Source organism: Cupriavidus sp. 05L310, assembly GCF_056398185.1.
Genome location: NZ_JBFTOX010000026.1, coordinates 56,078 through 111,642 on the forward strand (window position 1 = coordinate 56,078; position 55,565 = coordinate 111,642).

The 55,565-nt window shown below is 64.6% G+C and carries 54 protein-coding genes and 2 tRNA genes (2 of these 56 running past the window's edge); 35 read left to right on the forward strand and 21 right to left on the reverse strand.

What is annotated here, in order from left to right; genetic code table 11:
• Positions 1-1,553, forward strand: the 3' portion of a protein-coding gene (locus tag AC1DS6_RS19605; RefSeq protein WP_477102950.1) for a sensor histidine kinase. 463 nt of this gene lie to the left of the window's left edge; 1,553 of the gene's 2,016 nt are visible here — the last part of the coding sequence; the start codon falls outside the window, past its left edge; the stop codon is at positions 1,551-1,553.
• A gap of 30 nt (positions 1,554-1,583) precedes the next feature.
• On the opposite strand, the gene AC1DS6_RS19610 is transcribed toward AC1DS6_RS19605, so the two are convergent.
• On the reverse strand, positions 1,584-1,769 hold the full coding sequence (locus AC1DS6_RS19610) for a YjfB family protein (protein WP_441626672.1): 186 nt from the start codon (positions 1,767-1,769) through the stop codon (positions 1,584-1,586).
• A gap of 33 nt (positions 1,770-1,802) precedes the next feature.
• Here AC1DS6_RS19610 and AC1DS6_RS19615 point away from each other — a divergent pair, with 33 nt between their 5' ends.
• Both AC1DS6_RS19615 and serA read left to right on the forward strand, forming a co-directional pair.
• Positions 1,803-3,062, forward strand: a complete 1,260-nt coding sequence (locus AC1DS6_RS19615; protein WP_441626674.1) for a S1C family serine protease — start codon at positions 1,803-1,805, stop codon at positions 3,060-3,062.
• Between the two features lie 229 nt (positions 3,063-3,291).
• Positions 3,292-4,503: a phosphoglycerate dehydrogenase gene (gene serA, locus AC1DS6_RS19620; RefSeq protein WP_441626676.1), complete on the forward strand. Its 1,212-nt coding sequence runs from the start codon at positions 3,292-3,294 to the stop codon at positions 4,501-4,503.
• 29 nt (positions 4,504-4,532) lie between these two features.
• Here serA and AC1DS6_RS19625 read toward each other — a convergent pair whose 3' ends face one another.
• Positions 4,533-4,799, reverse strand: a complete 267-nt coding sequence (locus AC1DS6_RS19625; protein WP_441626778.1) for an H-NS family nucleoid-associated regulatory protein — start codon at positions 4,797-4,799, stop codon at positions 4,533-4,535.
• On the opposite strand from AC1DS6_RS19625, the gene AC1DS6_RS19630 reads away from it, so the two are divergent.
• The 5 genes from AC1DS6_RS19630 (at position 4,681) to AC1DS6_RS19650 (ending at position 8,694) form a co-directional block, all read left to right on the forward strand.
• Complete coding sequence (locus AC1DS6_RS19630) at positions 4,681-5,364, forward strand: hypothetical protein (RefSeq protein WP_441626780.1); 684 nt, start codon at positions 4,681-4,683, stop codon at positions 5,362-5,364. The two genes, AC1DS6_RS19625 and AC1DS6_RS19630, sit on opposite strands and share 119 nt — an antisense overlap.
• Before the next feature lie 304 nt (positions 5,365-5,668).
• Positions 5,669-6,391, forward strand: a complete 723-nt coding sequence (locus AC1DS6_RS19635; RefSeq protein WP_477102951.1) for a DUF4198 domain-containing protein — start codon at positions 5,669-5,671, stop codon at positions 6,389-6,391.
• Between the two features lie 13 nt (positions 6,392-6,404).
• Positions 6,405-6,695 (forward strand): DUF3649 domain-containing protein, encoded by a 291-nt coding sequence (locus AC1DS6_RS19640; protein ID WP_276289088.1) that lies wholly within the window; start codon positions 6,405-6,407, stop codon positions 6,693-6,695.
• On the forward strand, positions 6,692-8,338 hold the full coding sequence (locus tag AC1DS6_RS19645) for a PepSY-associated TM helix domain-containing protein (protein ID WP_441626680.1): 1,647 nt from the start codon (positions 6,692-6,694) through the stop codon (positions 8,336-8,338). Before AC1DS6_RS19640 ends, AC1DS6_RS19645 begins: the two co-directional genes overlap by 4 nt.
• Positions 8,335-8,694: a DUF3325 domain-containing protein gene (locus tag AC1DS6_RS19650; RefSeq protein WP_477102952.1), complete on the forward strand. Its 360-nt coding sequence runs from the start codon at positions 8,335-8,337 to the stop codon at positions 8,692-8,694. Before AC1DS6_RS19645 ends, AC1DS6_RS19650 begins: the two co-directional genes overlap by 4 nt.
• Positions 8,695-8,701: 7 nt before the next feature.
• On the opposite strand, the gene AC1DS6_RS19655 is transcribed toward AC1DS6_RS19650, so the two are convergent.
• On the reverse strand, positions 8,702-9,175 hold the full coding sequence (locus AC1DS6_RS19655; protein ID WP_477102953.1) for a hypothetical protein: 474 nt from the start codon (positions 9,173-9,175) through the stop codon (positions 8,702-8,704).
• 173 nt (positions 9,176-9,348) lie between these two features.
• Between AC1DS6_RS19655 and AC1DS6_RS19660 the strand changes: the two genes are divergently transcribed.
• The gene (locus AC1DS6_RS19660; RefSeq protein WP_441626686.1) at positions 9,349-9,771 is read left to right on the forward strand and encodes a PaaI family thioesterase; all 423 of its coding nucleotides are present in this window, start codon (positions 9,349-9,351) and stop codon (positions 9,769-9,771) included.
• Between the two features lie 64 nt (positions 9,772-9,835).
• Here the strand turns inward: AC1DS6_RS19660 and AC1DS6_RS19665 are convergent, their stop codons facing one another.
• Positions 9,836-10,177 carry an endonuclease gene (locus AC1DS6_RS19665; RefSeq protein ID WP_477102954.1) on the reverse strand — a complete coding sequence of 114 codons (342 nt, stop codon included), beginning with the start codon at positions 10,175-10,177 and terminating at the stop codon, positions 9,836-9,838.
• 270 nt (positions 10,178-10,447) lie between these two features.
• On the reverse strand, positions 10,448-11,872 hold the full coding sequence (locus AC1DS6_RS19670) for an MFS transporter (RefSeq protein ID WP_477102955.1): 1,425 nt from the start codon (positions 11,870-11,872) through the stop codon (positions 10,448-10,450).
• Between the two features lie 260 nt (positions 11,873-12,132).
• Here AC1DS6_RS19670 and AC1DS6_RS19675 point away from each other — a divergent pair, with 260 nt between their 5' ends.
• From AC1DS6_RS19675 to AC1DS6_RS19700, 6 genes are all read left to right on the forward strand, one after another.
• Positions 12,133-12,522 carry a response regulator transcription factor gene (locus AC1DS6_RS19675; RefSeq protein ID WP_477102956.1) on the forward strand — a complete coding sequence of 130 codons (390 nt, stop codon included), beginning with the start codon at positions 12,133-12,135 and terminating at the stop codon, positions 12,520-12,522.
• A 135-nt stretch (positions 12,523-12,657) separates the two neighbouring features.
• Complete coding sequence (locus tag AC1DS6_RS19680) at positions 12,658-12,816, forward strand: hypothetical protein (RefSeq protein WP_160172310.1); 159 nt, start codon at positions 12,658-12,660, stop codon at positions 12,814-12,816.
• A 189-nt stretch (positions 12,817-13,005) separates the two neighbouring features.
• Positions 13,006-13,644, forward strand: a complete 639-nt coding sequence (locus AC1DS6_RS19685) for a hypothetical protein (RefSeq protein ID WP_441626694.1) — start codon at positions 13,006-13,008, stop codon at positions 13,642-13,644.
• Between the two features lie 431 nt (positions 13,645-14,075).
• Positions 14,076-14,471 (forward strand): hypothetical protein, encoded by a 396-nt coding sequence (locus tag AC1DS6_RS19690; RefSeq protein WP_477102975.1) that lies wholly within the window; start codon positions 14,076-14,078, stop codon positions 14,469-14,471.
• 235 nt (positions 14,472-14,706) lie between these two features.
• Complete coding sequence (locus AC1DS6_RS19695) at positions 14,707-15,783, forward strand: methyltransferase (RefSeq protein ID WP_477102957.1); 1,077 nt, start codon at positions 14,707-14,709, stop codon at positions 15,781-15,783.
• A gap of 42 nt (positions 15,784-15,825) precedes the next feature.
• Positions 15,826-16,290: a ferritin-like domain-containing protein gene (locus AC1DS6_RS19700; RefSeq protein WP_035873659.1), complete on the forward strand. Its 465-nt coding sequence runs from the start codon at positions 15,826-15,828 to the stop codon at positions 16,288-16,290.
• Between the two features lie 235 nt (positions 16,291-16,525).
• On the opposite strand, the gene AC1DS6_RS19705 is transcribed toward AC1DS6_RS19700, so the two are convergent.
• Positions 16,526-16,654, reverse strand: coding sequence for a hypothetical protein (locus tag AC1DS6_RS19705; RefSeq protein ID WP_441626702.1), 129 nt, complete (start codon positions 16,652-16,654; stop codon positions 16,526-16,528).
• Between the two features lie 157 nt (positions 16,655-16,811).
• Here AC1DS6_RS19705 and AC1DS6_RS19710 point away from each other — a divergent pair, with 157 nt between their 5' ends.
• Entirely contained in the window at positions 16,812-17,699 is an 888-nt protein-coding gene (locus tag AC1DS6_RS19710) for an NAD(P)-dependent oxidoreductase (protein WP_477102958.1), read from the forward strand.
• A 106-nt stretch (positions 17,700-17,805) separates the two neighbouring features.
• On the opposite strand, the gene AC1DS6_RS19715 is transcribed toward AC1DS6_RS19710, so the two are convergent.
• Together AC1DS6_RS19715 and AC1DS6_RS19720 are read right to left on the reverse strand one after the other, a co-directional pair.
• Positions 17,806-18,099 (reverse strand): hypothetical protein, encoded by a 294-nt coding sequence (locus AC1DS6_RS19715; RefSeq protein ID WP_441626706.1) that lies wholly within the window; start codon positions 18,097-18,099, stop codon positions 17,806-17,808.
• Between the two features lie 78 nt (positions 18,100-18,177).
• A complete protein-coding gene (locus tag AC1DS6_RS19720; protein ID WP_477102959.1) occupies positions 18,178-18,897 on the reverse strand; it encodes a Crp/Fnr family transcriptional regulator in 720 nt (239 codons plus the stop codon).
• Between the two features lie 427 nt (positions 18,898-19,324).
• Here AC1DS6_RS19720 and AC1DS6_RS19725 point away from each other — a divergent pair, with 427 nt between their 5' ends.
• Entirely contained in the window at positions 19,325-19,600 is a 276-nt protein-coding gene (locus AC1DS6_RS19725; protein WP_441626710.1) for a hypothetical protein, read from the forward strand.
• A 16-nt stretch (positions 19,601-19,616) separates the two neighbouring features.
• Here the strand turns inward: AC1DS6_RS19725 and AC1DS6_RS19730 are convergent, their stop codons facing one another.
• Positions 19,617-19,832, reverse strand: coding sequence for a hypothetical protein (locus AC1DS6_RS19730; protein WP_477102960.1), 216 nt, complete (start codon positions 19,830-19,832; stop codon positions 19,617-19,619).
• 150 nt (positions 19,833-19,982) lie between these two features.
• Here AC1DS6_RS19730 and AC1DS6_RS19735 point away from each other — a divergent pair, with 150 nt between their 5' ends.
• From AC1DS6_RS19735 to AC1DS6_RS19755, 5 genes are all read left to right on the forward strand, one after another.
• Positions 19,983-20,462, forward strand: a complete 480-nt coding sequence (locus AC1DS6_RS19735; RefSeq protein ID WP_477102961.1) for a hypothetical protein — start codon at positions 19,983-19,985, stop codon at positions 20,460-20,462.
• A 496-nt stretch (positions 20,463-20,958) separates the two neighbouring features.
• On the forward strand, positions 20,959-22,323 hold the full coding sequence (locus tag AC1DS6_RS19740) for a TAXI family TRAP transporter solute-binding subunit (protein WP_477102962.1): 1,365 nt from the start codon (positions 20,959-20,961) through the stop codon (positions 22,321-22,323).
• Positions 22,324-22,559: 236 nt separating this feature from the next.
• Complete coding sequence (locus AC1DS6_RS19745) at positions 22,560-23,777, forward strand: DUF4382 domain-containing protein (RefSeq protein WP_441626718.1); 1,218 nt, start codon at positions 22,560-22,562, stop codon at positions 23,775-23,777.
• A 261-nt stretch (positions 23,778-24,038) separates the two neighbouring features.
• The gene (locus tag AC1DS6_RS19750) at positions 24,039-24,320 is read left to right on the forward strand and encodes a hypothetical protein (RefSeq protein ID WP_441626720.1); all 282 of its coding nucleotides are present in this window, start codon (positions 24,039-24,041) and stop codon (positions 24,318-24,320) included.
• Positions 24,321-24,724: 404 nt separating this feature from the next.
• Positions 24,725-25,231 carry a lipocalin-like domain-containing protein gene (locus AC1DS6_RS19755; RefSeq protein WP_441626721.1) on the forward strand — a complete coding sequence of 169 codons (507 nt, stop codon included), beginning with the start codon at positions 24,725-24,727 and terminating at the stop codon, positions 25,229-25,231.
• Between the two features lie 234 nt (positions 25,232-25,465).
• On the opposite strand, the gene AC1DS6_RS19760 is transcribed toward AC1DS6_RS19755, so the two are convergent.
• The 5 genes from AC1DS6_RS19760 to AC1DS6_RS19780 all read right to left on the reverse strand — a co-directional run bounded on the left by AC1DS6_RS19760 (position 25,466) and on the right by AC1DS6_RS19780 (position 30,353).
• Positions 25,466-26,437, reverse strand: coding sequence for a quinone oxidoreductase family protein (locus AC1DS6_RS19760; RefSeq protein ID WP_477102963.1), 972 nt, complete (start codon positions 26,435-26,437; stop codon positions 25,466-25,468).
• Positions 26,438-26,572: 135 nt separating this feature from the next.
• Positions 26,573-27,565, reverse strand: coding sequence for a Bug family tripartite tricarboxylate transporter substrate binding protein (locus AC1DS6_RS19765; RefSeq protein WP_441626724.1), 993 nt, complete (start codon positions 27,563-27,565; stop codon positions 26,573-26,575).
• Between the two features lie 70 nt (positions 27,566-27,635).
• Entirely contained in the window at positions 27,636-28,694 is a 1,059-nt protein-coding gene (locus AC1DS6_RS19770) for a beta-keto acid cleavage family enzyme (RefSeq protein WP_477102964.1), read from the reverse strand.
• 56 nt (positions 28,695-28,750) lie between these two features.
• Positions 28,751-29,599: a TauD/TfdA dioxygenase family protein gene (locus AC1DS6_RS19775; RefSeq protein ID WP_441626728.1), complete on the reverse strand. Its 849-nt coding sequence runs from the start codon at positions 29,597-29,599 to the stop codon at positions 28,751-28,753.
• Positions 29,600-29,753: 154 nt separating this feature from the next.
• The gene (locus tag AC1DS6_RS19780; protein WP_441626730.1) at positions 29,754-30,353 is read right to left on the reverse strand and encodes an RBBP9/YdeN family alpha/beta hydrolase; all 600 of its coding nucleotides are present in this window, start codon (positions 30,351-30,353) and stop codon (positions 29,754-29,756) included.
• Positions 30,354-30,566: 213 nt separating this feature from the next.
• Here AC1DS6_RS19780 and AC1DS6_RS19785 point away from each other — a divergent pair, with 213 nt between their 5' ends.
• Positions 30,567-31,604 (forward strand): AraC family transcriptional regulator, encoded by a 1,038-nt coding sequence (locus tag AC1DS6_RS19785; protein WP_441626732.1) that lies wholly within the window; start codon positions 30,567-30,569, stop codon positions 31,602-31,604.
• Positions 31,605-31,779: 175 nt separating this feature from the next.
• A complete protein-coding gene (locus tag AC1DS6_RS19790) occupies positions 31,780-32,832 on the forward strand; it encodes a phytoene/squalene synthase family protein (protein ID WP_441626734.1) in 1,053 nt (350 codons plus the stop codon).
• 44 nt (positions 32,833-32,876) lie between these two features.
• Here the strand turns inward: AC1DS6_RS19790 and AC1DS6_RS19795 are convergent, their stop codons facing one another.
• From AC1DS6_RS19795 to AC1DS6_RS19810, 4 genes are all read right to left on the reverse strand, one after another.
• Positions 32,877-34,301, reverse strand: a complete 1,425-nt coding sequence (locus AC1DS6_RS19795; RefSeq protein WP_477102965.1) for an amidase — start codon at positions 34,299-34,301, stop codon at positions 32,877-32,879.
• Positions 34,302-34,379: 78 nt separating this feature from the next.
• Entirely contained in the window at positions 34,380-34,877 is a 498-nt protein-coding gene (locus AC1DS6_RS19800; RefSeq protein WP_477102966.1) for a MarR family winged helix-turn-helix transcriptional regulator, read from the reverse strand.
• A 188-nt stretch (positions 34,878-35,065) separates the two neighbouring features.
• Positions 35,066-35,152, reverse strand: a tRNA-Leu gene (locus AC1DS6_RS19805).
• Between the two features lie 214 nt (positions 35,153-35,366).
• Positions 35,367-37,604 (reverse strand): NADP-dependent isocitrate dehydrogenase, encoded by a 2,238-nt coding sequence (locus AC1DS6_RS19810; protein ID WP_477102967.1) that lies wholly within the window; start codon positions 37,602-37,604, stop codon positions 35,367-35,369.
• 356 nt (positions 37,605-37,960) lie between these two features.
• Here AC1DS6_RS19810 and AC1DS6_RS19815 point away from each other — a divergent pair, with 356 nt between their 5' ends.
• The 6 genes from AC1DS6_RS19815 to AC1DS6_RS19840 all read left to right on the forward strand — a co-directional run bounded on the left by AC1DS6_RS19815 (position 37,961) and on the right by AC1DS6_RS19840 (position 45,458).
• A complete protein-coding gene (locus AC1DS6_RS19815; RefSeq protein ID WP_441626742.1) occupies positions 37,961-38,737 on the forward strand; it encodes a FadR/GntR family transcriptional regulator in 777 nt (258 codons plus the stop codon).
• 112 nt (positions 38,738-38,849) lie between these two features.
• On the forward strand, positions 38,850-40,259 hold the full coding sequence (locus AC1DS6_RS19820) for an amidase family protein (protein ID WP_441626744.1): 1,410 nt from the start codon (positions 38,850-38,852) through the stop codon (positions 40,257-40,259).
• Between the two features lie 30 nt (positions 40,260-40,289).
• Positions 40,290-41,294 (forward strand): Bug family tripartite tricarboxylate transporter substrate binding protein, encoded by a 1,005-nt coding sequence (locus AC1DS6_RS19825; protein WP_441626746.1) that lies wholly within the window; start codon positions 40,290-40,292, stop codon positions 41,292-41,294.
• A gap of 479 nt (positions 41,295-41,773) precedes the next feature.
• Positions 41,774-43,183 carry an MFS transporter gene (locus tag AC1DS6_RS19830; protein ID WP_441626748.1) on the forward strand — a complete coding sequence of 470 codons (1,410 nt, stop codon included), beginning with the start codon at positions 41,774-41,776 and terminating at the stop codon, positions 43,181-43,183.
• Positions 43,184-43,291: 108 nt separating this feature from the next.
• Positions 43,292-44,350, forward strand: a complete 1,059-nt coding sequence (locus tag AC1DS6_RS19835) for a porin (RefSeq protein ID WP_477102968.1) — start codon at positions 43,292-43,294, stop codon at positions 44,348-44,350.
• A gap of 148 nt (positions 44,351-44,498) precedes the next feature.
• Positions 44,499-45,458, forward strand: a complete 960-nt coding sequence (locus AC1DS6_RS19840) for an AEC family transporter (RefSeq protein WP_441626752.1) — start codon at positions 44,499-44,501, stop codon at positions 45,456-45,458.
• A gap of 279 nt (positions 45,459-45,737) precedes the next feature.
• Here AC1DS6_RS19840 and AC1DS6_RS19845 read toward each other — a convergent pair whose 3' ends face one another.
• Positions 45,738-46,517 carry an IclR family transcriptional regulator gene (locus AC1DS6_RS19845; RefSeq protein ID WP_035873727.1) on the reverse strand — a complete coding sequence of 260 codons (780 nt, stop codon included), beginning with the start codon at positions 46,515-46,517 and terminating at the stop codon, positions 45,738-45,740.
• Positions 46,518-46,759: 242 nt separating this feature from the next.
• Between AC1DS6_RS19845 and AC1DS6_RS19850 the strand changes: the two genes are divergently transcribed.
• From AC1DS6_RS19850 to AC1DS6_RS19865, 4 genes are all read left to right on the forward strand, one after another.
• Positions 46,760-48,094, forward strand: coding sequence for an MFS transporter (locus AC1DS6_RS19850; RefSeq protein WP_477102969.1), 1,335 nt, complete (start codon positions 46,760-46,762; stop codon positions 48,092-48,094).
• A gap of 39 nt (positions 48,095-48,133) precedes the next feature.
• A complete protein-coding gene (locus AC1DS6_RS19855) occupies positions 48,134-48,574 on the forward strand; it encodes a type II 3-dehydroquinate dehydratase (RefSeq protein WP_428180835.1) in 441 nt (146 codons plus the stop codon).
• A 70-nt stretch (positions 48,575-48,644) separates the two neighbouring features.
• Entirely contained in the window at positions 48,645-49,064 is a 420-nt protein-coding gene (locus AC1DS6_RS19860; protein ID WP_441626758.1) for a hypothetical protein, read from the forward strand.
• Between the two features lie 468 nt (positions 49,065-49,532).
• On the forward strand, positions 49,533-51,962 hold the full coding sequence (locus AC1DS6_RS19865; RefSeq protein WP_477102970.1) for a DUF3772 domain-containing protein: 2,430 nt from the start codon (positions 49,533-49,535) through the stop codon (positions 51,960-51,962).
• 37 nt (positions 51,963-51,999) lie between these two features.
• Here the strand turns inward: AC1DS6_RS19865 and fusA are convergent, their stop codons facing one another.
• On the reverse strand, positions 52,000-54,048 hold the full coding sequence (gene fusA, locus AC1DS6_RS19870; protein WP_477102971.1) for an elongation factor G: 2,049 nt from the start codon (positions 54,046-54,048) through the stop codon (positions 52,000-52,002).
• A gap of 483 nt (positions 54,049-54,531) precedes the next feature.
• Here fusA and AC1DS6_RS19875 point away from each other — a divergent pair.
• Positions 54,532-54,608 (forward strand) — tRNA-Arg (locus tag AC1DS6_RS19875).
• A 255-nt stretch (positions 54,609-54,863) separates the two neighbouring features.
• On the opposite strand, the gene AC1DS6_RS19880 is transcribed toward AC1DS6_RS19875, so the two are convergent.
• Positions 54,864-55,565 carry the 3' portion of a lipase family protein gene (locus AC1DS6_RS19880; RefSeq protein WP_477102972.1) on the reverse strand. 300 nt of this gene lie beyond the right edge of the window, so the window shows 702 of its 1,002 coding nt (coding positions 301-1,002); its start codon lies off the right edge, out of view — the gene reads right to left on this strand; the stop codon is at positions 54,864-54,866.

The following is a 55,565-nucleotide window of genomic DNA, read 5'->3' on the forward strand; positions in this document are numbered from 1 at the left end:
CGTTGCTGATCCCGGTGCCGGCAGACCTGCTGTGCCCGGAGAACGAACTGCTTGTCACCATCGCCGCCAGCGCCAGTTCGCGCGGGGGCCTGTCGCGGGTGGAATTCGGCCCGCCAGCGCTATTGGAGGCGCACTACGAGCGAGCGCTCTGGTTCAAGGTCATGGGACCCGTGCTCATCGCCGCGGTCAGCGTGCTGCTGACTTGCCTGTCGGCGCTGGTGTGGTGGCGGCAGCGCGACCCCCTGTTCGGCCTATATGCCATTTCCGAGCTCGGGTGGTCATTCGGGCTGGTGGAGTATTTCATTGCCGACGATGCCGGCGCGCGCGACGCCTGGCTCGCCGCGGTGCTGGCCGGGCGCGCAGTCTTCATGTACGCGACCGCCAGGTTCGCCATCCTGGTGACAGGCCTGGAGACGGGCTGGCTGCGGCGGATGCTGCAACTCTACCTGACCATCAAGATCCCGCTGATCGCGCTGATGGTGGCGGCGCACAGCACCCGCGCCATGGTGCTGGCCAACGTCATCGTCAATGTCGTGATGGCGCTGTCGATCGTTGCCATGCTGCTCCGCGCCGCCGTGACGCGCCCGGAGCGCGAACGCGTGGCGATTGCCGCCGCCCTTGGCCTGACCCTGCTTGTCTCGATGCTGGACCTGCTTCATGTCTGGTGGATCGGCGACTACTACTGGGATTCCTCGGTCACCCGCTACGTGTCGCTGATATTCAGCCTGACGATGGGTTGGCTGCTGGTCGACCGCTATACGCGCGCCACGCGCGGGCTGGCCGCGCTGAACCGCAGACTGGACAGTGCGGTCTCCCGCAAGGAACAGGAACTGTATGACCTGTACCGCCATTCACGCGAGATGGAGCGGGAGCAGGCCGCCCTGGAAGAACGCGGCAGGATCATGCGCGACATCCATGACGGGCTCGGCAGCCAGCTGGTTGGCATCCTGTCGATGCTGCGCTCGGGCCGCGCCAGCGCGCAAATGCTGGAACAACAGCTGCAACATGCGCTCGACGCACTGAAACTGTCCGTCGACGCGCTGCAGGACACCGGCGGCGATCTCGCGACCGTACTCGGCAACCTGCGCTACCGGCTTGGTCCGCGCCTGGAAGCAGCGGGACTGCGGGTGGACTGGCAGGTGGAGCGCCTGCCAACGCTGGACGGCCTGACGCCGCAGCGGGTACGGGAACTCCACTACCTGCTGCTGGAGGTCTTCTCCAATGCCATGCGGCATTCCGGCGGCAGCGTCGTACGCGTTTGCGCGCACAAGGATGCCCGCCAAAACGCGCTGGTCATCGAGATCCACGACAATGGGCGCGGCTTCGCGCCGGAGGCGGCCACGCCTGGGAAGGGACTGGGTAATATGCGCCGGCGTGCCGAGACCATCGGGGCAATGCTGGATCTGCGCTCAGCGCCGGATGGCACGACCGTACGCCTGGTGTTCGCGCTGGCGCCGGAAGCCGAAAGCGGCAACGGCGAACCCTCCGCCGGACGGGGCCACGCCGCCGATCGCGCCGGGAACGGAGCGATCGGCGCGACGGACCGCGCCTGATCAGTGCCGACCTGGCGCGGCCACCTCATATCACACCTTGATGTCGATATTCTGGCCAAGATGAGGAGGATTGCTGGCGGGGACGCCGACTTGCGGCACCGATTGCAGCAGGGCTGCCGCGCTCTGCCCTTGCATGTCGAGCGACTTGCGCAGCATCAGCAAGGCCACCGGATCGGTACCCGCGCTGCTCGCAGAGCTAATGATTGAAGTGTCCATGAATGGGTCTTCCTGATTGTGGTTAAGGTTTGGTTGAAGCTGAAAATGGCATTGAAACCAGCAGGAAGGCAGACCTTCCTGCATCTTGTGTTGTCGGCCTCCAGCCTGAAACCTTTAGCGCGGCGGCCGCCTGGCATCCGGAGCGTTTATGATGAGCGGCCCGGCCGCAGTGGACGGGAACAACCGGAGAGCCCGCGCAGCGGCCGAATCCGGCGAAACCAGCTACCAGAATTAAACATCATGGGTCGGGCGGCAAGGATTGCGGGAAACCTCGCTATTTCGTGTTTGGCTTTTGGCGCGCTTGGCATCTCCCTGGATTGCCTGGCGCTGGATTCAGCCGAACTTTATGAACGGGAATCGCCAAGCATCTGGGTGGTTTCCGTCTACGACGCGCAAGGCGTGCGCTTCGGCATGGGCAGCTCGGTCGTGATCGGGCCCGAGGAACTGGTCACCAACTGCCATGTGCTCAAGGGTGGCAGGTCCGTCAGCATACGGCGCGAGAAGATCACGCATGCTGCCAGCCTGCTGCATGCCGATGCCGAGCGGGATCTCTGTATCCTGCGTGCCAAGGGCCTGACCGCCCCGGCCGTGAAGATCGCGCCGTTGTCCGCGCTCAAGGTCGGGCAGAAGGTCTATGCCATCGGCGCGCCGCGCGGCTATGAACTGACGCTCAGCGATGGCCTGCTCTCCTCCCTGAACAAGGATGAACGAGACCGCATCGTCCGCCTCCAGACCACCGCGCCGATCTCGCCCGGCTCCAGCGGCGGCGGGCTGTTCAATGCGCAAGGCCAACTCGTCGGCATCACCTACCTGATGCGGACCGACGCGCAAAATCTCAACTTCGCCATTCCCGCGCAGTGGATCGCCGAGGTGCCGGCGCGTTCCGCCCAGGCGCAGCAGTCCTCCCGGAACGAGATGGTTGCGATGGCTGTCCCCGCGACCACGGCGGCGTCCCCGCCACGCCCCGTTGCCGGCCCGCAGGGCAGGCCACTGACCGGCGCCGAGCTGGCGAGCCACTTTGCGCACCTCGGCCGGGTCGACGTCATCGCGCCCTCCGGCGCCACGCTCCGGATGCAAGTCCGGGAAAGTGGCAGCCTCGACGTCACCAATGCCCTCAGCCGAAGCTCGTCGCCGGGCCGTTATCGCGTCGATGTACAAGCGAACCAGGTCTGCCTGGACCTGGCCAACCCGAAGTTCAGCGCAATGCAGGCGTGCTATGGCGTGACCGAGGCCAACGGGCGCTTCGTCATGCGCTCCGCCTCAAGCCCCTTTTACTTCTCATACACGAAATAGCCGGGCGTGGGCCACGCCGCCTGCTGCCGGATTGGCATTGGCGGCAATGTGGGTGTTCGGCTGGCTTGCGCTGCGTGCGTTACCATGTCGGCGTACGTTTCGCATTGCGCATGCCTGCGCGCCGCCACTTGCGCAGGTTTTCAGCCCGGAGCCGCCGCGGCACGGGCTTGCGCTTCATCGCACCCTCGCTGCACCCACGCCGCGCCATCGCCGTCATCACCCAATCGCCATGACCTCCGCACTACTGCTTGAAAATATCCATGACACCGCCGTCGAGCGCTTCAAGGAAGCACAAGTCACAGTGGAACGCCGCGCCGGCGCTCTCGCCGGCGACGAACTCCATCGCGCTCCCGAAGGCCACCAGATCCTGGGCATCCGCTCGGCCACGCACCTGGGCGCCGCTGAAATCGAGGCTGCCAGGCACCTCATCGCGATCGGCTGCTTCTGCATCGGCACCTCGCAGGTAGACCTGGACGCCGCGGCCCGCGCCGGCATGCCGGTGTTCAACGCACCGTTCTCCAATACGCGCTCGGTGGCCGAACTGGTGATCGCCGAAGCAATCCTGCTGCTGCGCCGCGTTCCGGAGAAGAACACCCTGGCGCATGCCGGCAAGTGGGCAAAGGGCGCCACCGGATCGTTCGAGGCACGCGGCAAGACCATCGCCATCATCGGCTACGGCAATATCGGCTCGCAGGTTGGCGTGCTGGCCGAAGCCATGGGCATGCGCGTCGTGTACTACGATGTGCAGGCCAGGCTGTCGCTCGGTTCGGCGCGCGCGGCGCGCTCGCTGGCGGATGCGGTATCGCATGCCGACATCGTGACGCTGCATGTGCCGGCCACCGCGCAGACCAGGAAGATGATCGATGCGGAGGTGCTCGGCCAGTTCCGGCGTGGCGCTATCCTGATCAATGCCTCGCGCGGCACGGTGGTGGACATCGACGCGCTGCGCGCGGCGTGCGACGCGAACCACATCGCCGGCCTCGCGATCGACGTGTTCCCCGAGGAGCCCAAGACCAACGCGGACCGCTTCACCAGCCCGCTGCAAGGCGTGCCCAACGCGATCCTGACGCCGCATATCGGCGGCAGCACCGAAGAGGCGCAGGAGAATATCGGCACCGAAGTCGCCACCAAGCTGATCGCCTTCCTGCGGACCGGCGACACCGTCGGCGCGGTGAATTTCCCCGAGGTCAGCCCCGGCCCCCTGACGTCGCCGGCACGGCTGCTCAACGTGCACGGCAATGCGCCGGGCGCGCTTGCCGCGCTCAACACGCTGCTGGCGCGCGACGGGGTCAACATCGTGGCACAGCATCTGCAAACCAGTGGGCAGATGGGCTATGTGGTGACCGATCTGGACAAGGTCCCATCGCCGGAACTGATTGCCGCGCTGGACGCGGAACCGGCGTTTATCCGCTGCCGCACCCTGCTCAACCCGCAGGCCTGAACAACGGCGGCGGCAACCAGCCGCTGCCGTCAACTCACCCGGAAGTGCTCCACCGACTGGCCCGCGTTCACCGCGCGCAGCAGCCAGGCCGGCATGGGGCCTTCGCCATCCCAGACCTGTCCCTCGGCGTTGCGATAGCGGCGCGCGGGGGCGGCCGCAGGCGTCTGTGAAGCCGCAATGGCCGGCGCCGGTGCCGGCATCGCGCGTGCCGATGTTGCCGGAGCAGATGCCGGAGCCGGAGCCGCAACTGGCGCCCGTTTCACGATTGTTCCCGCTTTCGACGCGGGCACGGACATCGTCACCCGCGCCGGCAACGGCAACGGCAATGGCAACTGCACCGCTGCCGGGGCAGTTGCCAGCGCCGAAGCGGAAACAGGCGGCGTCACCGAATCTGCCACCGCCATCGCCACCGACGTTGAATCAGGCGCGGGCACGGGCGTTGCGGCGGCGATAGCCGCCGGCGCGGCTGCCGGCTGCGTTTGTACTGGCGCGGGATCCCGGGCCGGCCCGCGTTTGTGGGCTGCCACTCTGCGCGATGGCTTCGGCGCTACCGCCGGCGGTGCCGTCACGGGGCCGGCAGGCAAGAGCGCCGGCGGCAGCACCGGCTCCGCCACCACCGTGGCCGGGACGGGCGCGGCGGCCGGGGCCGGAGCCACCACCCCGTCGAAACAACCTGCCGCGTCAAGTTCGTCCATGGAGATGCCGAGCCGCTCTATCTGGACGCGAATCCAGACAATGGCAGCGACTTTTCTGACGTCGGCGGGAACTGAAGAAGGCATGGCGGAAGACACAATAGATGCGGGTAATGGGGGCGGGAAAATGGTCGAGGATGCGATGCTGGCCGCACACCGGTCATCCTGAAGCTCGCACATGATAGCCGAGCGCGGACTCCAGCCCCGCAACCCTCCAGATCAGCATACTTCCAACAAGCCAAAAGCCCCACTCCGGCCCCCTTCCAGACGCTGCAAACCGGCCTCCGGAGCGCCGCCGCCCGGTATCGCATCCAACCCGGGCAATCCGTCGCCCTATTCCAAAATCCACACAATTCAAATGAGAACGATTATCATATGCGTCTTTCGCAAGGCGCTTTCCGGGCATCCCGCCGGGCACCATGCGCAACTCGGCGCCGCCACGCACCGCCTTACCTTGAAAGGACGCATAGCCAATGCATCGCCTCATTACCTCCGCTCTCCTTTGCAGCGCCGCGCTTGCCGGCACCGCCCAGGCCCATCAGGTCTGGCTGGAACAGACGCCCGCGACAGCCCAGCTGTATTTCGGCGAGTTCAACGAGAACCTGCGCGAGGTTTCGCCGGGATTGCTTGACCGCTTCGTGCAGCCCACCGCCACCCTGGTGACCGCCAGGGGCGAGCAAGCGCTCAAGGCCGACAAGGCCGCCAACGGCTTCGTCCTGTCGGCGCGTGCCGGCGCTGGCGAGTCCATCGTCGCGCAGGATGCCGGCTATCCCGTGCGCGAACGCAAGGAGGGCGACAAGGTAATCCGCACCGCCTGGACGCCGGCGGCCCGCTTGCTCGGCGCCGGCAGCACCGCCGCGCTGGCCCCCAAGCTCGCGCTGGACATCGTGCCGACCGGCCGCGCCGGCGAGTACCAGGTGGTCTACGCCGGCCAGCCGCTGCCGAAGGCCAAGGTGGGCGTGGCGGTACAGTCGGGCTGGGGACGGGAGTTGCGCACCGACGACCGGGGGATCGTGCGCCTGGCGCAGCCGTGGCAGGGCACCTACGTGCTGGAAGTGCACCACGTCGACCAGACGCCCGGCGAGCGCAACGGCAAGCCGTATGACATCGCCAGCTACGTCACCACCCTGTCGCTGACGCAGACGGATGGCCTGGCCGCGCTACCCGCCGCACCGGCCGCCGCGCCGAACAAGTAAGGAAGGGGCCGACATGGGGCTGAGCCAGACCGGCCGCTATCGCCTGAGCGTTGTCTCGCGCGTGGTGGCCGCCATCGGGGGCGGTTACGTACTGGCGTCCGTAGCCACCGGCCTGCTGGCCGTGCTGCTGCCGCTGCCGCCCGCCGAGGCGGTGATGACCGCCACGCTGCTGTCGTTCTCGCTGTACGCGTGCGCGGTGCTATGGGTGTTCGCCGCCGGCAGCGCGTTGCGTGCATGGACCGGCGTGGCCGTGCCCGCGATCGTGTTTGGCGCGCTGCTGGCTGCCTTGCGGAGCGCATCGTGAAGGCCGGTTTGCGTCAGTCGATGGCATGGCTGCACAGCTGGTCCGGGCTGCTGGTGTGCTGGGTCCTGCTGCTGGTGTTCTGCGCCGGCACAGCGAGTTATTTCAAGGACGAGATCACGCTGTGGATGAAGCCTGAGCTGCATCGCCCGGCGGCCACGCCAGTGTCCAGCGCCGAAGCGGCGAGCCGCGCGGTGGCATTCCTGCAGCACAACGCAGCCGATTCGCCGCGCTGGCTCATCGACCTGCCGGACGAGCGCAACCCCGTGGTGCAGGTGCGCTGGATGCGTCCGCCCGGCGCCGCGGCCTCCGGCATCGCGGGCGGCCGCGGACGCTTCGAGAGCCGCACGCTGGACCCCGCCACCGGCGCCTTCCTGCAACAGGTGCGCGACACGCGCGGCGGCGAGTTCCTTTATCGCCTGCACTTCGACCTGTATTTCATGCAGGCGATCTGGGCGCGCTGGATCGTCGGCTTCTGCGCCATGTTCATGCTGGTCGCCATCCTCAGCGGCGTCATCACGCACCGGCGCATCTTCCAGGACTTCTTCACCTTCCGGCCGCGCAAGGGCCAGCGCTCCTGGCTCGACGCGCACAATGCCACGGCCGTGCTGGCCCTGCCCTTCCACCTGATGATCACCTACACCGGCCTGGTGACGCTGATGTTCATGTACATGCCGTGGGGCATCCAGACGGCATACCAGGGCAACCAGCAGGCCTTCTTCAACGATGCCTTCGGACGCGCGCCCCAGGCAAAGCCGAGCGGACAGGCGGCCCCGCTGGCACCGGTCGCGCCGCTGGTCGAGCGAGCCGCGCGCCACTGGGATGGCGCGCAGCCCGGCAGGATCGACATCACGCTGCCCGGCGACACAAATGCCGCCATCAGGGTGTCGCGCGGCGCGGGCAAATCACTGTCCTCCGACGAACCGTCGATGCGCTTCGATGGCGTCACGGGCGCCCTTGTCGCAACCGTAGGCGATACGCCCGCGGCCGCCAGCCAGACCCGCGGCGTGATGGTGGGCCTGCACGAGGCGCACTTCGCCGGCCCCCTGCTACGCGCGCTGTTCTTCCTGAGCGGCCTGGCGGGTTGCGCCATGGTCGCCACGGGCGCGCTGCTATGGGGCGTGAAGACGCGCCAGGGCCAGGCCAGGGCGCTGGCCGCGGGCGCGCGCCCAAGCTTCGGCCTGCGGCTGGTGGATGCACTCAACATTGGTGCCATCGCCGGCCTGCCGATCGCATTCGCCGCCTATTTCTGGGCCAACCGGCTGCTGCCGGTGTCGATGGCGCAGCGCCCCGACGCTGAGATCCATGCCTTCTTCATCGCCTGGGCCGCGGCCGCCGTGCTGGCACAGTTACGGCCAACGCGCGGAATGTGGCGTGCGCAACTGTGGGGCGGCGCGCTGATGCTCGCCGCCATACCGGTGCTCAACGCCGCCACCACCGATACCCACCTGGGCGTGACGCTGCTGCAAGGCCAGGGGCCCGCGGCCGTGGCGGGCTTCGACCTGACGGTACTGGCGCTGGGCATCGCGCTGGCCGCGGCAGCGTATATGCTGGGCCGCCGCTCGAAGGCGCGCACGCCCGCGCGGCGCGCGGCGCGAGCCGATGACGCGGGTCTGCAGGGCGGCGACGCGAAGGGGGTGGCATGAACGCCAGCCTTGGCTTTTTCACCGCGCTAGCCTTGACCTATAGCGGCTTCGCGGCGCTCAGCCAGACGCTTGACCGCCACTATGCCGATCGCCATGGCCGCGGCAGTTCCCCTGGCGCATCGGAGCGGCTGCGGCTGCATGGGCTGGGCTGGGCCGCGCTGGCCCTCGCCCTGGCCGCTTGCGTGCGGCACGAAGGCTGGCCGATGGGCACCGTCTCCTGGCTCGGCACGCTGACGCTCGGCGCGCTGCTGCTGGTGTTGCTGCTTTCCTACGCGCCTGCAATCGCCGTACGCGCGGCCCTGTGGACGGGGGCGCTGGGCGGATGCGGGCTACTAGTCCTGAGCGTGGCGGCCTGAGCCATGGCTACCGGCATTTCTTGTACGGCGCATACTCCTTGCCGTTCCAGCGCCAGACCGGGAAGCAAGTGCCCGGACCGCCCACCGCGATGTCGGGAAAGCCGAGATTCTTCGACTTCAACGCCTCCGGCTGCCCCGGAAAGCCGAACTGCGGCTTCCACTGTCCGTTGGCATCCTTGATGTACAACTGCATGAAGACCCCGGCCATGCCGCCCACGCAAGTGCCGTAGAGGTTGGTGAACACCTCCGGCTGGCCGTCGCCGTTCAGGTCGATCACGGTGGCGTCGTAATCCACGGATTCATTGCAGGCCTTGTCGAAGACCTTGCCCTTGAGCGCCTTGAGCTGGCCGTTGGTGGCCTCGACGACGATCCTGGCATCGGCGGTGGGCGCGGCCTGCACCACTGCGGGCGGGCCAAGCGCCCCGGCCAAGGCGAGCGCCACGCTCAGCATGCTGGCCAGGGACTGTGGATACCTGCGCATCGCGGTCTCCTTAGCTTAGGGGTGAGGGTATGCAACGCTGTTTCTACTTCCCCTTCACTCCGGAGCAGCGAACCTAGCCTTTCGATGATACGAAGAACCCGTGAAGGATGCCAGCCACGAATGCGGGGCTATCATTACGGCCATTCCAACTTATCGCCACCGGCCCGGTAGCCATGCCTGACAACACCCCCGCAAGCCAGCCCTACGCGCTGGAAAATCCCTTTCTCGAATCCCTGGATGTCGTCATCGAAGCGTGGCAGCCGGACCTGGTACGGATGTCGCTGGTGCCGCAGGCCGCGCACGTCAACAATACGGGCGTGGTACAAGGCGGCATCCTGGCCACGCTGCTGGACGCGGCGGGGGGCTACGCCGGCTTGTTCCCGGAGAACGGCGTGCGCCGCGCCGCCACGACCATCTCGCTGAACGTCAACTATGTCTCCTCCGCGCACGTGGAACCGCTGCTAGTGGTGGGCAGGCGCGTGGGCGGCGGGCGGCGGGTGTTCTTCTCCAACGCCGAGATCACGGATAGCCAGGGCAGGCTGATCGCCACCGCGCAGGCAGCATTCCGCCGGAAGGATACGGTCTCGGCATCCTAGACAACGTGAAACACTCCCGCGAAAGGGGACAGCGAGGCGAGCGCCAAGGGAATCAACCTGGCGTTCAGGCGCCATCCAGGAAGGGGCTGCGCATGCCGAGGCGCGTACCGAGGCTCGGGCCGAGCCAGCGCGACCGGTCCATATAGGCGGCTGAACCTACTTCGGGCTCCGGTTGCGCCACGGCGAAATCCTGGCGCGTCGACTGGTTTGCGCCTTGCGTGTAGGGATCGAACCTGTCGGGGCTGCGCGCACCGCCCGCATAGGGATCGGTGAGGCCGGTCCCGGTATTCGTCGCCGCACCCTGGCTGTACGGGTCGCGCGCGCCGGGCGCGGGTTGCGCCTGGGCCGAGAAAGCCACGACAGCGGCGCTGGCCAGCAGCAGGTTCCTGGCAAGATGATGTTTCATGAATATCTCCTTGGACGCCCTGAGGCGCTGGATTGAAAATGGGACAGCCTGTTGTGCAAAGCTGAACGCCTGCCTTGTGCAAGCGAGACACGTGCCAGTTCGACAACATCCGACAAGCGCCCGCCCGAGGCCATGGCAGGCATGCAGCATGGCGCGCAAACCGTGCCACGCCGCGTGGCCGGGACCAGCGCGAATCTCCCCGATTCAATGCACGCCTTACATGCCGGCCTTACAAAACACGCAAGGATGCGGCGTTAGCGCTGGCGGCATTCACTGTTTGCGCGCCGACAGCGGTGGCGCAATGTCCTCCAGTGGCCGCTGTTCCGCGCTGACGGCATAGCGCAAGGCGAACAGGCCCGCGCCAATCACCATCGCCGCACCAATGCCATAGCCGCCGGCCACCGCCGCGCGACTGCCGGTTTCGATCAGTGCGCCGAACAGCAAAGGCCCGATAAATCCCCCGCTGCCCGTCCCCACAGCATAGAAGACGGAAATGGCCAGCGCGCGCGTCTCCAGCGGAAAGACCTCGCTAACCGTCAGGTAGGCAGAACTGGCCGCGGCGGACGCCAGGAAAAACACGGCCGACCAGCACAGCGCCTGGCTGCGCGCATCGAGCCAGCCCTGCACGAAGGCCCATCCGGTCAACCCCAGGCCCACGCCTGACAGCACATAGGTAAGCCCGATCATGCGGCGCCGTCCCACGTGATCGAACAGCGGCCCCAACAGCAGCGGACCGAGCACGTTGCCCAGCGCGAAGGGGAAGATGTACAACCCTACGCGGTTGTCAGGCACGCCGTGAAACCGCGTCAGTACCAATGCATAGGTGAAGAAGATGGCGTTATAGAAAAACGCCTGCGAAATCATCAGCGCCAGGGCCACCGCGCTGCGCAGCCGGTAGCGCTTTAACAGCACATGCGCAACCTCGCCCAGGGTCGCCGCGCCGCACCGGGAAAACGTAACCGTGCCGGTTGCCGGTGGCAGCGTCCCGTACTGCGCGGTCACCTGCGCCTCGATCGCGGTGAGGATATGGCCGGCTTCCTCGCCACGCCCGTGCGAAAGCAGCCAGCGCGGGCTTTCCGGCACATCCCGGCGCACCATCAGGATGGCCACCGCCAGCACCGCGCCGAGCAGGAACGCGGCGCGCCAGCCCAGCGCCGGGCCCAGCACGCGCGGGTCCAGCAAGATCAGGCTCAGCCCCGCACCGAGCGCCGCGCCAACCCAGAAGCTGCCGTTGATGGCGAGATTGACTCGTCCGCGCAGGCGGGCCGGGATCAGTTCGTCGATCGCCGAGTTGATGGCCGCGTACTCCCCGCCTATGCCAACGCCCGTCAGGAAACGGCACACCGCGAAGAAGACAAAACCGGTGGAGAAAGCGGTGGCCAGGGTCGCGGCCATGTACACGGCAAGCGTCACCAGGAACAAAGTCTTGCGGCCCAGGCGATCGGCGAGCCGGCCGAACACCAGCGCGCCCAGCACCGCCCCGCCCACATACAGAGATCCAAGCCATCCCACCTGCGACGCATCCAGGCCCAGCCCGTCCGGGCGCTCCAGCACGCCGCCCAGCGAGCCCACCAGCGTGACTTCCAGCCCGTCCAGCACCCACGCCACCCCTAGCGCGGTCGCCACCCGCCAGTGCCAGCGCGACCACGGCAGGCGGTCCAGGCGGGCTGGGATATCGCTTTCGATGAGTGGCATAGGCAGTTCCCGGCCCCTGGAGCCGTGGGTGAGCAGGATGGCAGGCACGCCGCCGATGAGTCCGCTGCGGCGTGCAACATGGATGCCGCGGACGCCACAGGCGCAGACGCGCTCGATGACGAGAACGCACCAGCACGGCCATGCAGGCGCGGCCCCCTTTATATTCCTACTGGCCCGGCCCTTGCGTGCATCCGGATCACCTGAGCGCGCTTCAGGCTCGAAGCCCGCCTCCATCATAGGCAGATCCCGTGCAGAGTCGCGTGCATACCATTCTCGTAGTTGACGACGAACCTGGCGTAGCGGACGCCCTGGCCTGCGCGCTTGAGCAAGAAGGCTATGCCGTGGAAAAGGCGTCCGACGGGCTCAGCGCCTTTGCCCTCGCGCAACGCGTGCATCCCAGCGTGGTGGTGACCGACTGGGTCATGCCGCACGCCGACGGCGCGCTGTTGTGCCATCTGCTGCTGGGCGAGCAAGCGCTCAGTGCTACGCCTGTCGTGATCTCGACCAGCGCAAGGCCGGAACCCGCGATTGCCAATGCCACGGTGCGCTACTGCCCCAAGCCCTGCCACCCCGACGAAGTGGTGCGGCTCGTGCATGCCCTGACCGGCGATGCCGACACCCTTCGTGTGTACGACGCACCGCCTGCTTGAAATTCTTACCGCTTGCTTGCGCGCCTGCGGCCCGCGGCCGCAGGGCGCACGCCGGGTCGGTCATTGATGCGTTCGCCGCCACTCGTCAAACCCGACAGGCCTACAATGAATCATGGCCACCTCAAAGGAGCCGCCATGACAACCTATATGCTCTTCCTCGGGGCAATCGTCCTGCTCTACGCTTTCATTATTCGCGCCGGCTTTTTCCACAAATCCCTGCTCTATCCGGAACACGCCCATCCCTTCCACTACTGGTGGGACCGCATCGTCCATCACCAGAAGAAGACTGGTTAGCGCTCTCGCAACACGGAAGGCTCGCAAAGGCCTCCCCGCCCGCCACCCGGCGGGTTTCTTCATGCGCGGACAGGGCGCGAAGTCCGGCACCAACGGCGGAAGGCGGATCCAAGCGCCCCTTGCTGCTCATGCCAGCAACCCAGATGCTAAACTCGCGGCCTTCTCAATCAAGGCCCTCTCCTCCTGTTCATGCGCCTCACCCTATTCGCGTCGCTGTCGCTCTCCCTGGCATGCGCTAGCGCGCTGGCAACCCCGGCGGCCCCCACGCCGGCCCAGGTCACCGCCGCCATCCAGCAGTTCGAAGCCGAGCGTATCAAGCATTTGGAACAGACCGATCCGGCCGCCGCCGAACGCGCCCGCTCACCGGTTGTGGCCTCGCTGGTCGCCTCGATCAAGGCCCATGCGGTCAAGGGCTGCCTGCCGGCCAGCGCCGGCGAGATCGTTTGCATCGTAGGCGTCCAGGCCGGCCTGCGCGACGGCTATCGCGCACTGGCCTTTCGCGACAACCCCGAGCCGTGGGTGCTGGTGCGGCGTGAAACGCCCGACGTGAACGGGCCCGATGCCGCCCAGGCCACCGCCGCGATGCGCGAATTCGCCCGTGCGGAACTGAAGAAGAATCCGGCCGGCGAGCATGCCGCGGAACTGACTTCGATGGCCGAATCGCTGGTGGTCAAGCAACTGAACCACTGCGGCCTGAGCCGCGACAGCGGCAATCTTGGCTGCGACGCCATGATTTCGGTTGGCGGCGCACCGGAAAAGCGCGTCACCGGATTCGCTTTCGCGCTGGAACCCGCGGGTTGGCGCTTTCTGCCCCGCTCCACGGACTGAGCGCGCCGAGCCGCCAATGGCGAGGCCTTGCGGGGGCACAAGAAGTGCCCCTTAGCACACTAAGGCCAAATCAATAGTCTTTCGCGATTACCCCGACACGGGGGATCGTTCGCGCGTCGCGCGGGTGCACAATGCGGCCAGCCCGCTACATGCGGATCTGCCTATACCGCAATACCGTAATACCCGCCTTTGACCCTGACGCTTATGTTCCAGAATCCGAACGCAGATATCGCTGCAGCCCGACGCGCAAATATCTCGAACGAGGCGGGCACCGGCACGCTGCCGGCGTTGTCAGCACAGCCCGCGCAGGCGGGAGAAGCCACCGCTCAACAACTGGCGGAACGCCGGACGCGCGCGCTTGCCGATACGCTTGAAGAAGCCATCCGCAGCCGGCCGTCACGCGCCAGGGCTTCGCGCTGACATTGCGCTTCGTGCGGTGGCGGATGCCGCCGAGCGGCGGGCTTGCCGGTTTGCGCGGCCTGGTTCGCGGTAATCACGTTGCGTCGACGCTGGCCGGAAGCACAATGCCGGGCTCGGCCGATGGCACTGGGACTGCCGCCTCGTTCTCCAGTCCGTACTCTGTGGCGGTCGATGCTGCCGGCAATGTCTACGTTGCCGAGTTCGGAAGCAACACGATCCGCCTTGTCACGCCCGCGGGGGTGGTGACGACACTGGCAGGTTCCCCGGGAGTCGCGGGTTCGGTCGATGGTCCCGGTGCCACCGCGGCCTTCAATTCACCGCTAGGTGTCGCGGTCGACGCGAACGGCAATGTGTACGTGGTGGAGTTCCCGAACAATATGATCCGCAGGGTACGGGCGGCACCGTAAGCTATGGGGCGCACTGGCGTGCACTGGTGCTCTCCCCGTCCTGCTGTGCGCCGCGCCTGCCTGCCCCGGCGCGGCACGCATCGGCAAGCGCTGGACCCGGGGCCTGCACACCTGCCTGATCGCCGCCGGCCGCCGGAATCGCTGGATTTCGCCTCTTCCGACATCTAGAGTTACCAGCATCCTTCCCCACGCCCAGGCGCCCGGATGTCAGCCGGTGGCGGTGATGAGGTGACTTATGCAGAACGGAAAAGATGCCGCCCGCGACGCAACTGCCGCCAGCCCCTGGCAAGTGCCGGACCTGACGCCGGACCGGCTGTTGCAACTCGGCATGGGCTTCTGGGCCGCCAAGACACTCCTGAGCGCGGTGGAGCTTGGCGTGTTCACGCAACTGGCAAAGGCACCGCAGGACGCGGCGGCGCTGAGCGCCGTGCTTGGCCTGCATCCGCGTGGCGCGGTGGATTTTCTCGACGCGCTGGTGGCGTTGCACGCACTCGAACGCGAAGACGGCAAGACCGGCAATCTCTACCGCAACACGCCCGACGCCGGGCTGTTCCTCGACAAGGCCAAGCCCACCTACGTGGGCGGCTTGCTGGAAATGGCCAATGCGCGGCTGTACCCAAGCTGGGCGTCGCTCACCGACTCGCTGCGCTCCGGCCGCCCGCAAAGCGAGGCAGCCGAAGAGGGAGACCTCTTCGCGGCCATCTATCGCGACGAGCAGAGCCTGCGCGGATTCCTGCAAGCCATGACCGGCGTCAGCCTGGCCGCCGCCCAGGCCATGGCGCGCAAATTCCCGTGGGCGGAATGCCAGACCTTTGTCGACATCGGCGCCGCGCAGGGCGCGCTTCCGGTGCAGATCGCACTGGCCCACCCGCACCTGCGCGGCGGCGGCTTCGACCTGCCGGCGGTCGGCCCGGTGTTCCAGGAATATGTCGCCACGCACGGCCTGCAGGACCGCCTGCGCTTTTACCCCGGCGATTTCTTCACGGACCCTTGCCCGCAAGCGGATGTACTGATCATGGGCCACATCCTCCACGACTGGGATATCGAACAGAAGCTTTACCTGCTGGAGAAGTGCTACTCGGCACTGCCGGCCGGTGGGCGCCTGATTGTCTACGACGCCATGATCGACGATGCGCGCCGGCAAAATGCCTTCGGTTTGCTGATGAGCCTGAACATGCTGATCGAAACGCCGGGCGGCTTCGATTACACCGGCGCGCAGTGCTGCGCATGGGCCCGGCAGGTGGGTTTTGCGCAGGCGCGCGTGGAGCCGCTCAGCGGGCCGGATTCCATGATGATCGCAACCCGGCAATAGCAGCGCAGCATCGCAATGCCGACACGACGGGAAGGACCTGCCATGGCTGAAATGGAAAAAGACAAGGTGGTAAGCGTGCTCAACCGGATCCTCGAAGCCGAGCTTGCCGGGGTGGTCCGCTACACCCATTACTCGCTGCTGGTGTTCGGCTTTGGCCGCATCCCGATCGTTTCCTGGCTGCGCGAGCAGGCCGACGAATCGCTGCTGCATGCGCAGCAGGCCGGGGAATGGATCACCACGCTCGGCGCCTATCCGTCGCTGGCCATCGGCAAGCTGCTCGACAGCCATACCTTCGATACCGCGGCCATGCTGCGCGAATCGCTGGAGGCGGAGAACGCCGCCCTCAAGCTGTATCGCGAGTTGCTGGCGCTGGTGGAAGACCGCTCGGTGGCGCTGGAGGAGTTCGCGCGCCAGATGATCCAGATCGAAGAACTGCATGCGGGCGAGGTAGACAAGATGCTGCGCAAGCCAGGGCAATCCGCGGCCTTCGCGCCGCCACCTGCCTGACGCATCCGCCGGCCAGCGGTGAGTCGCTGGCCGACCTGCGGTGCCTCACCGGCGTGCCGACGTCGGGCGCAGTACTTTGCCCAGACCGCCCCGCGCCAGGCGCTGCGCGGCTATCCGGCCATTGCCGGCCCGGAAGCCCTGGCCCGCTTGCCCGATACGCTCTACCGTATTCTTCCTATGCCATGAGGCCGCCTTGCGCGCGCCGTCAGGGTCGCGCGCCTGGATGGCACATGGCCTAGCGCACCACCGTACCGCTCAAGCCGTATTTCTCGGTCATGAATTTCTCGATGGGCAGGCGCGCATCGATGGGGTAGGTGCCCTTGCGGATCCGGCTTGCGGGCAACTCGGTGATACGATCTGCCACGGCCATCGCGCTTGGCGGCTTCCCGGGCGCTGCGGCGCGCTTTGGCGCCCCCGCCGGTCAGGCCTTCCCGCGCCGGCGACTACCTGGAAATCAAAGACATCTGCGCCGGCGGCCCCGGCAAGCGCGCCGCAATACCCGGCACAAGAACGGAGACAGCATGAAGACAATCGGCATGATCGGCATCGGCATGATGGGCCATGGCATCGCCACCAATATCGCAAGGCACGGCCATCCGATGGTGCTGCTGGACCATCCCGGCAACCAGCCGCTGGACAACCTGCTGGCTGCCGGCGCCACCACGGCTGCCAGCCCGGCCGCGCTGGCGCGCGCGGTGGAGGTCGTGATCCTGTGTGTCACCGGCACGCCGGAAGTGGAAGACGTGCTGTTCCGCCCGGATGGCGTGATCGCCGGCCTGCGCCCGGGCGCCGTGGTGATCGACTGCTCCACCGCCATCCCCTCCTCCACCGAGCGCATTGCCGCCGCGGTGGCTGAGGCCGGCGGGCGCTTCCTCGATGCCCCCATGACGCGCACACCAAAGGAAGCCGCCGAAGGCCGCCTCAACCTGATCGTCGGCGGCGACCGCGCGCTGTTCGACGAATGCCGGCCACTGCTGGCCTGCTTCGCCGAGAACATTGTCTACGCCGGGCCGGCCGGCTCAGGCCACCGGCTAAAGCTGCTGCACAACTATGTATCGCTGGGCTTTTCCGCGGTGCTGGCCGAAGCCGCCGCCTGTGCCGGGCGCTCCGGCGTGGACCCGGCCGTGCTGGTGGAAGTGCTCGCCAAGGGCGGCGGCGACGGCGTCATCCTGAACCGCCTGCGCCCCTACATCGAGTCGCGGGACGACTCGGGCTTCCGTTTTTCGATCGCCAATGCGCTCAAGGACATGGGCTACTACACGACCATGGCGCGGGAACTGGGCGCGGCAAGCGCAACGGCAGAGGCAGTCCGGGATACTTACGAGCGCGCCAGCCGCAGCGAGCGGGCGCAGCCCACGGTGCCGGAGCTGATATCCATCCTGGGTGATCCGGCAGGAAAATCGCACTGAACTAAGCCCTGTCCTGGCCCCGGCCGAGGCGCCAGCAAAAAAACGCTGCAGGGCGGCAATCGATGCCACCCTGCACTGTTCGGCTTCGGGCCTTCAGCGCATGCGGTCAGATGCCAAGGATCTTCTTGGCCTCGCCGAGCGACTTCATCGACTCATCATGCTTGCCGGCCTTGTGATAGGCCTCGCCGTCGGCGCGCAGCTTGGCTACCTTGGCGGCGTCTTCCGGCGATAGCGCGGGCTTGGTGGCCAGCTTGGCGTCGATCGCCTTCATCTCGTTCGGGCAATTGTGGGCCAGCGCCAGGCTGCTTGTGCCTAGCAGGACAAGCGCGGCGAGAATGGAAAGGAACTTGCGCACGTCGGTCTCCTTCACGATGCAGGGCAAGTATTCAGCATAGTTCATCGGGAGCGTCGCGCGGCAGCGCTTGTCCGCCCACGATCAGCGTCCTGCCCGGGCTGGACGCCATCCGCCGTGCAGCGTCTAGATCGCCCGCAGGTCGGGCAACAGGCGATCGCACTCCCGCTTCACCACGGCATAGCACTCGCACACGCGCTGCTCCAGCCCTGGCCGATCAAGGACTTCGATATGCCCGTGCCGGTAGCGAATCAGGCCGGCATTCTGCAGTTTCAGCGCCGCCTCCGTCACCCCGGACCTTCGCACGCCGAGCATATTGGCGATCAGTTCCTGCGTCATCCGGAGTTCGTTGGTTGGCAAGCGGTCCATGCTCAGCAACAGCCAGCGGCAAAGCTGCTGCTCAATGGAATGATGCCGGTTGCAGACGGCGGTCTGCGCCATTTGCGTGATCAGGGCCTGCGTATAGCGCAGCAGAAGCCGCTGCATGGGGCCGGCCCGATTGAATTCTTCCTTCATCGCAACGCTGCTCAACCGATAGGCCCTACCGGCGCTTTGCACGATCGCGCGGCTTGGGGTGGTTTCGCCCCCCATGAACAGGGCGATCCCGACTATCCCTTCGTTACCGACGATGGCGATCTCGGCGGACGCGCCGTTCTCCATCACATAAAGCAGCGAGATAATCGACGTGGTTGGAAAATACACATGCTCGAGCCGGTCGCCCGACTCGTAGATAACCTGCCCCAGCGGCAAGTCGACTGGCACCAGTTGTGGCGTCAGGCGAGCCCATTCCGCTTCGGGCAGCACCGCCAACAGATGATTTGCCTTGGGATTTTCCTGCTTCTGCATGCGTCTGCCCTCTGGAATTCAGGATCTGCCTCCTGCAGGGCTTGCGACCGGCAAATTGCTGGTCAGGACCGCGCTCTGAGCCATAGTGTAAGCCAGCCGCGCGACGCCCATTCCGAAGCCCCTTCAATTCAGGGCCCGCCCGCCCGAGGGTGGAAAGAAATTCCAACACACTTGCACGTTAGCGTACCGACTTGCCCCGGGCGATCGCCTATTGTCGGGGCGGTGTGGATTCACCAGACAGCAGGGTTCAGCGGTCAAGAGAAAGACCGGCAACCGATCATCACCGCGCCGCGAAGCATACATCACACGGCCACAGGACTGATGTGCAGTGCGTGTTCTACCGCGGTCACCGTAAGCCTCCCCCTTGAGACGCACGGTAGGTAGTGGCAGTTAAGCCACTTATTGGCGAACGTTTTTTGGAGGGCTCATGCAAGCCCCACGCAATGGTCACAGTGTGATCGTCTATCCCGACATGATCGGTGGATGGTATTTCGCGGAAATCGACGGGAGAGCCGTCTATCGCTTCGGGCCACTCGAATCGCACAAGCTCCTCAGGGAGCTTGTCGGGATATTGTTTCCGGATATCCCCGTACTCGAACTCGTAGAACCGTCGTCGCTAATGGATGACAGCACCCTGATGATTCTGGGCAACGCGGAGCGAGTGGCAAAGATCACCGAAGAGCAGAAAACTGCCTGGCAGTAGACGCGGCTGCAAACTATTACAAAGGGTCAAGCAGCCGACCAGCGACGGCGGCGAAAGCAAGCTGCGCTGAAGCGTTACCACTTTTTGCCCTCGCCTTCGGGCCGAGGGCATTTTTTTCGTCATGCGCCATCGTGACTGGCGAAAACGGGCTCATCGCGCCGGGCACGCCATGCGGCTTGCCGCCTGTTTTCGTGTCCGCCACCGTACCGACGTTGCGGCAAATTGATGTCATTCTGGTTCTGTCGCGGCGCCGGCGCGCTCAACGAAGGCTGGCCGGAGTCTGGGCCTGGCCTCGGGGAGCCAAGGCAAACGCCATCATGCGCAGCCAGCTCTCTTCCCCCGGCTCCCGGCCCGAGCAACGCAACGATAGCGAGGTGACATCATGCGTAGCATCCTGTATTTCCGGCTCAGCGACATCGCTGCCGCAAGAAGCATTCAATCGAGGATGCGAGAGTTGCCCGTTTCCCCCGTGCATATCGGAGGGCCCTGGTTCATCCAGCGTGACGGCCAGCCCATGCAGGGCTTGCCTAATGCCGAGACCCGACAAACCACGTATCGCAACGAGTGGGCAATAGCAGGCGCTTTATGCGGCGCCGTGCTGGCAGTCTTTGCCACTTTGCACTTTGGCACCTCGGCCGGTACGTTCGCCAGCGCGCTGGCCTGCCTGGCTGGCGGCGCCTTTGGCGCCCTGGCCGGGTGGTGGCTGGGGGGAAAGCTTGGCGGACACATCCAGCGAGGCAAGGTCGCCCGGCAACGCGCACAGCTTGCGCAGGGAGAAATGCTGCTGGTCGCAAGCTGCTCCAAGGGGACCAGGGATTCCGTGCGGCTCATGGTCAGTGAATTGGGCGGTGTCAGCGTTTAGGAACACGGTGCCGTCCGGACCGGTTCCGCGCCTTGTCCAGTAGCGTAGCGACGCGCGGCCCTGGACGGCGCGATGATTGCTCAGCACCAACGGCTTGCCTGATTTATGTTCCGCCACCCTTGTTGATGCCCCGGAACGGCCGCCACGGCCTGTCCGTCTGCGGCGTCGCGCCTGCCGGCGATCGCGGACAGATGTACACCCCCGATCGCACGGGCGATAGCCGGGAGCGCGATTACTCACTGAGGAATGGATGGATGCAATAGGTGGTCTGACGGCGGGGCCAACCCACAGCCCTGACACGCGGATTCACTATGCAGGAGAGTGGCTGGACCGGACAGTCCGAATCACGTTCCGGATGTGACCGGCAGACAACCCAGCAGGGGCGTTACCAGCACTTCGCGCTCGGCAGCACCGCCGCCCGGCCACCCCGCATGGAAAAATACGGCCTCGCGCGGGTGCTATCATCCAGCCGCTCTACCCTTCCGCAATCGTGCCGATGACGCCCGACCCCACGCCAGAAAGACCCAAGACAACCACTGCACTCCCCGATATCCACCGCTTGCGCGCCCGTTTTGTCGCGATTTCCTGGCGCGACCTGGCCGTGTCCTTTGGTCCCGCGCTTGTATTCAGCCTGGCGGCGCTGTGGCTGGCGGTCTGGCTGGTGCAGCCGGCGCCGCCGAATACCATCTCCATCAGCGCAGGCCCCAAGGGCAGTTCCTTCCATGACGCGGCCGAGAAGTATGCAAAGATCCTTGCGCGCAATGGCATCACCTTGAATGTGCTGGCCTCCGAGGGCTCGCTGGACAATGTGCGGCGGCTGTCCGACGGCAAGCAGGCAGTCGACCTGGCACTGGTGCAGAGCGGCATCTCCAGCGAGGTGGACAAGGAGGGACTGGTCTCGCTGGGCGGCGTGTTCTATGCCCCGATCTCCGTGCTGTACCGTGGCAAGGAAATGCACAAGCTGTCCGACTTCCGCAAGTCGCGCATCGCCATCGGCCGCGAAGGCAGCGGCGCCCGCGTGCTGGCCCTGGCCTTGCTCAAGGCAAACGGCATCGAGCCTGGCGGCAGCGCCAGCCTCATCGCATACGATGGCGACGACGCCGCGCAAGCGCTGGTCGACGGCGAGATCGACGTGGCCATGCTCACCGGCGATTCCGCCACGGGCCCGACCATGCGCAAGCTGTTCCGCACGCCAGGAATCCGGCTGCTGGATTTCGCGCAGGCCGATGCGTATACCCGGCGCTTCCTTTACCTGCAGAAGCTGGTGCTGCCCACCGGCGTGTTCGACCTCGGCAAGAACCTGCCGGCGCATCCCATCCGTCTGATCAGCCCGACGGTGGAACTGGTGGCGCGCGACACCCTGCACCCCGCGCTGTCCGACCTGCTGATCGAAGCCGCGCGCGAGGTCCATGGCAAGGCCGGCCTGATGCAGAATGCCGGACAGTTTCCCTCCGCGACCGCGCATGAGTTCCCGCTGAGCGACGATGCCACCCGCTACTACGCATCGGGCAAGGGCTTCCTCTACCGGCATCTCCCGTTCTGGCTGGCGAGCCTGCTTGACCGCGCCCTGGTGGTGCTGGTGCCCATTATCGTGATCCTGATTCCGGCCTTCCGGCTGGTGCCGTCGCTGTACAGCTGGCGCGTCAAATCCCGCATCTATCGCTGGTACGGCGCCTTGATAGAAATCGAGCGCGTCGCGCTGGTGAACCCCACCGACGAGGAGAAGACGGAGCTGGCCGCGCGCCTCGACCAGATCGAGGAGGCGGTGAACAAGATGAAGATGCCACTCGCCTACGCCGACCAGTTCTACGTACTGCGCGAGCATATTGTCTTCGTCCGGCGCAGGCTGACCGGATCGTAATCAAGGTTATTCACCGGCTCGATCGATTCGATCGCGACCATGAAGCGCCGAATCTGGCTGTGCCTGGCAGGGCGATTTCTGGGACGCGCATTTGATTTAAGACATAGCATTGCTTGGTTGTCTGGCGCCTGTTGTAATTCGTTCTCGCGTCAGCCGGACATTAACAAAGTTTTACAACGAGACAGAGCGATCCAAACTATGCTCGGCACGCCAAGAGATTTACGAGGGGACATATCATGAACGCGACAACAATCGTCTCATCGCCATTGCGACTGCTTGCATTGAGCAGTGCACTCGCTCTTGCCGCCTGCGGCGGGGGCGGCGACGGCTCATCGAACAGCACCACCAGCAACAGTGCAGGCACCTTGAGTGTGTCGATGACCGATGCACCCGCCTGTGGCTTTGATCATGTCTTTGTCACGGTTGACAAAGTTCGGGTCCACACAGATCCCAACGCGGACATCAACGGCACCGGCTGGGTCGACGTCACTGTGAGCCCGGCACGGCGAATTGATCTGCTATCGCTTACAAATGGCGTACTCACCACCCTCGGTCAGACTCCGCTTCCGGCCGGCACTTACCAGCAGATCCGCCTGGTGCTCGTGGCCAATGGCGCCGGCGCGCTTGCCAATTCGGTGGTACCCACTGGCGCTGCCGAGCAAGCGCTCGACACACCCAGCGCCGTCCAGACCGGCATCAAGATCAACCGCCCCTTCACCGTGGCCCCTGATACGTTGACCGATCTGGTGCTGGACTTCGATGCTTGCAAGTCGATCGTCACACGCGGCAACAAAACCTATGGGCTCAAGCCGGTGGTTACCGCTTTACCAACGGTGGTGAGCGGCACTGTCGCCGGTGTGGTGGCCTCCGCGCCAGGCGCCCAGGTATTTGCTGAACGCAACGGCGTCGTGGTCAAGGCGACCGTGGCTGACGCCAGCGGCAACTTCACGCTGTCGCCGATCGAGCAGAGCAGTACCGCCGGCAATGTGGACGTTGTGGTTGTGCCGACCTCGGCCACCGGGCGCGGCACCGGCATCGTGCGAGGCGTGCCGGTCGTGGCACGCAGCAGCACTGTCGTCGCGACGGCTGCTGCACCGCTCAACCTGCCGGCCTCAACGTTTGGCAGAGTCTCCGGTACGATCACCCCCATCACTGCGGCGGGAACCGTCCGTGCCTTGCAGCAAACTGGCGGCGGTACCTTCGAGATTGCCGCCACCGCGGCGGCGTCGGATTCGGGGGCCTACAGCTTGTTCCTGACGCAGCCGGCATTGCCGCTGGCTGGACCTGCGGTTGGCACATACCAGACCCCGCTGCCGGCTGGGGGGATCCTGCTCACGCAGGATGGCACTGTGGCAGGCAAGTACAGTATCCAGGCTACGAGTGCCAGCGGGTCGGTCATCACTCAGCCAGTCACCGTGACCACAACAGGCGTGTCCCAGAACTTCGCATTCTGACGTGCGGGTGCCACTGCCGCGCCGACACTCAAACCCAATAAGAGAGTAGCAACAGATGAAATTCCTATTCGGAGCCGTGCTGACCGCCACGCTCATGGCCGGCTGCGCCGTCTACACACCCGGCGCGGCCGTTGTTGTCCCGGCCGGAGTGGTCGTCGACTCGGGGCCGGGTCCCGGCTTCTGCCCACCCGGGCAGGCAAAGAAAGGGCGTTGCTGAGCACGCGGCGTTTTCCTGAGCAACTTCGGACGTAGGAGAATCGCATGAACAAGATCCGCTTGTTTTCCCTGATCGCAACTTCCATCCTGGCGGCGACCTCGGTAGCCGCTCACGCGCAGCATGGCGGCGGCATGGGCGGGGCGGCTCGAGCCGGCGGTGATTTCGGTGGCCGCTCGGGCAGTCAGATCAGTAGCCGTGGCCTGATCAATAGCAATGGCCCAAATGCGGGTGACCGGGACAAGGGCCGATCGCGCGCTGAGGACCGCAGCGAAATGCGCACGGGTGACCGGCACGGAAAGGTGCATTCGAGCAGCCGCAAACATTAGCCACCGATGGCCTCCGCTGTGAGGCGGCGGCCATCGCCCAAAATGAGGTCGGCATTAGGCGCACAAGCAGACGCCGGCCTTCTTCAAAACTTCTTGTTAGCGGCTAGCCCGCGACCACCCTGCTTCAATTCGAAATGTGACGGGAGAAAGTTCCGATCCATTAGCTGCAATGGGGCGAAGAGTACCAAAGCTGATTTCAGGACGGCAAGTATCCCTAACCGTTTGCGCCGCCCTGGAGTCGCCGCTCGCCGGCAGTTAGCGCTGTGCCGATGCAAAAACCACCTTTCTGCCAAGGCGAGCCATCACCTATGCTTGGCAGAGAACCGCAGTTCCAATGTACGCCAGCTGACAGACATCCGGGGACGCGCCGGGAACGATTCATCCTTTGACCTTGGAGGAGTCGAATGAACAGCATCCTTGGGAAGTACTCTCCGATGGTGGCGATATGTCTGGGCGCTGCGCTCCCAGCGACCGGCGTGTTTGCTCAAGAAGCCTACGATATAGTCGGAACGTGGACGCTTGTCTCATCAGTTCTCGATAAGGACGGAAAGAAGATCGATCAGTTCGGTCCAGGGGCGAAAGGGATGATGATTCTGGATGCCCAAGGCCGGTTTATGCTAACCATCATTGGGGCGGATCTGCCAAAATTTGCCTCCGGTAATCGCGCTGCTGGTTCGCTAGAGGAAAACAAGGCGGTAATCGGCAAGAGCGTTGCCCTCTTCGGCACCTACGCCTTAAATCCGGAAGGCAAGAGCCTCACTCTCAATATCGATAAATCGACCTTTCCAAACTGGGACGCAACCGAACAGAAGCGCTCCGTGGTCGCGCTCAGCCGAGACGATCTTCAATACATGACTGCGCAAGCGTCCGGGGGCGGCTCCGCGACGGTAACCTGGAAGCGCGCAAGATAGACGGGCGTAATGGCGAATGCCAAGGATCGGCTCCGATCGACCTGGATTGGGGAGCTAAAAGGAGCGACCGTTCAAGGCCGATTCTGTCCGCACGGACTTCCCTCAAGAGTCAATATCGGGACAATCCGATCTGCGGCGTTTGCGCATGCAAGCGCCGAGATGGCGGTGACAAAGCGATATCGTCTTCATCACGCCATCTCGGGCGATCGCTTCGGCAACGTGACAATGCCTCTGTCAGGGCACCAGGACGGTGGACCCTACTGTCTTGCGGGACTCGAGCGCCCGGTGCGCGTCGGCGGCATCGGCCAGGGCAAAGGTCTGCTGGGGTTCGCTCACGATGCGGCCGGCCAGCACGTGGTCGAACAATTCCCTGGCCATGTCCAGCATGTGTGCGCGCGGCTGGATATAGTGCATCATGGCGGGCCGCGTGAACCAGATCGATCCCTTCGCGGCCAGCATCTGGGAGTCGACAATCACGGCTCCCGACGAGGTGCCGTTGCTGATCAGCGAGCCCCGCGGCTGCAGGCAGTCCAGTGAGGCTTCCAGCGTGTCCTTGCCCACCGAGTCATAGACCACCGGAACACCCTTGCCGTCGGTGATCTCCTTGACGCGCTGCACGATGTTCTCGCGCGAGGTCACGACGGTGTGCGCACAGCCGTTGGCCTTGGCGATCGCGGCTTTCTCGTCGGTACTCACGGTTCCGATCATGGTGACGCCCATCGCCCGCGCCCACTGGCATGCGATCAGCCCCACGCCACCCGCAGCCGCGTGGTAGAGGATGGTCTCGCCACCCTGGAGCGGGTAGACCTGACGGAACAGGTATTGCGCCGTCATGCCCTTCATCATCAGCGTGGCGGCGGTGCGGTCGGAGATGCCATCGGGCAGCGGGATCAGCACCGCCGCCGGCATCACGCGCACCTGGGAGTAAGCGCCCTGCGGCCCGATCAGGTAGCCGACGCGGTCACCCACGCGGATGTCCGTCACGCCGGAACCCACGGCCTCGACCACACCGACCGCGTCGGAGCCCAGCCCGTTGGGCAGCGCCAGCGGGTAGCGGCCGGTGCGGAAATAGATATCGATGAAGTTCAGCGCGATGTAGCTGTGGCGCACGCGGGCCTCGCCGGGGCCGGGCTCGCCGACCTCGACGTCCCCGCACTTCAGCACTTCCGGGCCGCCGGTTTCATAGAAGCGAATGGCTTTTGACATGTTTGTATTCCTGTGTATGTTCCGAGGGGTCCCACGCGGCCGACTCAGTTGGTCGCTGACAGTCAGGCGATGGGTTCGTGGCCAGGCCAGGCACTGAATGCGTCAACGCGCCGGGGCATGGCCAGGCCCGATCGCTCACTGGTTGAACTTGATGTTGTACGCCTTGACGATCTGCGCGTTGCGCTCGTACTCGGCATGCGTCATTCTGGCCAGCGCTTCGGGGTTTTCGCTGACCATCGGAGAGAAGCTGAGCCCCATCAGCTTCTCGCGTACTTTTGGCGTCGAGGCTACCTTGGTGACCACGGCATTGATCCTGTTCACGATGTCGTCGGGCACCTTGGACGATACGATGACGCCCACCCAGTTCGAGAAATCGATGATCTCGGGGAAGCCCTGCTCCGCCATCGTTGGCACATCGGGCAGTTGCGCCAGCCGCATCGTGGTCCCGACACCGAAGGCCTTGAGCTTGCCTGCCTTGATCAGGGGCAGCGAGGTCACGGCACCGTCGAACATGATGTCGACCTGGCCGCCCATCACGTTCTGCAGCGCGGGTGGCGAGCCCGGGAAGGGCACGTGCTGCAGGTCCAGCCCGGACTTGCTGGCGAAGATGGCGCCTGCGTAGTGCGAGCTGGTTCCCGCGGTGTAGGACGCATAGCTTCCCTGGCCACCCTTGGCGGTCTTGAGGTAGCCGATCAACCCTTTCAGGTCCTTGGCCGGCACCGTCGGCGTTGCCACCAGGACCATGGCGGAGCGGGCCACCATCGTCACCGGCTTCACGTCCTTGACCGGATCGAAACCCGTCTTCATCACCAGCGGAATTTCGGTCAGGATGTTGCTTGCAATGACCATGATCGTCTGGCCATCCGGTGGCGCGAGATTCAGTCCCTGCACACCGATGGCGCCACCGGCGCCCGGCTTGTTGTCGACGATCACCGGTTGGCCGATCTCGGTCGAGATGGCCTCGGACAGCACCCGCGCCACGACGTCCATCGTGCCGCCGGCGGGCGCCGGCACCACGACCCTGACCGGCTTTTGCGACCATGCGTTTGCCGCCAGAGGCGCCGCGCACAGGGCGATGGCGACCCCGAGAAGCGTCGCGCGCTGGCGGTACCTGGTTGCTTGCTTCATCCTTGTCTCCTCGTTGTAGTTGTAGTTGTAGTTGTTGTCGTTGTCGTTGTTGGCCAGGGCGTGGCGACGCTCAGGCGATCTTGCGCAGGTGGCCCTGCTGGCGACCGATGCGGTTTGGCGCGAAGCCGTTGGCCGCCAGGGACTCCTCCACGGTGTCGTAGAACACGCCGATCTTGGAAATCTCGCGCGCCTGCTGCGCAGTGGCGATCGGACGGCCGAACTCGCGTGAAATGCGCACCAGTTGCTCGATCTGCTGGACCGTGCTGAACTTCCTGGTGCGCTGCTGGTTCCAGAGGTTGTCCTCGATGCCGCAGCGCACATGCAGGCCCATGGCGATGCCCATCATGTTGATCGGCAGCACGTTGAGCACGGAGCTTTCCACCGTCAGCACGGCGCCATCGGGCACGGCGCGCACAATGTTGGCCATGTTGTAGATGTTGGGCGCGTCCATGCCGCCGCTGATAGCCACCCAGTTCATGACCAGCGGGCCTTTGTAGATGCCCCTGCGCATCAGGCGCTCGACCGACTCGAAGCTGTTGATGTTGTAGCACTGGAAAGCGCTTTGGATGCCGGCGGCCGACAGGCGGCGGATGTGCTCCTCGACCCAGCCAGGCTGCGAGGGCACCGTCATTTCCTTGTACGCCTGAAAGGTGGCCGGATCTTCCATCGACGTGCCGCGCAGGTCTTCGTAATCGAAGTGCTCCAGCACATTCATCTGCGAGGTGTTCACGGTCACCGTGACCTGGTCGGGCTTGGGATCGAGATCGGCGAGCATGTGGCGCGTATCGTCGGATAGCCACTTGGCGGCGGCGCCATCGGTCTCCGGCGCGAAGGAGATCGAACCACCCACCTGGATGATCATCTCGGGCACGGCCTTGCGCACGCCGGCGACCAGCTCGTTGAATTTGGACAGCCGCTTGGAGCCGCGGCCGTCGAGTTCGCGCACGTGCAGGTGCAGCACCGTGGCGCCCGCGTTGTAGCAGTCCACCGCCTTCCGGATCTGCGCTTCCATCGTCACCGGGATGTCCTCGGGAAAATCAGAAGGGACATAGGACGGCGCGTAGGGTGCTGCCGTGATGATGAGCGGCTGCTGGTTTTCGGGGAACAGGTGTCCGTCGAGAAAGTTCATGGCGTGTCTCCTGGGTGGGAAAGGAAGAAAGGCGATAGGGTTGGCGGGAGTGAGAGTCAGAACACCTTGTCGCCGACGATGCCGGCGCGCTCCATCTTGCGATGGCAGGGCGGGTAGTCCATCACGGCGTAGTGCTGCGTCGAGCGGTTGTCCCAGATGGCGATGCTGTTCGGCTTCCAGCGCCAGCGCACCTGGTACTCGGGGATCAAGGCCTGGCCGATCAGGTACTGCAGCAGCGCCGATCCGCCTTGCGTGAAGTCCTGGCCGTAGCGCACGTTGGCCGACGTGTGGAAGTTCGAGAAATGGGTGGCGAAGCCGTTGACGAACAGCACCTTCTCGCCGGTCTCGGGATGGGTGCGCACCACGGGATGTTCGGCATCCGGGTACTGGGCCTTGAGTGCCAGGCGCTTCTCGATCGGCATGGCCGCACCGAACGTGGCTTCGATGCTGTGCCGCGCACGCAGGCCAGCGATCTGGATCTTGACCTGCTCGGGCAGCTTGTCGTAGGCCAGCGCCATATTGGCCCACATGGTGTCTCCGCCCACCGGCGGGCATTCCACGCAGCGCAGCACGCAGCCCATTGGCGGCGACTCGCGCCACGTGGCGTCGCAGTGCCAGCCGTTCTCGTAGCGGTCGTTGGGGGCGTCCGGCGACTTGTAGATGCGCACCAGGCCCGGGTGATCCGGGTCGCTGCCGGCCACGGGGTGGTCCTCGAGTTCGCCGAAGCGGCGCGCGAAGCCCACATGCTCATCGCGCGTGATGTCCTGGTCGCGCAGGAACAGCACCTTGTGCCTGAGCAGCGCGGCCCTGATCTCGGCGAACAGGCCATCGTCGTGCACGGCGTCTGCCAGGTTCACGTTTACGAGCTCGGCACCTATGGCGCATGTCAACGGTTCGATATGCATGGCTTGTCTCCTTGTTTTCTTGTTCAGATCACCAGGACGAACGATCCCGTGGTCTTGCGGGACTCGAGGTCGCGGTGAGCATGGCCGCTACATGCGGCGCGTAGCACTGGTCGGGCCGCTCTTGCGTTGAGAGCTGCCGCTGATGCTTGCCTGGTCAGCGGTACAACGTGGACTCGGCGCTGTTCGAGAGACGCCCGGCGTCAAGCCGCTCGATCAACTGCGTGGCCATCGGCCAGGGGCCATAGCCAGATGCCGGGTTCAGATGACCGACCTCGCCCAGGTCCACCGTGTCACTGCCCCAGGCCCGCGCGAGTTCGATCACCCTCGGCAGTTCGCCCAGCGGATCGTTCTGGCTGGTAGCAACCAGGCTGGGAAACGGAAGCCGCTGGCGTGGGACCGGGAGCCAGCCACTAGCGTGGATCGCGGACAATGTCGGGTAGCCTTCCGGCATGGGGCGCTCAAAGTCAGGCGGACACGCCAGCAATGCGCCCTGGATGCGTGCCGCGTGTGCGGTTGTCAGGGCCCAGTGGGCAAGCATGATGCAGCCCCCGCTGTGGGCGACCAGCAGTACAGGACCGCCAATGTCTGCCACCGCCTGCTCAATGGCCGCGACACGGCGAGAGCAGTCCAGGTTTTCGCGCCCCATTGGCGGCACTGTGCGGGCATTGGGCAGTCGCTCGGCCAGCAATGTCTGCCAATGCCCGGCAACCTGGTCACGCAGGCCGGGGACGATAAGCACAGTGGATGTTGTCATGATCGAATTCGATTTGAGGTGATGCTGCGACTCGGGTCTGTCAACAGCTGGCTTTTGCGCATGAGGTCCAGCGTAAAGACTGAAGCCACGCTGCGCTCCATTGACCCCGCCCCGCCGGGCATCGGGGATCAGATGCACATCAGAAGACTATCGCTGCAAGATCGAATGTGATGTATTATTTGGGACATTCAATATCTAAATTGGGACATCCCCATGCCCAGTTACACGCCCTTGATCCGAAGCGCCAGTCTTACCGGCTACACGGAACTGGCGCGCCACCATGGACTCAACCCTGAGGCGATGCTGCGCAAGGTGGGGTTGAGTCCCCGGAGCCTTCTCGACCCCGATATGCCGGTCAGTACCATGGCGGTACGCCAGCTGCTTGAGGACAGTGCTTTGATGGCAGGCGTGGAAGACTTCGGCTTGCAACTGGCCATGGACCGGCGGCTGGCCAACCTGGGCCCGATCAGTTTCGTGATGCGCGAAGCGCCGAATGCCCGGCAGGCGCTGGACAACCTGTGTCGCTATATGCGCCTGATCAATGCGTCGCTGTTGACTCGCATCGAAGACTTCGGCGACGCCGTATTGATTCGCGAAGAGATCCTGGCCACCGGCAAGCACCCGGTGCGGCAGTCCATTGAAATGGCCGTGGGCGTGCTATACCGCACGATCCAGGAACTATTGGGGCCAGCCTGGCGGCCCCGAAGCGTCTGTTTCGAGCATCGTCAACCGCACGGTGCCACGTGTCACAAAGCGTTGTTCGGCGCGGCGGTTGAGTTCAATGCAAGTTTCAATGGCATCGTCTGTGCCGCAAAGGACCTCGCCGCGCCCATGCCGGCCAATGACTACCGCATGACGCCATATGTCCGTCGCTTTCTCGATCAGGCCCTGTCTGGATCCGATGAAAGTGCGACGCACACCGTACGGCAGGTCGTGGTTGCCATGTTGCCCGGGGGCAGGTGTACATCGGACCAGGTGGCAAAGCACCTTGGCGTGGATCGCCGGACTTTGCATCGCCATCTCGCCGCGGAAGGCACGGGCTTTTTGTCGCTGCTCCAGTCGGTCCGGTCTGAACTCGCCGCCCGCCAGATCCTCGACAGCGATCGTTCCCTCGCCGAACTCGCCGATCTGCTCGGCTTCTCGAGTCCCAGCGCTTTCGCTTTCTGGTTCAGGAAACATTTTGGCATGACGGTTTCGAGCTGGAAGCAAACTTCACAGGCTGCCGCAAATGCACCGCCGCAACGTGGCTGATCTGTGTCCCCTCACTGCCATCTCCGCACCGAGGCAATTGACGGCGCAGAGAGTCGATGAGAAAAAGCGCCGATCCGCCTTGGATGGCCACTCGATACGCATCACCGCCGCGGCATCGTTGCCGGATACAATTCGGCAGCGCCTGACCTGTCCAATACCGACCTGACCCCAATCCATGCCTAACCCCACCCGGGCCTTCCTCCTCGGCCCGCTACTGAAAGGCGTTTCACGTTCTTTCTACCTGACGCTGCGCGTGCTGCCCGCCGGGATGCGCGATCCCGTTGGCCTGGCGTATCTGCTGGCCCGCGCCGCGGACACGATCGCCGACACTTCGCTCATTCCGCCGCGGCAACGGCTGGATCTGCTCCTGTCGCTGCGCGATCAGGTCAACGGCGCCGCGGACGACGGGACGTTCCTGCGACGCATGGCGGTGGAAGTCGCGGGGCAGCAGACGCAGTCCGACGAGAAGGTCCTGCTCGAGTCGCTGGGGCCCGCGCTGTCGATATTGTCCCAGTTGAGCGAGTCCGACCGGGCGGCGGTACGCGAGATCGTGACGACCCTGACGACGGGCATGGAATTTGATCTCCGTACCTTCCCCGACGAATGCTCCGGGCAGATCGTCGCGCTTCGCGAACCGGAAGAGCTTGACCGGTACACCTACCTGGTTGCGGGATGCGTGGGGGAATTCTGGACCAAGATGACCTATGCGCACATGCCGGGAACACTCAAGGGTAGCCCGGAGACCATGCTGCACCGTGGCGTGCGCTTCGGAAAGGCACTGCAGTTGACGAACGTCCTGCGTGACTGCGGCAAGGACCTGCGCATTGGCCGCTGCTATCTGCCAGCCACGATGCTGGACCGGTTTGGATTGACGCCGCAAGATCTCTTGCTGCCGGCCAACGCCCTGCGCGCCCAACCGCTGCTGTTCGAGCTGATCCGCGAAACGCTGGATCACTTCCGGGAGGCGGTTGAATACACGCTCGCCATCCCGGCGTTCTCCATCCGGTTGCGGCTGGCGTGCCTGTGGCCGGTCCTCATCGGCCTGGAAACCCTGCTGCTGCTCGTCAACAACGACGATTGGCTCGACCCCGGAAAAGTCTCCAAGGTACGACGCAACAAGGTGTACCAGATCGTGGCGGCATCGGTGCCGCTGGTGGTCTCCGACAAACTGCTGCGTTCCTGGGTTGACGGGCTCACTGGAAAGATCGAAGCCCGGCTGGGTAGCTGACGGAACGCCGCCTCACCGGGCGACGTCCTCGCTGCCCGACGCGCTCAGGCTGCCGTCCGCGGCGGTTGCGGCCAGGGCCGCTGCGCGGGACGCATCTCCTCCCAGGCCCTGGCCATCTGCAGGACGCCCAGATCGTCGAAACGCCGTCCGGCAATCTGCAGGCCGATGGGCATGCCATCCGCCGCGTACCCGCAATTGACGGATGCCGCGGGCTGCTCGGAGAAGTTGTAGACGATCGTGAAGCTTGCCTGGTGAATCGGCTCGACGCCCTCGTATTCCACATGCGTCTGTTCCGCGCCAAACGCAGGCCGCGGGAAAACGGGCGAGAGCACATAGTCGAAATCGCGCGTGGCGGCCACGGTCGCCGCGCGCAGCGCCAGGCCTTGGGCGTGCGCCTTGTATAGCTGCTCGGCGCTGACCTCCTGGCTCTTTTGCACCGCCCACTGGATAGCTGGCGACGCCTTTCCGCGCCGCGCTTCGGGCAGCGCGGAAAGGTCCATGCGTGTGCGCATGGCCCAGAAGCGGCTGATACCTTCGAGCATGCCCGGCCCGATCCACGGCCGGATCGGTTCGACGACCGCGCCGGCCGCTTCGAATGCCCTGGCCGCCCTCTCCACCGCTTCGCGCACATCCGGATCGAGCGGGATGCCGCAGTCGAGCTCAAGCCACAAGCCGATGCGCAGGCCCTTGAGGCTGCGATCCAGCCGGTTCCACTCGATAGCCTGGTAGGGCAAGCTCATATGGTCGCGCGCATCGGGCTGCGACAGCACGCGCATCATGAGCGCGGCATCCGCCACGGTGCGCGTCATCGGACCGGCGGCGCGCGCCGCATAAGGCGGATCGATCGGAATGCGGCCAAGGCTCGGCTTGAGCCCGAAGATGCCGCAGAAACCGGCCGGCCCGCGCACCGAGCCACCGATGTCCGTGCCGACATGCAGGGGACCATAGCCGGCCGCCGCTGCCGCGCCCGCGCCCGAACTGGAGCCGCCCGTATTCCGGCTGAGGTCCCATGGATTGCGCGTCAGCGGGTGAAAGCTGGACATGGCCGCGCCAAGCATGCCGAGGTCCGGCATCGTGGTCTTGCAGAGGAACACAGCCCCGGCTTCACGCAAGCGCGCCGCCGGGGGCGCATCCTTCGCGGCCGGGACCAGCTCGGTCGCGGCGCAGCCCAGCGGGACGGGCACCCCTTGCGTGGCGATGTTCTCCTTGATCGTCACCGGCACGCCGTCCAGCGCCCCTTGCGGCGCGCCGCGCTGCCAGCGCGCCTCGGACTCGCGTGCCATCGCCAGCGCGCGCTGCGTGTCGAGGGCATAGGCCGCATGGATATGCGGCTCCCATGCTTCCATTTGCGACAGCACGGCCTGGGTCACCTCCACTGGCGATAACGCCTTGCGGGCATAGAGGTCGAGCAGCGTCGTGGCGCTCAGCGCATTAAGGGCGGTTGTCTCGTTTGTCTCGTTGATTGTCATTGGGTCATCCATCGGTGAAGGTGCATCAGTGCATCAGCCAGCACCGGATTCGCAACCCCGGCACGGGAAACCAAGAATCTATGCGGCCCGCTTGGGCTTGACCCTGGCCGCGCCTTCATGGCCGGCGTCCCTCGCACGGTGCTCGAGCGTATCGGTCAGCTTGTCGATGCAGCGATTGAACGTCTTGAGCTCCGCCTCGGTCAGCGTGGCCAGCAATGCCTTCTCCAGCGTATTGCCGCGCTCGTAGGTTCGCTTCACCATGCTCTCGCCCTCCGCGCTCAGGAACAGATTGATCTGCCGGGCATCGAGTTCGCCGATCTGCCGGCTCAGCAGCCCTTGCCGCACCAGCGCGCTGACCAGCTTCGACACCTGTGTCTTTTCGAGCAAGGAGAGTTCGATGAGCCGGCTCAGGGTCAGCCCCGGCTCCAGCGCAACCAGGCGAAGCACGCGCAGGTCCCGCACCGTGACGCCGAACTCGTTTTCGTAGAACTGCGAACCTGCCGCCTTGCTCAGCTCGCTCAGCCGATCGAGTCGGAACGACAGGTATTCGAGGATGGGGTGGTCGGAGGATGGCATGGCAGGCTTCGGAGAATTAGTCGATATCGACAACAGATTCTCGTTGCAATAGTTGCTTCGTGCAACTAAGAACAAATACCTAGGCCTTTGCCTTGACGCGACAAGGGGTCGCCTTTCACCTCTCGCCTTTCGACGCGAAGCACCAAAGCAAAAGGCCTGCACGAATGCAGGCCTTTTGCTTTCTATCTTGGTGCCCAGGAGAGGACTCGAACCTCCACAGTGTTGCCACCGCTAGGACCTGAACCTAGTGCGTCTACCAATTTCGCCACCTGGGCTAGGTGAGGAGGCGCATTTTACCTAACGGATCGGAATTTGCAAGTGCTCCGCATAGCGAACCGGAAGAAAAACATCGCCTTGCCCCGAAGCGCATCGTGCAACTGCTGCCATCAACGGGACGATCAGCAAAATCCCTCCCGGCCATGGGCCGGAAGGGAGCGGTCAGGGATAGCGCAGGTACAACCCGCCCCGACCGGAGGCAGCGGAACTTCCTTAAGCCTGCGCAGCCGCCAGCGCCGCGTTCAGCGTCTTGCTCGGGCGCATCACGGCATCCAGCTTCGCGAAGTCGGGCTTGTAGTAACCGCCGATGTCCGCTTCCTTGCCTTGCACGGCCGACAGTTCCGCCACGATGGCCTGCTCGTTGTCGCTCAGTTGCTTGGCCAGCGGCGCGAACTGCGCGGCCAGGGCTGCATCTTCGGTTTGCGCCGCGAGTTGCTGGGCCCAGTACATGGCCAGGTAGAACTGGCTGCCGCGGTTGTCCAGTTGCCCCGTCTTGGGCGACGGGTTCTTGTTGTTCTCCAGCAGCTGGCCGGTGGCGGCATCCAGCGTCTTGGCCAGGATCTTGGCCTTGGCGTTGCTGGTCTTGATGCCCAGGTCTTCAAGCGACACGGCCAGCGCCAGGAATTCACCCAGCGAGTCCCAGCGCAGGTGGTTTTCTTCCACCAGTTGCTTGACGTGCTTGGGCGCCGAGCCGCCCGCACCGGTTTCGTACATGCCGCCACCGGCCATCAGCGGGACGATGGAGAGCATCTTGGCGCTGGTGCCCAGTTCCATGATGGGGAACAGGTCGGTCAGGTAGTCGCGCAGGATGTTGCCGGTGACCGAGATGGTGTCCAGGCCGCGGATGACGCGTTCCAGCGTGTAGCGCATGGCGCGCACCTGCGACATGATCTGGATGTCCAGGCCGGTGGTGTCGTGATCCTTCAGGTAGGTCTCGACCTTCTTGATCATCTCGGCTTCGTGCGGACGGTACGGGTCCAGCCAGAAGATCGCCGGCATGCCGGAGTTGCGGGCGCGGGTAACGGCCAGCTTGACCCAGTCGCGGATCGGCGCGTCCTTGACCTGGCACATGCGCCAGATGTCGCCCTCTTCCACGTTCTGCACCAGCAGCACTTCGCCCGTGGCGATGTCCACGATGCGGGCTTCGCCGGCTTCGGGCACTTCAAAGGTCTTGTCGTGCGAGCCGTATTCCTCGGCCTGCTGGGCCATCAGGCCGACGTTGGGCACGGTGCCCATGGTGACCGGGTCGAAGTTGCCGTTGGTCTTGCAGAAATTGATGATTTCCTGGTAGATGCGGGCGAACGTGCTTTCCGGGATCACGGCCTTGGTGTCCTTCGGGCGGCCGTCGGCGCCCCACATCTTGCCGCCGATACGGATCATGGCCGGCATCGAGGCGTCCACGATCACGTCATTGGGGGCGTGCAGGTTGGAGATGCCCTTGGCCGAATCCACCATCGCCAGTTCCGGGCGATGCTCGTGGCAGGCGTGCATGTCGCGGATGATTTCCTCGCGCTTGGAGCTGGGCAGGCTTTCCAGCTTGTCGTACAGGTTGACCAGGCCGTTGTTGACGTTCACGCCCAGTTCGTCGAACAGCGCGCCGTGCTTGGCAAAGGCTTCCTTGTAGAAGATCTTCACGGCGTGGCCGAACACGATGGGGTGCGAGACCTTCATCATCGTGGCCTTCACGTGCAGCGACAGCATGACGCCGGTCTTGCGCGCGTCTTCCATCTGCTCTTCGTAGAAGTCGCACAGCGCCTTCTTGCTCATGAACATGCTGTCGATGATCTCGCCGTCCAGCAGCGAAACCTTGGGCTTCAGCACGATGGTCTTGCCGCTCTTGGTGACCAGCTCCATCTTCACGTCGCGGGCGCGGTCCAGGGTCATGGACTTTTCACCGTGGTAGAAGTCGCCGTGCTTCATGTGCGCCACGTGGGTACGCGAAGCCATGCTCCACTCGCCCATGCTGTGCGGGTTCTTGCGGGCGTAATTCTTCACGGCGGCCGGTGCGCGGCGATCCGAGTTGCCTTCGCGCAGCACGGGGTTCACGGCGCTTCCCAGGCACTTGGAGTAGCGCTGGCGGATGGCCTTCTCGGCATCGGTCTTCGGGTCTTCCGGGAAGTCAGGCACGTTGTAGCCCTTGGCCTGGAGTTCCTTGATGGCGCCGACCAGCTGGTGCACCGAAGCACTGATGTTGGGCAGCTTGATGATGTTGGTGTCCGGCAGCAGGGTCAGGCGGCCCAGTTCAGCCAGGTTGTCCGGGACGCGCTGCGCTTCGGTCAGGAATTCCGGGAATTCGCCCAGGATACGGCCCGCCACCGAAATATCGCTGGTGGTGACGTCGATCCCGGCCGGCGCGGTAAAGGTGCGGATGATCGGCAGGAAGGCGCTGGTCGCCAGCAGCGGCGCCTCGTCGGTCAGCGTGTAGATGATGGTGGGTTGCTGGGTACTCATTGCTTCTCTCAGGGTCAAGAAATGGGTTGGAGAACGCCACCGGCTGGGTCGCAGCCCGGCAGTAACGTCGAATTTTGCCTGATTTTGCTTCAGGGGGCTCAAACACGGGATGGCTTTTTGCATTATGAAATGCACAAAACACGCTTTGCCTGCCCGGCTGGTATCCCGCTACGGCCTATCCCGGCTGCCTTGCGCGCCGCCAGGGGACTCGCCATCGGCCTTCGGCCAGCCAGCCACCTCCTGCGCCGCCTCCACGAAGGCGCGATGCCCGCAAGCCACCGCCCCGGGAATACCCGCATAGGAAAAATCGGGCCGCTGACCAATTATGATAATTATGATCATAAATAGAGTCAGCAATGCCTCACGCCCCCAAGCCCGGGTTATCCGGCAGCAAGCGCGTAAAGCGCGTCGATCAGGTAGTCAACGGTATCAAGCGCTGGATTGTCCAGACGCACCAGAAAGTGGGCGGCAAGTTGCCGCAGGAGGCGGCGCTGATCGAGCAGATGGGCGTCGGCCGCGGAACGGTGCGCGAAGCGCTGACCGCCTTGCAGGTGCAGGGCCTGGTCACCGTCACTACCGGGCCCAACGGAGGCGCCACGCTGACGCAGCCCTCCTACGTCCAGTGCCTGGAGGCTGTCTCCAACTTCCTCTACTTCCAGCCGGTCGATATCGCGACGCTATATGCCTTGCGCCGCGCGGTTGAGCCCGAACTGGCAGCCAATGTGGCATTGCGCCTGACCGAGGCCGACCTGGCCGATCTCGATGCGCTGATCGGCCTGAGCCATCCGGCGCATGGCGGCAGCGAGGACTGGAACGAGCGCCGCGAAGCGGATCTGCTCTTTCACGACCGGCTCGCCGATGCCTGCAGCAGCCCCATGCTGGCGCTGTTCTGCCGCCTGCTCAACGACATCATTCGCCGCGTGATCGTGGTACGCAACGCACAAGAGAGTTTCGACCGCTTCGACGACGAGATCGTCCACAGCCACACGGCCCTGATGGATGCATTCCGCGCGCGCGACGCCGACCGTGCCCGGGCACTCATGCAAGAGCATATGGCGCACGCCGAAGCCCTGGCCCTCGAAGCCGAGTCGCGGGTCGACCGGAGCAGCCTGCTGATCAGTCCGGGCGACTGACCTTGGCCGCGTGGGTCTCGCCCGCCGGCACCGCCCCCCTCCCCGCCATACTCCCATCAGCCGTCGGCCAATGGGGGCGGGATCGTTTTTGCTCTAATTTTTGGAGTCCCACGTGAAACCCCATGAAACGCTGTGGCGCTGGAGCGCCGTCGACATTGCCGCCGCGGTACGGCGGCGCGAGATATCCTGCCGCGAGGCCACGGCCAGCGCACTCGCTCGCATCGAACAGCTCAACCCGAGCCTCAACGCCCTGGCTGAAGTGCTGGCCGAGCAGGCCCTGGCCAGCGCCGATGCGGCCGACCAGATGACCGCGAGCGGAGCGCAACTCGGGCCGCTTCACGGCGTGCCCGTCACGATCAAGATCAATGTGGACCAGGCGGGCCATGCCACTACCAACGGCGTCATCCCGTTGCGGGAGAATATCGCGCGCGAAGACGCCCCGGTGGTTGCCAACTGGCGCAATGCCGGCGCCATCATCGTCGGGCGCAGCAACACGGCCACCTACTCGTCGCGCTGGTTCACCGACAACGGTCTGCACGGGCGCACGCTGAATCCCTGGAACCCGGATATCACGCCTGGCGGGTCCAGCGGTGGCGCCGCTGCCGCGGTGGCCTGCGGCATGGGCGCACTGGCACATGGCAATGACATCGGTGGCTCCATCCGTTATCCGGCGTATGCCTGCGGCGTGCCTGGCCTGCGGCCCACGACAGGCCGGGTACCCGCGTACAACCCCACTGCCAGCGTCGAGCGCGGCATCACACCGCAACTCATGTCGGTGCAGGGACCATTGGCACGCAACATGGCCGACCTGCGGCTTGGATATCACGCGATGGCGCGCCATGACGCGCGTGACCCCAGTTGGGTGCCGGTACCGCTGGAACTGCCGCCGCCAACGGGCCCTATCCGCGTGGCGCTGTTCAAACGCTGCCCCGGCATCCCCATCGATCCAGCAATCAGCGAAGCGTTGGACAGCGCGGCGCATTGGCTGCAGCAGGCCGGCTACGCCGTCGAGGAAGCCGCGCTGCCGGACTTTGTGGAAGCTGCCGCCCTGTGGCGCACGCTGACGACTGACGACAGCCGCCGGAATATCGTCGCGGGCGTGGAACAACATGGCGACGACGCCATGCGGCGCAGCCAGCGCAACATGCTGGCGGGCATGCCGGAGACCGACCGCGACGGCTTCCTCGATGCACTGGCCCGGCGCCAGGCACTGGGCCGCAACTGGTCGGTCTTTCTGCATGAATATCCGCTGGTGTTGATGCCGGTGTCATGGCAGCGCCCATGCCCGCAGGACGCCGATATCGGCACGCTGGAACAAACCCACGCCCTGCTTGACGCCCAAAGCCCGCTGCTAGCCACTGCCATGCTGGGCGTGCCGGGCCTCTCGGTGCCCACAGGCATGGCCGGCGGCGTACCCGTCGGCGTGCAACTGCTGGCCTGGCGCTTCCGGGAGGATCTGCTGCTGCAGGCAGGCCAGGTCATAGAAGACGCCGCGCGCTTCACCCCGTTCACCGCCCGATAACAACCCCCGCAATCAAAACAGGAGACTCCCATGAACGAACGCAACCCGACTTCCCCTGCGCGGTTTTCGCGCCGGGCCATGCTGGCCGGCACCGCCGCCGCCCTGTGCACCGGCAGCCTGATCTCGCGCGCCGCATGGGGGCAATCCGTGTCTCGCATCATCGTGCCATTCCCGGCCGGGGGACCAGCCGATTTCATGGGCCGTCTGCTGGCCGAGAAACTCAAGGAAACGCTTGGCCGGACCGTCATCGTCGACAACCGGCCCGGTGCCGGCACCCGCGTGGCGGCGGAGGTATTGAAGAACGCTCCGGCAGACGGCCATACCGTGCTGCTGGCGCCGGTCGATCCGATGTTCATCGGCCCGTTGATCTATAACAATATGCGTTTCAATCCCGCCACCGATTTCAGGGCGATCACCGACGTGGCCGGCGTTCAGTTTGGCCTGGCGGTCAATGCAAACTCTCCGGCCAGGACACTGGCCGAGTTTGTCCAGGCGGCCAGAGCCCGTCCCGCTGACCATTCGATCGGCATCAGCACGGTTGGTACCCTGCTCCACTTCCTCGCCGGGGAATTCGTGGCCCAGTCCCGTACCGGCAGCACCCTGGTGCCCTATCGCGGAGGCGGCGCCCTGGTGACGGACTTGATGGGAAACCAGATTGCGGCGGGCATGGACGCGACGACCTCGTTCATGGAGTACCACCGCGCCGGCAAGCTCCGCGTGCTGGCGGTGGCCGGCGACAAGCGCGCGGATGCCCTCCCCGACGTGCCCACCTTTGCGGAATCCGGATTTCCAAACCTGGTGACCTCGTCGCGCTACCTGCTGTACGTGCGCGCCAACACCGCGCCCGAGGTGTCCGCGCAGTGGTACCAGGCCGCGCGCAAGGTGCTGGCCATGCCCGATGTCCGCGAGAAGCTGGGCCGCACCGGTTATGACTTGCTGCCTGGCGGTACGGCTGACGAAGTCGCCAAGTATGCGAACGCGCTTGCCGCTCGCTGGACGCCGGTCATCAAGGCATCCGGCTTCAAAGGCGACTAAGTCCTGGAGACGCCAGCGCGAGCCAGGGGCACGCGCTGGCGGCTATCCGTTGCGGAAAGCGGCGGTAGCGACAAGCGTGCCTCGCAGCCGGACACGCCTTTCCGCGATCACATTGACAATGAACGTGTTCGCGGTTTCTTCCCCCCTTTCACCGACGCTTCCCCGCCCACGGCGCATCGGCATCAGCCTCCAACTTGCCGCGCTTGATCTCCCGCCTCGCAGATACCGCGCAGCCAGCGGTTGGCGGCACCGTGGCGATCAGGTCGCTCGACTGGCGCTCAAGTGCTGTGCACACCTTGCCAGCGCTGTCGCCGCAGTTGACGCCGACGCATGTCCCGGAAAACCCCTCACGCTAGTAAAAACCCGACTTTCGGTCGTCTAACGCGCAAGTAGCGCGATTAGCGCGCAAATTGCGCGAATTGAGCTTGTCCGGGGCATGGCGATCGCTTAATTTTCAGGCACCAAATACAGGAGACAACATGGCTACCACCATCGACCGTGACACACACGGCGCACGCCAGACGAAGAAGGCGACCGCGAGCGGCTGGATCGGATCGGCGCTCGAATACTATGACTTCTTCATCTATGCGACGGCCGCGTCCCTGATCTTCCCGCAGATCTTCTTCCCCTCGGGCAACCCCAAGATCGCGATCGTCGCGTCGCTGGCAACTTACGGCGTCGGCTACATCGCACGGCCAATCGGCGCATTCTTCCTGGGCCACTGGGGCGACACCCACGGGCGCAAGACCGTGCTGGTCCTGTGCATGTTCCTGATGGGTTTCTCGACGATGGCGGTCGGCCTGCTGCCGACGTATCAGCAGGTCGGCATGCTTGCCCCTGTGCTGCTGGTCGTCCTTCGCCTCATCCAGGGTTTCGCGGTGGCCGGCGAGATTTCCGGCGCCAGTTCGATGATTCTCGAGCACGCCCCGTTCGGCCGACGCGGCTACTACGCCAGTTTCACGCTCCAGGGCGTGCAGGCCGGCCAGATCCTCGCCGCCGCGGTATTCCTGCCGCTGGCGTACTACATGCCCGCCGATGCCTTCAACGCATGGGGCTGGCGCATTCCCTTCCTGCTGAGCGCCTTCGTGCTTGTCGCCGGCTTTATCATCCGCCGCGAAGTCAATGAAACGCCTGCATTTGCCCAGGAAGCGAAGGGCAGCGCCGTGCCTCGCTCGCCGATCATCGAAGCCTTCAAATACAGCTGGAAGGACATGATCCGGGTGGTATGCGTTGCCCTGATGAACGTCATCCCGGTGGTCGCCACGGTGTTCGGCGCGGCTTACGCGGTGCAACCGGCTTATGGCATTGGCTTTGAAAAGAGCCTTTATCTGTGGATTCCGGTCGCGGGCAATATCCTCGCCGTGCTGGTCATTCCGTTTGTCGGCAACCTGTCCGACAAGATCGGCCGCCGGCCGCCGATCATCGTCGGAGCGCTGGGCTCGGGGCTGCTCTCGTTCGCTTACCTTTACGCCATCAGCATCCATAACGTGCCGCTGGCGATCGTCTCGTCGCTGCTGATGTGGGGCGTGGTCTACCAAGGCTATAACGCGGTGTTCCCGAGCTTCTACCCGGAGCTGTTCCCGACGCGCTCCCGCGTCTCGGCCATGGCTATTGCCCAAAACGCCGGCACCGCCATCACCGCCCTGCTTCCGGCGCTATTCGCCATGGCAGCGCCTCCGGGATCGGCCAATATCCCGCTCACCGTTGGCGCGATCACCCTGACCGTCACGATCATCGCGGCAATCGCCGCATGGAGCGCACGGGAAACCCATCGCATCCGCATGAGCGACCTCGGCGAGCCCGGCGCGGTCCCCATGGACAAGCGGGACTATGACCGCTTGCGGGAAGAGGCCATGGGCGAAGCGAAAGTGATCAAGGCACTCGCCTGAGGCAGCCTGCGACCCGCACTGCGGCGACTTATCAAGATGGATTAAAAGATATCAATAGATATTTATTGATATCAATAAATATCAAAAGCCAACCGGAGGAGTATCAATATGAAAAAAGCCGCCGCCCTGCTTATCCTGGGGAGCGCAGCATGGCCAGCATTCGCGCAGCAATGCGGCGTCACCCTGTATGGCCTGATCGACACCACGATTCGTTTCTCCACCCACGAGAACGCTGCCGGCAACAGCAAATGGCAAATGACCGACGGCGAACTGACCGGCAGCCGCTGGGGCCTGCGCGGCACCGAAGACCTGGGCAACAACCTGAAGGCCTTCTTCATCCTGGAGTCGGGCTTTAACCCCGATACCGGCATCAGCCAGCAAGGCGGCCGCCTCTTCGGACGCACAGCCGTGGTGGGACTGGATGGCGATTACGGCAAGCTCGCGCTGGGGCGGCAGTACACCCTCGCGCACGAGATCCTGTCCTCCTACGAGGCCATGGCCTTCGCCAACAACTCCATCGTCGGGTACCAGGGCGGCAATTACACCGGCCTGCGCTACGACAACACCATCAAGTACATCAAGTCCTTCGGCGGCCTGCAGGTGGCCGGCGCCTACACCTTCGGCGAAGTCGCCGGCAGTACCTCGGCCAGCAACGCCGCAGCCGGCTCGCTGGTCTACAGTTCCGGTCCCTTTGAGGTTGGCGCCGTCTACCAGGTCACGCACGATGTCTCCTCCGCCTTCTTTGGCGCCGTGCCCGCTTCGCAAGCCAGCAAGCAGACCGTCTGGGGCCTGGGCGGCACCTGGAAGGCCGCGCGCGCGCAGTATTACCTGGGCTATACCAACAACCGCCTCGATGTCGCGGACTACCGCAACAACGTCGGCTATGTGGGCACCCGCGTCAACCTCACCGAAGCCCTGAGCCTGATCGGAACCTTCCAGTACGACTGGCTCAAGCACGCCGGCGAAAGCGGCAAGCGCCTGACCACCGCGGCGATGCTGGACTACAACTTCAGCAAGCGGACCGACGTCTATATGGCAGTCGATTACACCCACCTGAGCGGCGCATGGATTCCGCTGAACAGTTCCCCCACCTTCATCAACAGCGGCAATACGTTCGGCAACAGCACACGGCTGGGCGTCATGGCCGGGATACGCCACAAGTTCTGAGCGCGGCCAGTGGCCCCTGCAGTTGCAAGAACAATAGCCGCAACGCCGCCAACCTGCCGTGGTTGCCCTCCCCGGCACCGCGGCATGATGGCCGCGTTGCGCGCGCCAGCGCACCAGCCTTGACGGACGTTTTTTCGGAAGCCACCTAATGCTCGACATCCTGGCCATCATCGCCCCGATCTATATCGCCATCCTGATCGGATACTCGATGACCCGCTCGGGGATCTTCGCCAAAGCCGACATGCGCGTTTTCGGCAGGTTCGTGATCAATCTGGCGTTGCCGGCGCTGCTGTTCCGGACGTTGTCGCAGCGGCAGCTTGGGGAGATCCTGAATGTCAGCTACCTGCTCGCCTATTGCCTCGGATCATGGGCAATGGTCGGCCTGGGCTATTTCTGGTGCCGGCGGGCTTCCGGGCTGAATCCGGCCACCAGCGCCTTCTACGCGATGGGCATGTCGTGCTCGAACAGCGGTTATGTCGGCTATCCCATCCTGCTGCTCACCCTTGCCCCTGTGGCCGGGGTATCGCTTGCGCTCAACATGACAGTGGAGAACCTGCTGGTCATCCCTTTCCTGCTCTGCATGGCCGAGAGCAGGCAAGGCGGCGCCGGGCAATGGCGTGCATTGGGCAAATCGCTGATGCGGATGGCCTATAACCCGCTGATTATCGGCTTGCTCGCGGGGCTCACCGTGTCGGTACTCGGATTGAAACTGCCCGGGCCGGTGATACGCACGGTCGATATGCTGGCAACTGCCTGTAGTGCCCTGTCCCTGTTTGTCATTGGCGGCACGCTGGTCGGGCTTCCCATGCGCGGACACGGCTCACGGATTGCGCCGATTGTTCTTGGCAAGCTGGTGCTGCATCCGTTGCTGGTTTTCGTGGCGATCACGATGGTGCCGATGCTCGGGCTTGGGGAGATCGAGCCTTCGCTGCGGATGGCGGCTGTGTTGATGGCGGCTATGCCAATGATGGGCATCTATGCGACGTTGGGGCAGGTCTATGGGCAGGAAGATTTCAGCGCAGTGACTTTGCTGGTGACCACGATTGTGTCGTTCTTTACGCTGAGCGGGTTGCTTTGGGCACTAGGAAAATACTGGAGCCTGGCGTGAAGACCGGATGGATGCCGGACCGTCGAGCCTGATATGGGGCAAGATCGATGGCATACGAGCGTTTGCGATGGGCAGCCTGATCGAGCAGTCAGCCGCCGTCGCGACATGCATAGGGGACGACGCCCGGGCCACGACATCCCAAGCGAAGAGGATATCGTCGAGGCTACGGATCGTCGCGATCCGTTCACGGACGGCACGCACAACTGAAACACTGCGCGAAGCGCAGGCGGCTTGATGGAAAACGGCGGGCTGCGGCCCGCCCCGTTTGCGCTTGCCCGGCTAGGAAGTCCGATTGAAAAGCGCGGAGGCGTGGCTAGCCGCGGCCAGTTCCGCAGCGGCACTAAGCAGTGCCGGGCCCAGCTCTTTCATGCGTGCCTCGCTGAGCCTGCTAAGGGGGCCCGCAATGCTGATCACCCCAATTGCGGGATACCCCCGGCGCTGGACGGGCGCCGCCATGGCCGTCATTGCCGGTGCGAACACTTCATTGATGGTGGCATAGCCGCGCTCCCGTGCCTTGTGGATGAAGCCCAGCAAGGCTTTGACGGTGGTTGGCGCATTGGGGCCATATTGTCTGGGCTGGCCGAAGCCTTGCTTCAGCACCAGTTCAAGGGCGCGTTCATCCGTCATGGTCTGCATCCAGGCATGTCCGGTTGCGCTGCAGGAAAGAATGGTGTCCATGCCCATGTCGGGGTCATACCGCAGCCCCCTCAGCGCCCCTTGCGCCTTGGCCACCCAGGTGAGGCGGTCCCCGTCGACGATGGCCAGGCGAACGAGTTCGCCCGACGTTTCCGCCAGCCGGTCCAGCCTTGTCTGGGCAATATCTACGATGCCGGAAGTCGCGAGAAAGCCCAGTCCCATCCCCACCAGCTTGGTCGTCAGTATGTAGTCGCCGTGGTCCCGCAACTGGCGCACATAGCCCGCGTTCTTGAGATCGACCAGCAGGCGATGGCACGCGCTGCGCGGGATATCGAGATCATCGGCGATGGCGGCCAGGGGAACGGCCTCGACTTGGGTACAAAGGTATTCGAGGATTCCAAGTGTGCGCAGTACGCCTGACATGGCGAGCTCCCTGCCAATGAAATATATAGTTTTTTACTATTCAACAAAAATACCAATACGTCAAGTTCGGAATGGCATTCCCAAACCGCTGCTAGCATGCATTCACCGCTCCAACCGGCACGAAGGGCAACGTTGTTGGACGGATTCAAACGGCACCGGATGGCAGCGCTGCATGCCATCCCCAGCAAGAGACGCTAGGAGACAAAATGACTGAAGAGACACCGCGCCACGCCGATGCGGCAATGCGCACGCGCGCCGTCGCAGCCGCCACCATTGGCACCGCACTAGAGTGGTTTGACTTCACGCTGTATGGGGCGTTGGCGGCTACGATTCTGCCCAAGCTGTTCTTTCCCGCGATGGAGCCGACATCCGCGCTCCTCGCATCGCTGGCCACGTTCGGTGTCGGCCTGGCGGCGCGGCCTCTGGGGGCGATCATTTGCGGCCATCTCGGCGATAAGCTGGGGCGCCGCAATCTGCTGCTGGGCACCGTCACGATCATGGGACTGTCCTCCGTGCTGATGGGCTTGCTGCCCACCTACACACAGATCGGCGTTTGGGCACCGGTGTTGCTGGTGCTGCTGCGCGTTCTGCAGGGCTTCGCGCTCGGCGGCGAATCGACCGGCGCTCAACTGATGGCAATCGAGCACGCCAGTCCGGACCGGCGCGGCAAGTATTCCGGTTTGCTGGGCCTGTGCTCGCCATTGAGCCAGATCCTTGCCAACGGCGTATTGCTTCTCCTCGCCTCCACGATGTCAGCGGAATCCTTCGAGTCCTACGGATGGCGCGTGCCGTTCCTGCTGAGCTTCGTCCTGGTGATCGTCGGCGTGTATATCCGCCTGAAGGTCAATGAAACGCCGGCATTCGTGGAACTCAGCAAGAACAGGGTGGCGCAAGCCGGCAATCCGCTGCGCGACGCGTTCCGGTTCCATTCAAAAACGGTGCTGCGCTGGATGCTCTTCTTTTGCGGACCCGCGGCGATTTTCTATCTCATTGTGGTGTTCTCGCTGAGCTACATCACCAAGACGCTCGCCGTGCCCAAGCAGACCGGCTTCCTGCTGCTGATGGGTGCCAACGTCTGCGCGATTTTCGGTGCACTGGCGGGCGGCATGCTTAGCGACAAGATCGGCCGCAAGAAGGCGCTGGCCATTGGCTCCGTTGCGACGCTGCTGATCCTGTTCGTCTACTTCCAGATCCTCGACACCAAGAGCTTCCTGCCGATGCTTGCCATCATGGGGCTTTTCCTCGGCTTCACCCAGTTCCAGAGCGGCATTCAGCCGGTCGCGTTCGCCGAAGCATTCCCGACCAATGTCCGCTACTCGGGATCCGCACTTGCCTACACGGGGGCAAACCTGATTGCCGGCGGTCCGATGCCCGTCGTTGCGGTGTGGCTCCTGTCAGTCTGCAACGGATCACCGTGGGGCGTCGTTGCGGTGTGCGTCGCGTTCAACCTCATCTCGCTGGCCATGATTCTGACGGCGCCCGAAACGCGTGGCATCGACCTGAACCGCGCGGAAGCGCCGAACGACATGGCCGATGGCGCTCCTTTCCTCTCAGTTGGCACCAGCCAGTCCCGCTAACCCACGACGCGCGCGGCCCCTGGCCGCGCGGCACAGACCATGACCGAACTCGTATATCTGCTGAACGGCTCCAATCTCAACATGCTGGGCAAGCGCGAGCCGCATCTGTATGGCACGACCACGCTTGCCGAGGTGCAACAACGCGTCGCCGGGCTGGCTGACGAATTGCGGATCGACTGCGATTTTCGTCAGACCAACAGCGAAGCCACGATGGTGGACTGGCTCCAGGAAGCCTTTGAAAAGAATGCCGCCGTGATCATCAATCCGGCCGGGTTTTCCTTTGCATCCGTACCTGTGCTTGATGCCGTCAAGCTGATTCAGCGGCCGGTCATTGAACTGCACATCACGAATATCCACGCGCGCGAAGAGACCCATCGCCATTCGATCATCTCGCGGGCGGCCACGGGCGTGATCTGCGGGCTTGGCGTTGCCGGCTACACATTGGCGCTTCGCGCCATGGCCGACGCATTGCGGAGCTAGTCCCCGGACTGGACATCGTGTTGCCGCGCCGCCATGATTCCATTGCGGCCAACCTCCACGGGAGCCAGCCATGACGTCCACGCTCCGACATGCCCTGTGCTTACTTCTCGGCACCTGCTGCCTCATCGTCGCCGCGTGCGGCGGGGGCGGCGAGGTCGAAGTGACCGCCGGTGACGGCAAGCCCGGCACCCTCTCCATCATCATCTCGGGCCTGCCTGCGGGAACGCCCGCCAACGTTACGGTCACCGGCCCCGGCGGCTACCGGCAGACTGTGGGGCAATCGACGACCCTGGGGAACCTGCAAGCGGGCACCTATACCGTGACAGCGGCCAGTGTCACTAAAGGTTCGGTCTCGTTCAGGGCGCAACAACCCGTCCAGACGATGATGGTGGCGGCAGGTACCGCGCCTGTGGCTGGCGTGGTCTACGGCTCATCCGAAGTCACTCCCATGGCGCTGGACCAGATGGCCGACGGCCTTGTCATGCAGTGATTCCTGGCGAGCCAATATGCTGTTTGGCAAGCTCCGTTCCTGCGGACACCGGAAAAAACCGCACGATCGGGAGCGCCGGCATGCCTATGTATAATGCAGCTTCTTTAGGTCAAACCTCGGCCCACCGCCACCACCAGACTGGTCAGCGCGATGTGGCCTGCGCAAGCGATGAGTAAGCCAGTTCGGCCGCCAATCCGGCCCTGCTGCAGCGGCTTACCGCCCGCACGGCATCGTATCGCAGCGTCCCGCACTGACCGCCCAGTACCGGGCGTCCTCTCCGCCAGAGCAAGAGCACGCCGCCGAAATCGCGCCCCAGCCGTCTGATCGACTTCCCGTTTGATCGGCGCCGCGGCCGTCCAACATCCCGATCGTCGAGCCTGGCAACGCGCCGTCTGGCGAACCAGGGCCATCCACGGAAAAGTGCCCGATTGCTTGCCCGGCTAGCCGATCTGTAGCTTTTTTTGTCTTATGAGCAAACTCCCCAAGCTCGCGCTGAGCCTTGTGCTGATTGCGCTATTCCACCTGAGCCCGGCCGCGCTGCCGACAGCCGCCGCCGCCGATACCGTAAAAAGTACGGACGCCCAGCTCGCAACGTCACTTTCGCACGCCGAGGCCGTCGCTGAACTGAAGAGGCTCCAGACAGAACAGGACCGTATCAAACAGCTGGCGTCGGCCGCCACGAGCAGCACGCAGCTCGAAGGGCTTGACAATGACATCAAGCAACTGGCGGGCGACGTCGACAAGCTGACCGCGGCACTGCTGCCCGAGCGTGCGCAGTTGCAGGCACAGCTCGATGTGCTCGGCCCGGCGCCCGCCGCCGGAACGACGCCGGAAGCACCTGCCGTCGCGCAGCAGCGGGCCGAACTCAACGCGCGCAAGACGCAGCTGGACAACGGACTGAAACAGGCGGCCGACGACAAGGAGAACGTAGCCAACCTGACCGGGCAGATCGCCAAGCTGCAGCGCAGCCTGCTGAAGAACCAGCTGGCGCTGCGCTCGGACAGCATCCTGAGCGCGCAGTTCTGGATGCCGTTGTTCAAGCCGACACCGGAAGACCAGCAAAGGCTAAGTGCGTTCAGGGACCAGGTCGTCCCGTTGTGGCAACTGGCCTGGCAGCCGGGTCAGCAGGCTGTCACCACCCTCCTCGTACTCCTTGCGCTGGCTGTCTGGCTGATCGGCCGCCGGCTCATCGAGCGGGCTCTCGCGTGGTTCTGCCTGACGCGATTGCCGGAGTCCCGCCTGCGGCGCAGCGCGCTCGCACTGGCGACAGCCCTCGCGACCGTCGTGACGACGGCGGTCGCGGTACAGATCGTCTGCTTCGCCTTCACCCGATACTACGAGCCGCCGCCCCAGTTGCAAGACCTGATCAGCGAACTCGGAAAGCTGACGCTGACCAGCGCGCTGATTTCCGGCCTCGGCCGGGCGCTGCTATGCACGCGTCATCCGTCATGGCGCCTGCCGGCACTCGCCGATCGGGTCGCGCTGGCGATGAGCCCGTTCCCCGCTGTCCTCGCCGGCCTGTTGCTGCTGGCCGGCACGCTCGAGCAACTGAACCGGAGCGCCGATACCAGCCTGCAAGTCACGCTGTCGGGCCGCGGCCTTGTGTCGCTTGTCGTGGTCCTGGCAATCGGCGCGGCGCTGCTGCGCGCCAACCGCGTGCGCACCCTGCTCTGCGCGGCGGGAGAACAGCCCGAGGCGCGCTCCACGCTGGCCGGCATGATCCACGCTGGCGTGACGATTACGGTGATCGCATCGTTGTTCGCCCTGCTTATCGGCTATATCACTTTCGCGCGCTTCCTGACCTACGAACTCGTCTGGGTCGATATCGTCCTGTGTAGCCTGTATCTGCTGACGCAACTGACACGCGACGTCTGCGAGTGCGTTTTCTCGTTGCATCACTCGAGCGGCAAAGTCATCAAGCAGCTGTTCGGCCTGGGCGACAGCCATCTCGAGCAGGCGTCGACGGTGGTGTCGGGCATCGGCACGAGCCTGTTGCTGCTGGTCGCGGTCATTGCCTTGCTGACCGGCGGCTTCGGCACGACACCGAGCGATCTGTTGAACAGCCTGCTCACGGTGCTCGGCGGAGAAAAGCTGCGCCGCCTCAATATCATGCCCGATCGGATCCTCAGCGCCGCCATCGCGCTGTCGGTTGGCATCTACCTGCTGCGCTCGGTACGGCGCTGGCTGGATGCGGAGCTGTTGCCCAAGGTATGCATGGAGCCGGGCTTGCGGGTCTCGCTCGTCACGCTGTTCAGCAATATCGGCTACGTACTGATCGTATTGCTGACCTTGTCGCTGCTGGGCGTCAAATGGGACAACCTCGCGTGGATCGTCAGTGCGCTGTCGGTCGGGATTGGCTTCGGCCTGCAGGAGATCGTCAAGAACTTCGTGTCGGGGCTCATCCTTTTGACCGAGCGTCCGGTAAAGGTCGGCGACATGGTGAGCATCGGCGGCGTCGAGGGCGACATCCGGCGCATCAACGTGCGCGCGACGGAAATCCAGTTAGGCGACCGCTCCACCGTGATCGTGCCGAACTCGCAGCTGATATCGCAGAACCTGCGCAACGTGACGATGAGCAATAGCACGCAAGGTGTGGCGACGCTGCAGCTGACGTTCCCGTTGAACATCGACCCCGAGCATGTGCGCGATCTGCTGCTGGAGGCTTACCGCGAAAACATGGCGATACTCGAGAAGCCCGCGCCGTCCGTCACGTTCAGCCAGCTGGCATCGAACGGGATCACGCTGAGCGTGACGGGCTACGTAGGCAGCCCGCGGATCGCCACGGAAACAAAGAGCGACCTGCTGTTCGAGATCCTGAAGCGGCTGCGCGCGGCCGAGATCTCACTGTCGGTGCCACAAACGCTGAGAGTGCAAAACCTGCCCGCGCTGAACGCCTGATACCGCCGGCGCCATCGGCCATCGGCCTGCCGCACCGTCAGGCCGCGCCCTCCCCATGCGACTTGTGCTGCGAAGCCATCTGTTCCTGCTGGGCGGGCGGCACGGGTTCATAGTGACTGAGCTGGATCGTGTAGTTGCCGTGTCCGCCCGTGATGCTGTTCAGGCGTGACTGGTAGTCGTTGAGCTCGGACAGCGGCACCTGCCCCGCCACGACGACGCTGTTGCCGGCCGCCGTACGCGTGCCGCGCACCTGTCCGCGCTTGGCGGAGAGGTCGCTGATGATGTCGCCCATCGCCGTTTCGGGCATCGTCACCTCGATATCCACGATCGGCTCCAGCACACTCGGCCGCGCCTTGAGCACAGCATCGATAAAGGCCTTGCGCCCGGCGGCCGCGAACGCCACTTCCTTCGAATCGACCGAATGGCTCTTGCCATCGAACACGGTAACGCGCACGTCCTGCATCGGAAAGCCGGCCAGCGGCCCGCTTTCGAGAACCTGGCGGATACCCTTTTCAACGGCGGGAATGAACTGCCCCGGAATCGCACCGCCCTTGACCGCGTCGACAAATTCGAAGCCCGTGCCGCGCGGCAGCGGCTCCACGCGGAGCAACACCTCGCCGAACTGGCCGGCACCGCCGGTCTGTTTCTTGTGGCGGTGGTGCCCCTCGGCCTTGCCGCCGATGGTTTCGCGATAGGCGATCTTGGGCGGCCGCGTCACCACCTCGAGCTTGTACTGGTCGGTCAGGCGTTCGAGCGCGCAGCGCAACTGGAGTTCGCCAAGGCCAAGCACGACGGTTTCATTGGTGCCGGCCGGATGCTCGATGCGCAGGCACGGGTCTTCCGCGCCGAGTTTCTGCAGGACTTCCGACAGGCGCTGCTCGTTGCCGCGCCGCGCCGGTTCGATCGCCAGGCCATAGATCGGCCTCGGAAAATCGAGCGGGACCAGGTGGATGTTGCCGTCCTCGCTGGCATCGTGCAGCACGGCATCGAAGGCGATCTCGTCGATCTTGGCCACCGCGCAGATATCGCCGGGTCCGGCCTGCGGCACTTCGACGCGCTCCTTGCCCTGCAGCATCAGCAGATGCGCGATCTTGAAGGGCTGGCGGCCGTCGCCGATATAGAGCTGGCTGTCGCGCGAGACGGTACCCTGGTGGATGCGAAACACGGCCATTTTGCCGAGATACGGGTCCATCGTGATCTTGAAGACATGCGCCAGCACATGCTTGTCGGGCACCGGCTCGGCGCGAACGGCGACGCGGCGCTCGCCTGCGTCACGGTAGAAAAGCGGCGGATTGCCTTCGGTCGGGTTAGGCAGCAGGCGCACAAACACGTCGAGCAGTTCCCTGATGCCGGCGCCGCTGGCCGCCGACGTGAAACAGATCGGCACCAGGTGGCCTTCGCGCAGCGCCCGCTCGAACGGCGCATGCAACTGCTCCGGCGCGATCGCCTGGCCCTGCTCCAGATAGAGCTCCATCAACTCGGGATCGATCTCCACGACCTGATCGACGAGCGCGTCGTGAGCCGAAGCCACGGACAGGAAGTCCGCCTCGCCAGCGGGACTGAAAAAGCAGTCGGCGACCTCGCCGGCACGCCCCGCCGGGAGATTGATCGGCAAGCACTCTTTGCCGAAGGCCTCCTGGATGTCGGCCAGCAGCGCGGGCAGATCCGTCTTTTCCTTGTCGATGCCGTTGACGATGATCATCCTGCACAGCTTGCGATCCTGCGCCCAGGCCATCATGCGCCGGGTCGTCATCTCGATGCCCGTCTGCGCGTTGATGACGATGGCGGCAGTCTCGACTGCCGGGAGGACACTCATCGACAGGCCGGAGAAATCGGGATAGCCGGGCGTATCGAGCAGGTAGATGCGGGTGTCGCGATAGTGCAGGTGCGCGACCGCGGAGGTGAGGGAGTGGCGATATTTGCGCTCGAGAGGATCGGAATCGCAGACCGTTGTGCCGCGCTCGATACTGCCCGGGAGATGCAGCGCGCCTCCCTTGTGCAGCAGCGCTTCTACCAGCGAGGTCTTGCCGCACCCCGCGTGCCCCAGCAGGGCAATCGTACGAATTGCATCGGGACTATAAAGCATGGCGCGCCCTCGTCCGGCAATGTCAGTTAGACCATTATTGGCGATAGGGGCCGGGAACACCATATGGGGTGATACCCGCGCCGGGCCGGCGCGGTGGCGAGGCAAGCCGCGCAGTGGAATCGGCCGGCGGCGCGAGTGCCGCACGCCTCACCCGAAGCGTATTGGACGGTACGCCCACACCCCACGACACGCAAAAATGGGGATTACCCGGCGCAAAATTTCCCATTTCCGTAGGGGCGCCTGAGTTGTGTGCGGTCGGGCACGGCATTTGGCGCGCAACGCAGGTTCGCGTACGCGGGAAACGGCAACAAGGAGAGGGGCCATGCGTTGGTTCAGTTCGAGATATTCTGAACCCGCTCGTCGCGCGGCTTTATTCGCGCCATTGGCTGGGGTACGACAAGAGCCCGCCGCACATTCCGTGCATGCATTAACCAAAAATAGATTGCATTTTCCCACGATTGCGATATAGTTCTGCCCTCGCGTGCGGCTGTAGCTCAGTTGGATAGAGTACTTGGCTACGAACCAAGGGGTCGTGGGTTCGAATCCTGCCAGCCGCACCACCTATTTGTTTGAAGGGCTTCCAGTTATGGGAGCCCTTTTTCATTTGGGCTGCTGTGTGGCTACTGTGGGACTGCGCCGCGACCGAACCTGCCAACCCTTCAGCGCCTTGCATTCTGGCGACCATCCTGCCAGCGCTGGTGGGGTAGCCTGCAATCGCGGCGAACCGTGCCAGCAAATTCAATCGCGCCAGTCGCCGGGTATTTCGCTTCCGAACGTCGCTTCCGAACGGAACGCCGCAGCAGGCCGGACCTGGCCTATGCCCCGCGCAGGCGGTCCAGATTCTGCTGCACGAGGAGTACGTCCGTCACGATACAGTTCATCTCGTCATGGTTTGCCGTGAGCAGGCTGGCCCAGGAAACCTTGCCGGGCGCGACTCCCGCGTCCGCGGTGTAGGCGCCCAGGGCGCCAGGCGCCACCAGCGCCGCGTAGCAGACTGCGTGGTGATGGCAGAGAAGATCATCCCTGATCGTCGGGCCAACAGGCGGAATGTTCGGGTTGGGGAATGTCAACACGTCCCGGAGCGATCTGAAGCCGGCAATCTCTTTCGGCAGCTTTGGCACGGCGTCAAGCGCGTGGTTGATCACGATGTAGTTATCAACCCTGCTCTGGAAGTCATCCGCGAAGCCCTGGTCCCCAGGCCGCGGCGACGCAAAGAGACAGGCCGCCAGCTTGTCACCGCCGATACGCGCCTTCGCCAGGCCTAGCGTGAGATAGCTTGCGATGGCCGCCCCCAGGCTATGCCCCGTGACGACCAGCTTGTTGCCGTTTGCCACGTTCATGAGACTCGGAAGCAGCGGTTGGGCGTCCCCCGTGTTATCGGCGGCCAGGAACTGCATGGAAGTGAATATGCTCGAGAACCCCAGTTCGACCTTCCCGGCGGTCGTGACGGACGGTACCCCGACCAGTTCGCACTCTGCGTTGACCAGCCACTCAAGCAGACTGGCCGTACCCCGGAC

What these genes read in the sequence shown, in the direction of transcription:
- AC1DS6_RS19750 (WP_441626720.1), top strand. Translation starts at nt 24,039, where the DNA reads ATGAACAAGATCCGCTTGTTTTCCCTGATCGCAACTTCCATCCTGGCG.
- AC1DS6_RS19835 (WP_477102968.1), top strand. Translation starts at nt 43,292, where the DNA reads ATGAAAAAAGCCGCCGCCCTGCTTATCCTGGGGAGCGCAGCATGGCCA.
- AC1DS6_RS19790 (WP_441626734.1), top strand. Translation starts at nt 31,780, where the DNA reads ATGCCTAACCCCACCCGGGCCTTCCTCCTCGGCCCGCTACTGAAAGGC.
- AC1DS6_RS19775 (WP_441626728.1), bottom strand. Translation starts at nt 29,599, where the DNA reads ATGCATATCGAACCGTTGACATGCGCCATAGGTGCCGAGCTCGTAAAC.
- AC1DS6_RS19685 (WP_441626694.1), top strand. Translation starts at nt 13,006, where the DNA reads ATGCGCCTCACCCTATTCGCGTCGCTGTCGCTCTCCCTGGCATGCGCT.
- AC1DS6_RS19625 (WP_441626778.1), bottom strand. Translation starts at nt 4,799, where the DNA reads ATGTCCGTGCCCGCGTCGAAAGCGGGAACAATCGTGAAACGGGCGCCA.
- AC1DS6_RS19730 (WP_477102960.1), bottom strand. Translation starts at nt 19,832, where the DNA reads ATGACATCAATTTGCCGCAACGTCGGTACGGTGGCGGACACGAAAACA.
- AC1DS6_RS19815 (WP_441626742.1), top strand. Translation starts at nt 37,961, where the DNA reads ATGCCTCACGCCCCCAAGCCCGGGTTATCCGGCAGCAAGCGCGTAAAG.
- AC1DS6_RS19760 (WP_477102963.1), bottom strand. Translation starts at nt 26,437, where the DNA reads ATGTCAAAAGCCATTCGCTTCTATGAAACCGGCGGCCCGGAAGTGCTG.
- AC1DS6_RS19860 (WP_441626758.1), top strand. Translation starts at nt 48,645, where the DNA reads ATGACGTCCACGCTCCGACATGCCCTGTGCTTACTTCTCGGCACCTGC.
- AC1DS6_RS19795 (WP_477102965.1), bottom strand. Translation starts at nt 34,301, where the DNA reads ATGACAATCAACGAGACAAACGAGACAACCGCCCTTAATGCGCTGAGC.
- AC1DS6_RS19700 (WP_035873659.1), top strand. Translation starts at nt 15,826, where the DNA reads ATGGCTGAAATGGAAAAAGACAAGGTGGTAAGCGTGCTCAACCGGATC.
- AC1DS6_RS19665 (WP_477102954.1), bottom strand. Translation starts at nt 10,177, where the DNA reads ATGAAACATCATCTTGCCAGGAACCTGCTGCTGGCCAGCGCCGCTGTC.
- AC1DS6_RS19650 (WP_477102952.1), top strand. Translation starts at nt 8,335, where the DNA reads ATGAACGCCAGCCTTGGCTTTTTCACCGCGCTAGCCTTGACCTATAGC.
- AC1DS6_RS19845 (WP_035873727.1), bottom strand. Translation starts at nt 46,517, where the DNA reads ATGTCAGGCGTACTGCGCACACTTGGAATCCTCGAATACCTTTGTACC.
- AC1DS6_RS19735 (WP_477102961.1), top strand. Translation starts at nt 19,983, where the DNA reads ATGCGTAGCATCCTGTATTTCCGGCTCAGCGACATCGCTGCCGCAAGA.
- AC1DS6_RS19770 (WP_477102964.1), bottom strand. Translation starts at nt 28,694, where the DNA reads ATGAACTTTCTCGACGGACACCTGTTCCCCGAAAACCAGCAGCCGCTC.
- AC1DS6_RS19695 (WP_477102957.1), top strand. Translation starts at nt 14,707, where the DNA reads ATGCAGAACGGAAAAGATGCCGCCCGCGACGCAACTGCCGCCAGCCCC.
- AC1DS6_RS19865 (WP_477102970.1), top strand. Translation starts at nt 49,533, where the DNA reads ATGAGCAAACTCCCCAAGCTCGCGCTGAGCCTTGTGCTGATTGCGCTA.
- AC1DS6_RS19850 (WP_477102969.1), top strand. Translation starts at nt 46,760, where the DNA reads ATGCGCACGCGCGCCGTCGCAGCCGCCACCATTGGCACCGCACTAGAG.
- AC1DS6_RS19720 (WP_477102959.1), bottom strand. Translation starts at nt 18,897, where the DNA reads ATGCAGAAGCAGGAAAATCCCAAGGCAAATCATCTGTTGGCGGTGCTG.
- fusA (WP_477102971.1), bottom strand. Translation starts at nt 54,048, where the DNA reads ATGCTTTATAGTCCCGATGCAATTCGTACGATTGCCCTGCTGGGGCAC.
- AC1DS6_RS19855 (WP_428180835.1), top strand. Translation starts at nt 48,134, where the DNA reads ATGACCGAACTCGTATATCTGCTGAACGGCTCCAATCTCAACATGCTG.
- AC1DS6_RS19810 (WP_477102967.1), bottom strand. Translation starts at nt 37,604, where the DNA reads ATGAGTACCCAGCAACCCACCATCATCTACACGCTGACCGACGAGGCG.
- AC1DS6_RS19660 (WP_441626686.1), top strand. Translation starts at nt 9,349, where the DNA reads ATGCCTGACAACACCCCCGCAAGCCAGCCCTACGCGCTGGAAAATCCC.
- AC1DS6_RS19630 (WP_441626780.1), top strand. Translation starts at nt 4,681, where the DNA reads ATGGCCGGCGCCGGTGCCGGCATCGCGCGTGCCGATGTTGCCGGAGCA.
- AC1DS6_RS19670 (WP_477102955.1), bottom strand. Translation starts at nt 11,872, where the DNA reads ATGCCACTCATCGAAAGCGATATCCCAGCCCGCCTGGACCGCCTGCCG.
- AC1DS6_RS19825 (WP_441626746.1), top strand. Translation starts at nt 40,290, where the DNA reads ATGAACGAACGCAACCCGACTTCCCCTGCGCGGTTTTCGCGCCGGGCC.
- serA (WP_441626676.1), top strand. Translation starts at nt 3,292, where the DNA reads ATGACCTCCGCACTACTGCTTGAAAATATCCATGACACCGCCGTCGAG.
- AC1DS6_RS19765 (WP_441626724.1), bottom strand. Translation starts at nt 27,565, where the DNA reads ATGAAGCAAGCAACCAGGTACCGCCAGCGCGCGACGCTTCTCGGGGTC.
- AC1DS6_RS19780 (WP_441626730.1), bottom strand. Translation starts at nt 30,353, where the DNA reads ATGACAACATCCACTGTGCTTATCGTCCCCGGCCTGCGTGACCAGGTT.
- AC1DS6_RS19830 (WP_441626748.1), top strand. Translation starts at nt 41,774, where the DNA reads ATGGCTACCACCATCGACCGTGACACACACGGCGCACGCCAGACGAAG.
- AC1DS6_RS19635 (WP_477102951.1), top strand. Translation starts at nt 5,669, where the DNA reads ATGCATCGCCTCATTACCTCCGCTCTCCTTTGCAGCGCCGCGCTTGCC.
- AC1DS6_RS19840 (WP_441626752.1), top strand. Translation starts at nt 44,499, where the DNA reads ATGCTCGACATCCTGGCCATCATCGCCCCGATCTATATCGCCATCCTG.
- AC1DS6_RS19710 (WP_477102958.1), top strand. Translation starts at nt 16,812, where the DNA reads ATGAAGACAATCGGCATGATCGGCATCGGCATGATGGGCCATGGCATC.
- AC1DS6_RS19725 (WP_441626710.1), top strand. Translation starts at nt 19,325, where the DNA reads ATGCAAGCCCCACGCAATGGTCACAGTGTGATCGTCTATCCCGACATG.
- AC1DS6_RS19755 (WP_441626721.1), top strand. Translation starts at nt 24,725, where the DNA reads ATGAACAGCATCCTTGGGAAGTACTCTCCGATGGTGGCGATATGTCTG.
- AC1DS6_RS19785 (WP_441626732.1), top strand. Translation starts at nt 30,567, where the DNA reads ATGCCCAGTTACACGCCCTTGATCCGAAGCGCCAGTCTTACCGGCTAC.
- AC1DS6_RS19740 (WP_477102962.1), top strand. Translation starts at nt 20,959, where the DNA reads ATGACGCCCGACCCCACGCCAGAAAGACCCAAGACAACCACTGCACTC.
- AC1DS6_RS19680 (WP_160172310.1), top strand. Translation starts at nt 12,658, where the DNA reads ATGACAACCTATATGCTCTTCCTCGGGGCAATCGTCCTGCTCTACGCT.
- AC1DS6_RS19655 (WP_477102953.1), bottom strand. Translation starts at nt 9,175, where the DNA reads ATGCGCAGGTATCCACAGTCCCTGGCCAGCATGCTGAGCGTGGCGCTC.
- AC1DS6_RS19610 (WP_441626672.1), bottom strand. Translation starts at nt 1,769, where the DNA reads ATGGACACTTCAATCATTAGCTCTGCGAGCAGCGCGGGTACCGATCCG.
- AC1DS6_RS19715 (WP_441626706.1), bottom strand. Translation starts at nt 18,099, where the DNA reads ATGAACTATGCTGAATACTTGCCCTGCATCGTGAAGGAGACCGACGTG.
- AC1DS6_RS19745 (WP_441626718.1), top strand. Translation starts at nt 22,560, where the DNA reads ATGAACGCGACAACAATCGTCTCATCGCCATTGCGACTGCTTGCATTG.
- AC1DS6_RS19800 (WP_477102966.1), bottom strand. Translation starts at nt 34,877, where the DNA reads ATGCCATCCTCCGACCACCCCATCCTCGAATACCTGTCGTTCCGACTC.
- AC1DS6_RS19640 (WP_276289088.1), top strand. Translation starts at nt 6,405, where the DNA reads ATGGGGCTGAGCCAGACCGGCCGCTATCGCCTGAGCGTTGTCTCGCGC.